This is a genomic window from Caballeronia catudaia (assembly GCF_001544755.2).
GTDB classification, from domain to species: domain Bacteria; phylum Pseudomonadota; class Gammaproteobacteria; order Burkholderiales; family Burkholderiaceae; genus Caballeronia; species Caballeronia catudaia.
Map to the genome: position 1 here is coordinate 1 of NZ_FCOF02000017.1, position 57671 is coordinate 57671.

Annotated in this window: 45 protein-coding genes and 1 pseudogene (1 of these 46 running past the window's edge); 20 read left to right on the forward strand and 26 right to left on the reverse strand. The window is 59.1% G+C overall.

What is annotated here, in order from left to right; all coding sequences use genetic code 11:
• Positions 1-218: 218 nt before the first annotated feature.
• Positions 219-1853, forward strand: a complete 1635-nt coding sequence (locus tag AWB75_RS19005) for an NAD(P)/FAD-dependent oxidoreductase (protein ID WP_061125639.1) — start codon at positions 219-221, stop codon at positions 1851-1853.
• 118 nt (positions 1854-1971) lie between these two features.
• Here the strand turns inward: AWB75_RS19005 and AWB75_RS19010 are convergent, their stop codons facing one another.
• From AWB75_RS19010 to AWB75_RS19020, 3 genes are all read right to left on the reverse strand, one after another.
• The gene (locus tag AWB75_RS19010; protein WP_061125743.1) at positions 1972-3513 is read right to left on the reverse strand and encodes a UxaA family hydrolase; all 1542 of its coding nucleotides are present in this window, start codon (positions 3511-3513) and stop codon (positions 1972-1974) included.
• A 10-nt stretch (positions 3514-3523) separates the two neighbouring features.
• Positions 3524-4810 carry an MFS transporter gene (locus AWB75_RS19015; RefSeq protein WP_061125640.1) on the reverse strand — a complete coding sequence of 429 codons (1287 nt, stop codon included), beginning with the start codon at positions 4808-4810 and terminating at the stop codon, positions 3524-3526.
• A 98-nt stretch (positions 4811-4908) separates the two neighbouring features.
• Complete coding sequence (locus AWB75_RS19020; RefSeq protein ID WP_061125641.1) at positions 4909-6033, reverse strand: mannitol dehydrogenase family protein; 1125 nt, start codon at positions 6031-6033, stop codon at positions 4909-4911.
• 222 nt (positions 6034-6255) lie between these two features.
• Between AWB75_RS19020 and AWB75_RS19025 the strand changes: the two genes are divergently transcribed.
• Positions 6256-6954, forward strand: a complete 699-nt coding sequence (locus AWB75_RS19025; RefSeq protein WP_061125642.1) for a FadR/GntR family transcriptional regulator — start codon at positions 6256-6258, stop codon at positions 6952-6954.
• Between the two features lie 48 nt (positions 6955-7002).
• On the opposite strand, the gene AWB75_RS19030 is transcribed toward AWB75_RS19025, so the two are convergent.
• Positions 7003-7323 carry a hypothetical protein gene (locus AWB75_RS19030; RefSeq protein WP_061125643.1) on the reverse strand — a complete coding sequence of 107 codons (321 nt, stop codon included), beginning with the start codon at positions 7321-7323 and terminating at the stop codon, positions 7003-7005.
• 379 nt (positions 7324-7702) lie between these two features.
• On the opposite strand from AWB75_RS19030, the gene AWB75_RS19035 reads away from it, so the two are divergent.
• Positions 7703-8578, forward strand: a complete 876-nt coding sequence (locus AWB75_RS19035) for a class I SAM-dependent methyltransferase (RefSeq protein WP_061125644.1) — start codon at positions 7703-7705, stop codon at positions 8576-8578.
• Here the strand turns inward: AWB75_RS19035 and AWB75_RS19040 are convergent, their stop codons facing one another.
• A complete protein-coding gene (locus AWB75_RS19040) occupies positions 8579-9133 on the reverse strand; it encodes a DUF1415 domain-containing protein (protein ID WP_061125645.1) in 555 nt (184 codons plus the stop codon). It abuts the gene before it with no gap.
• Positions 9130-9804: a TetR/AcrR family transcriptional regulator gene (locus AWB75_RS19045; protein WP_061125744.1), complete on the reverse strand. Its 675-nt coding sequence runs from the start codon at positions 9802-9804 to the stop codon at positions 9130-9132. The genes AWB75_RS19040 and AWB75_RS19045 overlap by 4 nt, the downstream gene beginning before the upstream one ends.
• A 93-nt stretch (positions 9805-9897) precedes the next feature.
• On the opposite strand from AWB75_RS19045, the gene AWB75_RS19050 reads away from it, so the two are divergent.
• Both AWB75_RS19050 and AWB75_RS19055 read left to right on the forward strand, forming a co-directional pair.
• Positions 9898-11181 carry an MFS transporter gene (locus tag AWB75_RS19050; protein WP_061125646.1) on the forward strand — a complete coding sequence of 428 codons (1284 nt, stop codon included), beginning with the start codon at positions 9898-9900 and terminating at the stop codon, positions 11179-11181.
• A gap of 81 nt (positions 11182-11262) precedes the next feature.
• Entirely contained in the window at positions 11263-11859 is a 597-nt protein-coding gene (locus AWB75_RS19055; RefSeq protein ID WP_061125647.1) for a nitroreductase family protein, read from the forward strand.
• A gap of 6 nt (positions 11860-11865) precedes the next feature.
• Here AWB75_RS19055 and AWB75_RS19060 read toward each other — a convergent pair whose 3' ends face one another.
• Positions 11866-13353 carry an MFS transporter gene (locus tag AWB75_RS19060; protein WP_061125648.1) on the reverse strand — a complete coding sequence of 496 codons (1488 nt, stop codon included), beginning with the start codon at positions 13351-13353 and terminating at the stop codon, positions 11866-11868.
• 203 nt (positions 13354-13556) lie between these two features.
• Between AWB75_RS19060 and AWB75_RS19065 the strand changes: the two genes are divergently transcribed.
• Positions 13557-14807 (forward strand): Hsp70 family protein, encoded by a 1251-nt coding sequence (locus tag AWB75_RS19065; protein WP_061125649.1) that lies wholly within the window; start codon positions 13557-13559, stop codon positions 14805-14807.
• A gap of 83 nt (positions 14808-14890) precedes the next feature.
• On the opposite strand, the gene AWB75_RS19070 is transcribed toward AWB75_RS19065, so the two are convergent.
• Positions 14891-15094: a cold-shock protein gene (locus AWB75_RS19070; protein ID WP_007000074.1), complete on the reverse strand. Its 204-nt coding sequence runs from the start codon at positions 15092-15094 to the stop codon at positions 14891-14893.
• Between the two features lie 491 nt (positions 15095-15585).
• On the opposite strand from AWB75_RS19070, the gene AWB75_RS19075 reads away from it, so the two are divergent.
• Entirely contained in the window at positions 15586-17136 is a 1551-nt protein-coding gene (locus AWB75_RS19075; RefSeq protein ID WP_087086690.1) for an APC family permease, read from the forward strand.
• Positions 17137-17191: 55 nt separating this feature from the next.
• Here AWB75_RS19075 and AWB75_RS19080 read toward each other — a convergent pair whose 3' ends face one another.
• From AWB75_RS19080 to AWB75_RS19110, 7 genes are all read right to left on the reverse strand, one after another.
• Positions 17192-17977, reverse strand: a complete 786-nt coding sequence (locus tag AWB75_RS19080; protein ID WP_061125651.1) for a DODA-type extradiol aromatic ring-opening family dioxygenase — start codon at positions 17975-17977, stop codon at positions 17192-17194.
• 98 nt (positions 17978-18075) lie between these two features.
• On the reverse strand, positions 18076-18678 hold the full coding sequence (locus AWB75_RS19085; RefSeq protein ID WP_061125652.1) for a UbiX family flavin prenyltransferase: 603 nt from the start codon (positions 18676-18678) through the stop codon (positions 18076-18078).
• Positions 18679-18691: 13 nt separating this feature from the next.
• The gene (grxD, locus tag AWB75_RS19090; protein WP_035509911.1) at positions 18692-19003 is read right to left on the reverse strand and encodes a Grx4 family monothiol glutaredoxin; all 312 of its coding nucleotides are present in this window, start codon (positions 19001-19003) and stop codon (positions 18692-18694) included.
• Positions 19004-19078: 75 nt separating this feature from the next.
• Positions 19079-19900: a peptide chain release factor N(5)-glutamine methyltransferase gene (gene prmC, locus AWB75_RS19095; protein ID WP_061125653.1), complete on the reverse strand. Its 822-nt coding sequence runs from the start codon at positions 19898-19900 to the stop codon at positions 19079-19081.
• Positions 19897-20979, reverse strand: coding sequence for a peptide chain release factor 1 (gene prfA / locus AWB75_RS19100; RefSeq protein ID WP_061125654.1), 1083 nt, complete (start codon positions 20977-20979; stop codon positions 19897-19899). Before prfA ends, prmC begins: the two co-directional genes overlap by 4 nt.
• 99 nt (positions 20980-21078) lie before the next feature.
• Complete coding sequence (gene hemA, locus AWB75_RS19105) at positions 21079-22374, reverse strand: glutamyl-tRNA reductase (RefSeq protein WP_061125655.1); 1296 nt, start codon at positions 22372-22374, stop codon at positions 21079-21081.
• Between the two features lie 198 nt (positions 22375-22572).
• The gene (locus AWB75_RS19110; protein WP_061125656.1) at positions 22573-23391 is read right to left on the reverse strand and encodes a glycosyltransferase family 2 protein; all 819 of its coding nucleotides are present in this window, start codon (positions 23389-23391) and stop codon (positions 22573-22575) included.
• Positions 23392-23780: 389 nt separating this feature from the next.
• Here AWB75_RS19110 and AWB75_RS19115 point away from each other — a divergent pair, with 389 nt between their 5' ends.
• The 3 genes from AWB75_RS19115 (at position 23781) to AWB75_RS19125 (ending at position 26618) form a co-directional block, all read left to right on the forward strand.
• Positions 23781-24053 (forward strand): hypothetical protein, encoded by a 273-nt coding sequence (locus tag AWB75_RS19115; RefSeq protein ID WP_061125657.1) that lies wholly within the window; start codon positions 23781-23783, stop codon positions 24051-24053.
• Between the two features lie 126 nt (positions 24054-24179).
• Positions 24180-25967, forward strand: a complete 1788-nt coding sequence (locus AWB75_RS19120; protein WP_407642152.1) for an aminopeptidase P family protein — start codon at positions 24180-24182, stop codon at positions 25965-25967.
• A gap of 27 nt (positions 25968-25994) precedes the next feature.
• Positions 25995-26618, forward strand: coding sequence for an HAD family hydrolase (locus AWB75_RS19125; RefSeq protein WP_061125659.1), 624 nt, complete (start codon positions 25995-25997; stop codon positions 26616-26618).
• Between the two features lie 7 nt (positions 26619-26625).
• Here AWB75_RS19125 and AWB75_RS19130 read toward each other — a convergent pair whose 3' ends face one another.
• Both AWB75_RS19130 and ettA read right to left on the reverse strand, forming a co-directional pair.
• Positions 26626-27762: a DUF748 domain-containing protein gene (locus AWB75_RS19130; RefSeq protein ID WP_061125660.1), complete on the reverse strand. Its 1137-nt coding sequence runs from the start codon at positions 27760-27762 to the stop codon at positions 26626-26628.
• Between the two features lie 119 nt (positions 27763-27881).
• On the reverse strand, positions 27882-29549 hold the full coding sequence (gene ettA, locus AWB75_RS19135; RefSeq protein ID WP_061125661.1) for an energy-dependent translational throttle protein EttA: 1668 nt from the start codon (positions 29547-29549) through the stop codon (positions 27882-27884).
• Between the two features lie 300 nt (positions 29550-29849).
• Between ettA and AWB75_RS19140 the strand changes: the two genes are divergently transcribed.
• The 7 genes from AWB75_RS19140 (at position 29850) to AWB75_RS19170 (ending at position 37570) form a co-directional block, all read left to right on the forward strand.
• On the forward strand, positions 29850-30782 hold the full coding sequence (locus AWB75_RS19140; protein WP_235012156.1) for a LysR substrate-binding domain-containing protein: 933 nt from the start codon (positions 29850-29852) through the stop codon (positions 30780-30782).
• Between the two features lie 446 nt (positions 30783-31228).
• The gene (locus AWB75_RS19145; protein ID WP_235012162.1) at positions 31229-31507 is read left to right on the forward strand and encodes a 2Fe-2S iron-sulfur cluster binding domain-containing protein; all 279 of its coding nucleotides are present in this window, start codon (positions 31229-31231) and stop codon (positions 31505-31507) included.
• A gap of 99 nt (positions 31508-31606) precedes the next feature.
• The gene (locus AWB75_RS19150; protein ID WP_061125745.1) at positions 31607-32359 is read left to right on the forward strand and encodes a hypothetical protein; all 753 of its coding nucleotides are present in this window, start codon (positions 31607-31609) and stop codon (positions 32357-32359) included.
• Positions 32359-33753: an ATP-grasp domain-containing protein gene (locus AWB75_RS19155; protein WP_235012157.1), complete on the forward strand. Its 1395-nt coding sequence runs from the start codon at positions 32359-32361 to the stop codon at positions 33751-33753. Before AWB75_RS19150 ends, AWB75_RS19155 begins: the two co-directional genes overlap by 1 nt.
• Positions 33750-35102: an ATP-grasp domain-containing protein gene (locus AWB75_RS19160; protein ID WP_061125664.1), complete on the forward strand. Its 1353-nt coding sequence runs from the start codon at positions 33750-33752 to the stop codon at positions 35100-35102. Before AWB75_RS19155 ends, AWB75_RS19160 begins: the two co-directional genes overlap by 4 nt.
• 12 nt (positions 35103-35114) lie before the next feature.
• Positions 35115-36371 carry an ATP-grasp domain-containing protein gene (locus tag AWB75_RS19165; RefSeq protein ID WP_061125747.1) on the forward strand — a complete coding sequence of 419 codons (1257 nt, stop codon included), beginning with the start codon at positions 35115-35117 and terminating at the stop codon, positions 36369-36371.
• A gap of 2 nt (positions 36372-36373) precedes the next feature.
• Positions 36374-37570: an MFS transporter gene (locus tag AWB75_RS19170; RefSeq protein ID WP_061125665.1), complete on the forward strand. Its 1197-nt coding sequence runs from the start codon at positions 36374-36376 to the stop codon at positions 37568-37570.
• Positions 37571-37654: 84 nt separating this feature from the next.
• Here the strand turns inward: AWB75_RS19170 and AWB75_RS19175 are convergent, their stop codons facing one another.
• The 9 genes from AWB75_RS19175 to AWB75_RS19215 form a co-directional block, all read right to left on the reverse strand.
• Entirely contained in the window at positions 37655-37975 is a 321-nt protein-coding gene (locus AWB75_RS19175; protein ID WP_061125666.1) for a DUF3761 domain-containing protein, read from the reverse strand.
• Between the two features lie 243 nt (positions 37976-38218).
• On the reverse strand, positions 38219-38692 hold the full coding sequence (locus tag AWB75_RS19180; RefSeq protein WP_061125667.1) for a hypothetical protein: 474 nt from the start codon (positions 38690-38692) through the stop codon (positions 38219-38221).
• Between the two features lie 169 nt (positions 38693-38861).
• Complete coding sequence (locus AWB75_RS19185) at positions 38862-40706, reverse strand: hypothetical protein (protein WP_061125668.1); 1845 nt, start codon at positions 40704-40706, stop codon at positions 38862-38864.
• Positions 40707-40963: 257 nt separating this feature from the next.
• Positions 40964-42646, reverse strand: coding sequence for a site-specific integrase (locus AWB75_RS19190; protein ID WP_143746453.1), 1683 nt, complete (start codon positions 42644-42646; stop codon positions 40964-40966).
• The gene (locus AWB75_RS19195; RefSeq protein ID WP_061125670.1) at positions 42639-43901 is read right to left on the reverse strand and encodes a site-specific integrase; all 1263 of its coding nucleotides are present in this window, start codon (positions 43899-43901) and stop codon (positions 42639-42641) included. The genes AWB75_RS19190 and AWB75_RS19195 overlap by 8 nt, the downstream gene beginning before the upstream one ends.
• A gap of 927 nt (positions 43902-44828) precedes the next feature.
• On the reverse strand, positions 44829-45704 hold the full coding sequence (locus tag AWB75_RS19200; protein ID WP_235012158.1) for a restriction endonuclease: 876 nt from the start codon (positions 45702-45704) through the stop codon (positions 44829-44831).
• Positions 45705-45927: 223 nt separating this feature from the next.
• Positions 45928-47370 (reverse strand): hypothetical protein, encoded by a 1443-nt coding sequence (locus AWB75_RS19205; protein WP_061125671.1) that lies wholly within the window; start codon positions 47368-47370, stop codon positions 45928-45930.
• A 166-nt stretch (positions 47371-47536) separates the two neighbouring features.
• Positions 47537-48397: a hypothetical protein gene (locus AWB75_RS19210; protein WP_143746454.1), complete on the reverse strand. Its 861-nt coding sequence runs from the start codon at positions 48395-48397 to the stop codon at positions 47537-47539.
• Positions 48398-49932: 1535 nt separating this feature from the next.
• Positions 49933-54336: an ATP-binding protein gene (locus tag AWB75_RS19215; RefSeq protein WP_087086685.1), complete on the reverse strand. Its 4404-nt coding sequence runs from the start codon at positions 54334-54336 to the stop codon at positions 49933-49935.
• Between the two features lie 259 nt (positions 54337-54595).
• On the opposite strand from AWB75_RS19215, the gene AWB75_RS19220 reads away from it, so the two are divergent.
• From AWB75_RS19220 to AWB75_RS19230, 3 genes and pseudogenes are all read left to right on the forward strand, one after another.
• Positions 54596-55360 carry a hypothetical protein gene (locus AWB75_RS19220; protein ID WP_143746455.1) on the forward strand — a complete coding sequence of 255 codons (765 nt, stop codon included), beginning with the start codon at positions 54596-54598 and terminating at the stop codon, positions 55358-55360.
• 93 nt (positions 55361-55453) lie between these two features.
• A pseudogene (locus AWB75_RS19225) lies at positions 55454-56707 on the forward strand (helix-hairpin-helix domain-containing protein); the annotation flags it as partial.
• Positions 56708-56952: 245 nt separating this feature from the next.
• Positions 56953-57671, forward strand: partial view of a hypothetical protein gene (locus tag AWB75_RS19230; protein WP_143746456.1) — the 5' portion only. It continues 385 nt past the right edge of the window; only the first 719 of its 1104 coding nucleotides appear in the window; the start codon lies at positions 56953-56955; the stop codon falls past the right edge of the window.

Consider the following 57671-nt stretch of genomic DNA (forward strand, 5'->3'; position numbering starts at 1 on the left):
AAACGACTCCACGCCGATGATAGTGCGGATACCCGTGTGAAAGTAGGTAATCGTCAGGCTCCTCATGCCCTAACGCCAAAACCCCACCCCGCAAAGGTGGGGTTTTTGCGTTGGGGCGCTGCAATTCTGAAACGGCAGCGGAGCCTCAAGGCTTACCCCTGTTCAAGCGCTAAAATCCTGTACGTATCTCCCAAGCGCGGCTTAAGCCGTCGAGTCCCATGCTACGTCTAAGCGAAATCAAGCTCCCGCTCGATCATCCCGAATCGGCTATCGAACCTGCGGTCCTCGCGCGTCTTGCGGAGATCGGCGTCGATGCCGAGCAACTTGTGAGCTTCCATGTATTTCGCCGCGCGCACGACGCCCGCAAGCGCGCCGATATCAAGCTCAACTACATCATCGATGTGGAGCTGAAAGACGAAGCATCGGTATTGAAGCGACTCGAGGCGCGGCCGCAGCCGCACTGCGGCGTCACGCCGGACATGACGTATCGCTTCGTCGCGACAGCGCCCGCGCGATCGACGCAGCCTCGCCCAGTCGTCATTGGCATGGGGCCGTGCGGGCTTTTTGCCGGATTGATCCTCGCGCAGATGGGCTTTCGACCGATCATCCTCGAGCGCGGTAAAGCCGTACGGGAGCGGACGAAAGATACGTGGGGCCTCTGGCGACGCAACGAACTCAATCCGGAGTCGAATGTTCAGTTCGGAGAAGGCGGCGCCGGCACGTTCTCGGACGGCAAGCTCTACAGCCAGATCAAGGATCCGAAGCACTACGGTCGCAAGGTTCTCGATGAATTCGTCAAAGCCGGTGCGCCCGAAGACATTCTGTACCTGAGCCGCCCGCACATTGGTACGTTCAGGCTCGTCAGCATGGTCGAGAAGATGCGTGCGCAGATTCATCAGCTCGGCGGCGAAGTACGATTCCAGCAGCGCGTCGAAGATATCGATATCGACAACGGCAAGATGCGCGGCCTGCGTCTGTCGACGGGGGAAACTTTGCGCTGCGATCATGTCGTGCTGGCCATCGGCCATAGCGCGCGCGATACGTTCGAGATGTTGCACGATCGCGGCGTGTACATGGAAGCCAAGCCGTTCTCGCTGGGTTTTCGTATCGAACATCCGCAAGGCGTGATCGATCGAAGCCGCTTCGGAAAATTCGCCGGTCACGAGCGGCTCGGCGCCGCCGACTACAAATTGGTCCATCACTGCAGCAACGGACGCGCCGTCTATAGTTTCTGCATGTGTCCGGGCGGCACGGTGGTCGCGGCGACGTCGGAATCCGGGCGCGTCGTGACCAATGGCATGAGTCAGTATTCGCGTGCTGAACGCAATGCGAACGCGGGTATCGTCGTCGGCATTACGCCGGACGACTATCCTGGCGGCCCGCTTGCCGGCATCGCCTTTCAGCGCAAATGGGAAGAGCGTGCGTTCGAGCTAGGCGGCGGCGATTACTCCGCGCCGGGGCAACTGGTCGGGGATTTCATCGCGGGACGCGCATCCACGTCGCTCGGTTCGGTCACGCCTTCCTATAAGCCGGGTGTGAAGCCGACCGACTTGAGCACCGCGCTTCCCGATTACGTGATCGAAGCGATTCGCGAAGCCTTGCCCGAGCTCGACAAGAAGATCAAGGGGTTCGCGATGCATGACGCCGTCTTGACGGGTGTCGAGACGCGCACGTCGTCGCCGTTGCGCGTGCGTCGGAAGGACGATTATCAGAGCGTCAACGTCGAAGGCCTGTATCCGGCGGGCGAGGGCGCAGGTTATGCGGGCGGTATCTACTCGGCGGCGATCGATGGCATCGAAGTCGCGGAAGCGGTCGCCCTGAAGATGATGAGCGAGCACGCCGCGGCGGCCTGATATTCGGCACGTCTTCCGCGCGAAGGTCATCTGATATATCAGACAAACCAGCCGACTAAAACGAAAAGGGCGCATCGCCAGACACGATGCGCCCTTCAAAGCCCAAACCGCAGCCGCGTCAAGTCACCACACCCACCTGCCAGGGCACGAACTCACTCTGCCCATACCCGTGCAGTTCACTCTTCGATGCCACGCCCGACGCGCAGTCGAGCATCATCTGGAAGATTTTGTCGCCGAGCTGCTCGATGGTCGCTGATCCGTCGACCACGCCGCCGCAGTTGATGTCCATATCCTCTTCCTGCCGCTCCCACAGCGCCGTGTTCGTCGCGAGCTTGAGCGAAGGCGAGGGCGCGCATCCATAAGCCGATCCGCGGCCCGTCGTGAAGCAGATGAGATTCGCGCCCGACGCAACCTGGCCGGTCGCGGACATCGGATCGTAGCCGGGCGAATCCATGAAGACGAAGCCCTTCGCATCGATGCGCTGCGCGTATTCATACACCTCGACGAGATTCGTCGTGCCGCCCTTCGCAACCGCACCGAGGGATTTTTCGAGAATCGTCGTCAATCCGCCGACCTTGTTGCCCGCCGACGGATTGTTGTCCATCGCCGCACCGTTGCGCGCGCAGTATTCTTCCCACCACTTGATGCGCGTCAGCAGTTTTTCGCCGACTTCACGGCTCACTGCGCGTCGCGTCAGCAAATGCTCGGCGCCATAAACTTCCGGCGTCTCCGACAGAATCGCCGTGCCGCCATGCGCGACGAGCTTGTCGACGGCCGCGCCGAGCGCCGGATTCGCGGAAATGCCCGAATAGCCATCCGATCCGCCGCACTGCAATCCGACGATCAGATGCGACGCAGGCACCGGCTCGCGCTGCACGCGATTCGCATCGGCGAGCATTTCCTTCACGAGCGCGATGCCGTGCTCGATCGTCTTTCGCGTGCCGCCACTGTCCTGAATCGTGAAGCTGCGCAACTTCGCGCCGTCCTTCAGCCCGCTCGATTCGAGCACGCCCGAAATCTGGTTCGTCTCGCATCCCAGACCGACGAACAGCACCGCGTGAAAGTTCGGATGCACCGCGTAACCCGCGAGCGTGCGGCGCAAAATGCCGAGACCTTCACCCTGCATGTCGATTCCGCATCCGAGACCATGCGTCAGCGCGATCACGCCATCGACGTTCGGATAATCCGCGAGCGCTTCCGGATGCACGTCGCGCCGGAAGTGATCGGCGATCGCGCGCGCGACCGTCGCCGAGCAGTTCACGCTCGTCAGCACGCCGACGAAATTGCGCGTCGCCACGCGGCCGTCGTCGCGGCGGATGCCCATGAACGTCGCGGGTTTATCGACGAACGGCGTCGGGTGCAGATCGACGCCGAATTCGTGCTCGCGCGCAAAATCGGCCATCGACAGATTGTGCGTGTGTACGTGCTGCCCGCGCGAAATCGCCTCGCGCGCCACGCCGATGATCTGGTTGTAGCGCTTGACGGGCTGGCCCGCGGCGATGTCGCGCGTCGCGATCTTGTGGCCCGGCGGAATCAGGCCGGCGACGACGAGATCCTCCGACGCGATCCGCGCGCCGGAGAGCAACTGACGCGTCGCAATGACGACGTCGTCGTTGGGATGCAGCCGGATGACCGCATGGTCGGTGGATGTGGTGGACATGGTTTTATTCTCAGACCGTTGAAGGTGCGCGGCCGTCGTCGCGCCGGGCTTGCTCTTCATCGGCGCGATTGAGCGGTTCGATCTTGCCGACAATCACAAGATAGCTGAACGCACCGAGGAAGCAGAAGCCACCCGCGACGCACAGCGGAATCACGAACGAGCCCTTGGTGATCGCAAGCATCACGCCGGTGAAGGTCGTGATTACGATACCGGCAAGATTCGACGCGAAGTTCTGAATGCCGCCGATCGACGCGACGTGATCCGGCGTCGGCGCGACGTCGCTCGGCAGCGACCAGATGCTGGCGGCGGCGAACGCAAGGCTGGCGTAAGCGATGCCGAAGAACGCGAGCATCAGATAGATGTTGGTCACGAAGGCGCAGAGCGTGATGACCGACGACAGCAGCATGCCGCCGACCATGCAGGTCTTGCGCGCTGCAGTCAGGCTCCAACCGCGCTTGAAGAGCGAGTCCGATACGACGCCGCCGAGCCAGCCGCCGGGAATCGACATCAGTGCGGGAATGGTGCCGAGCGTGCCGAGCGACTTGAGCGAGAAGCCGTGTGCCTGCACGAGATAGCTCGGGAACCAGGTGATGAAGAAGTAGATCACGAAGTTCAGGCAGAAGAAGCCGAGCATCATGCCCCACAGCGTGCGGTACTTGAACAGCGACGCCCACGACACCTTGTTCTTCGGCGCGACCGGGACCGGCGCGACATCGGTTTCGCCCGTCAGATCGCCCTTCGACTTGTTACGGTAGATCAGGAACCAGCCGAGAATCCACACGAAGCCGATCACACCGGTGATGACGAACGACGCTTCCCAGCCGAACGAACTGATGATCAGCGCGACGACCGGAATCGACAGCGCGGAGCCCACGCGAGAGCCGGAATCGAAGATGCTGGTGGCGAACGCGCGTTGCGATTTCGTGAACCATTGCGACACGAGTTTCGCGCACGACGGATACGCGCCCGCCTCACCGATGCCGAGCATCAGACGGCAGCCGAACATACCCATGACGCTCGACGCGGCCGCGGTCAGCGCCGTGAACACCGACCACCAGCCCACCGCGAGCGGCAGCGCGATGCGCGCGCCGACGCGATCGACGAACCAGCCGAACGGCATTTGCATGAGCGCGTAGCTCCAGAAGAAGCCGCTCAGGATGAAGCCCATCTCGGCCGGGCCGATGTTGAGCGCCTTCTCGATCTGCGGTGCGGCGACCGCGAGGTTTGCACGATCGATGTAATTGATCGCGATAGCCAGAAAGGCCAGAAATATCACTACCCAACGCATTTTGCGCATCGTTTGTCTCCTCAATGGGGCGGCACTTCGTTTCATTCCGGCTCGAATCCGCGATGCCGGCGCGGCGAGCCGTGATTAAAAAATCGTGATTTCGTGCTTCAGGCGGATTCGAGTGCGTCGCGCAACCGCTTCTGTTCGATGTCGAGCTTCAGTTCCCGCGCGAGATCGATAACAGGCCGGAAGCGGCGAACCTTCTTCTCGTCGTGATTGCGCGCGATATCCGCGAGCCGATGCACGAGAAGCGGGTTCTCGAAGCGGTCGCGCACGCTCGCGACGTATTCTGTCGCGACGTCGGCCTTGCCGAGCGCCGCGAAAACCGGTAGCACTTCGTCGCGCCACGTCGCTTCGAGCGGATCGCGATACGCCGGATCGCGCATGGCGTCGAGCACGGTCATGTCGGGCGAGCCGTCGCGCGTGCGCCAGATTTGCGCGAGCATCGTGTGGCCGAGATTCAGCAGCAGAAGCTTGAGACGTTCGTAGTGCTCGAGATCGTCCGTGACGACGATGTCTTCGTGCTCGCACGGCAGCACCATGCCCGCCTGCCGCTCGATCGCCCACAACGCATACGGTTCGGCGATCGCGCCGACCGGCTGGATCGGCTCCGAAACGATGCGGTCGACGAGCGAATTCACCCACACGCAGTCTTTCCTCAGATAGGCGATGAACGCATCGTCGGCGTGCCATCCACGCGCAACGCCGACGACCAGATCACGCAGCGTGTCGCCGTTACGCGAAACCAGCTCGCAGGGCAGGAGCGTGATCGGCGCCGCGCCCGCCTGGAAACGCGCGTGCAGCAGCACCGCGAGCTTCGCCGCGAAACCGCGCGGCGTGCGCTGCCCGGCGAGCAGTTCGGCCGTGTCTTCGTCGAAGAGGGCGTAGCCCGCATCGGCCGTATTCGAGACGATCACCTTCACGTCGCGCTTCGCACGCTCGATCAGCAATGGCCAGTCCTCGTTCGCGTGTAGCGCCTCGGTGATCGAATCGCACTCGACGGTCGTATCGATGGTCTCGTCCCAGCGGCGTCCGCGAATGCGCACCGGATAGCGTCCGGCGGAGCGCAATGCGTCGATGCGCGCGCGGCTATCCGCGCTGGACGTAGTCTGCACGACAGTGATCTTGCCGAGCGCCGACGCCGGATCGCGGCGCGCCGCAACGGCCACGAAGAAATCGACGTGCGCCTGCAGGAAACGGCTCGTGCCGAATTGGAGAATCGGATTGCTCATCGTCGGGCGCGCTGTGGGGAAGATTCGAGTGGGAACGGTTCCAGATCGCCGTAAAAAATTGGCCACCTGGCCTTACCGGATTGCATACTAGTGTCTTGAAATAGAATTGGTCAAGCCACTTGTAATCGGTTCAGGAGGGGCAAATCCGCGCCGCCCGGAGCGTCAGCCCTCCTGCTGATTACAATCCACGTTTTCCCCGAGACAAAAAGCAGGAGCCAGCACGTGAGCGTGAAACCAGCCGAGACGCGCCGCCTCTATCTACAGATCGCCGACAAGTTGCGCGGGCTGATCGAGCAGCAGGATTTCGCGCCGAATGGCCGCCTGCCATCGGAGCGCGAACTGGCGCAGACGCTCGGCGTGTCGCGGCCGTCGGTGCGCGAGGCGCTCGTCGCGCTGGAGCTGGAAGGGCGCGTCGAAATCCGCATGGGTTCGGGCGTCTATATCGTCGCCGCGCCCGCGTCCAAGCCAGCGGCGGCCGAGGCGGAACTGGGCGAAAGCCCAATCGAGATCATGAACGCGCGCAGCGTGATCGAAGGCGCGATCGCGGCGAGCGTCGCGCCGTTCGCGAGGCCAAAGGAGCTGAAAGCGCTACGGGCCGTGTACGAGACGATGGCGCGCGAAGTCGAACACGGCCAGGTGCCGATGGCCGCCGATCGCGCGTTTCACATCGCGATCGCGCAGATGACGGGCAACGACGTGCTGGTGCGCACGGTCGGCAGCCTGTACGACGAACGGCACAGCCCGCTGTCGTCGACGCTGCGCGGACACTTCGAAGGGGAGGAAACGTGGGCGGCCGCGCTCGGCGAGCATCGCGAGATTCTGGAAGCGCTGGAAGCGCGCGACGCAGTCTGGGCGCAGGCTGCCATGCAGCGGCACATGCGTCAGTCCGCGGCGCGGCTGATGACGAAACGCAAAGGCTGAGCACGGCGCGCGCGCAGAACGCGCGCCGGCGTCGAAAGGATGACCGCGTCAGCCCGGATAGGCTTCATCGACCTTCAGACCCGCCAGCTTGAAGATCACGCGCAGCGTTTGCGGCGCGATATCCCGGCGCGAGGCGAGCGTCGTCAGGACGAAGTCCATCACTTTGGCGTACTTCAGCATCGTCAGACACGTTTCGATGTCGGTGGAGCCGTCGCGCATCGATTCGGCGAGGCGCAGCATCTCCACGGAAATCTCTCGGGCCATTTCGAGTTCGAGTTGCTGCTTTTCACTCCACGCGGGCATCGCGGTCAGTGCCGCGAGCATCTCCTGGAATTGTTTCTCTGCTTTCTTGTCCGGGATCGCATCCATCGCCGTCCTCTCATGTTCATGGCGCCGGCGAGTCGCATTCGCCGCGCTGTGCGTTAGGTGTTACGTAACAAATACCGGGCGCGGGTGACGACGCTTTACGTGTCGAGGCGCGGGATCGTTACCAGCTTGTTGCTCCTGCTTGCCGCATCGGTACGTAGCCCGAAGCCACGTCGTGTCGTCTTTTCCAATGGCCTATTGTCGGGACGATGCACAAACCGTTCCATGCGTTCCATTCACGCATTCGCCGATGAGCCGGTCATGGGGACAAAGAGCGTCTTTGCGCTTTTGGGTAAACTTCCTCTTTTGAGACGGCAGAACCAGCGGTTAGCGCACATTCGGCGCGAACATGCTCCGCTTTTTTATTCGACACACGTTCACGATGATCAGGAATTCCTCCGCGTCGGCTCCGGGCACACCCGACCCCTCCACCAAACACGACATCCGTCCAGGCCAGTCGATCGAACTGCTGAAGGAACTTCACATCCTCACGCGCGACGGCAAGATGAACCAGGACAGCCGCCGCAAACTGAAACAGGTCTATCACCTCTATCAGTTCATCGAACCGCTTCTCTCCGAAGTGCATGCGCGCCAGGGGGCCGTATCACTCGTGGATCATGGAGCGGGGAAGTCCTATCTTGGGTTTATTCTCTACGATCTCTTCTTCAAGACTCTGCGCGATCGGTCACACATCTTTGGAATCGAGACGCGTGAAGAGCTCGTAAAAAAGTCCGAAGAATTGGCGGAACGCCTCGGGTTTACCGGGATGTCGTTTCTGAATCTGTCGGTGGCCGAATCAATCGGTTCGGATCGTTTGCCGGAATCGATCGATATCGTCACGGCGCTGCACGCGTGCAACACCGCAACCGACGACGCCATCCACTTCGCTCTGCAAAAGAATGCGAAGTACATCGTCGTGGTGCCCTGCTGTCAGGCGGAAGTCGCTTCGGTGCTGCGCAAGAACAAGGGGCATTCGCTCTCGAAAAACGTGCTGACTGAGATGTGGCGGCATCCATTGCACACGCGTGAGTTCGGGAGCCAGATCACGAACGTGCTGCGCTGCCTGCAACTCGAATCGCACGGCTATCAGGTGAGCGTGACGGAACTCGTCGGCTGGGAGCACTCGATGAAGAACGAGTTGATCGTCGCGCAGTTCAAGGATCTGCCGCGCGGACGGCCTGCGCAAAGACTTTCCGATGTGCTCGAAACGCTGGGACTCGACGAATTGCGCGAGCGCTTCTTCACGCCCGCGCATTGATCAACGTTTGTCCATCCACGCCTTGAAGCCGTCGAGCCCGAGGCGGCGCAGCGTTTCGATATTGCGTTCGTAGATGTCGGATGCATCGGGAAACGCGGCGACGGCGCGATCGATGCTCGCTTCGCGAATCAGATGGAACGTCGGATACGGCGCGCGGTTCGTGTAGTTGTCGATATCGTCCGGCGCGCTGCCTTCGAACCGATAGTCCGGATGAAAGCTCGCGATCTGCAATTCGCCCGCGAGCCCCGACTGGTGGAGCAGGCGCTCGGCGAAGGAGAGGGCGTCGTTGTAGTCCGCGAAGTCCGCGAACGCGTGCGGCGTGATGAAGAGCGTCGTGTCGATGACTTCCGGGTCCGTGTCGCGCAGCAGGCGAAGTTCGTCGGTCAGTTCCACGACCAGGTCGTCGACGCCGCGCGCCTCGCTCACCACATAGCGAATCTGCTTTTTGACATGCACGCTCTTCGCGAACGGGCACAGGTTCAGGCCGATCACCGCGCGGGTGAGCCAGTGTTCGGTCGCCGCGATCACGTCGTCGCGGGTGCTGCTGTCACTCATGAATCTTCCTGTTTGCGATGTGCGGAGCAAGCCGACGCGATCAGAGCTCGTGCGATGCGCGGCGCCGCGAGCAGCGGGCCGGAGCCGGGGCCGTAAGTCTGACTCGTCGCGTAAATGCCGTCGACCAGCAGCGCGAGCGATTCAGCCAGCTCGGCGGGATTATCCGCTTTCGCCGCCGTCGAAATCTCGACGAGGCGCGTCATCAGATAACTTTTGTTGCGATCGACCGATTGCCGCGCGGGATGCGCCGGATCGCCGAATTCGCACGCGATGTTCACGAACGGGCAGCCACGATAATCCGGCGCCGACGCCCGTTTCACCAGATCTTCCAGCGCCTGGACGATCTGCTTCGCCGGCTCGTCCGGATGCTTCGCGACGCTCGCCTCGAAACGCTGCCGAAACCCTTCGTCCATGCGATCCAGATACGCGACGACGAGCTCGTCCTTCGACGCGAAACGCCGATACAAGCTCATCTTGTTGACGCCCGCGCGCTCCACGACGGCATCGACGCCGATCGCGCGGATGCCGTCGCGATAGAACAGCTCCTGCGCGGCGTCGAGCAATTGTTCCTGCGCCGTCGCGCCGTCGGTGCGGACACTGCGGCGGGCGTGGGGTTTCGGCTGGTCGCTCGTTGATCGTGCCAAAGTCGGTTCCTCGAAATTTTGCTGCATGCTTGACATGTTACCGATCGGTAACTAAGCTCGCAACTCTGATGTGACAGAGCGGTAACGTCGCGGGACAAAAATCAACGGAGCGGAGCAGCGATGAATTGGGTAGCGAGACGGCTGAACGGCCGGATGCATTACGGCTGGATCGCGGTAGGCGTCGTTTTTTTCGTGTTGCTCGCCGCCGCCGGCACGCGCGCGACGCCGAGCGTCATGATGCTGCCGCTCGAAAAACAGTTCGGCTGGTCGCGCGGTACGATTTCCCTGGCGATCTCGATCAATCTCGCGCTGTACGGTCTCGCCGGTCCGTTCGCCGCGGCGGCGATGCAGCGCTTCGGCGTCCGTCCGACTGTGCTCGCCGCGCTTGCGACGCTGGCGGCGGGCGTCGGCATTTCGTCGATGATGACCGAGCCGTGGCAAATGGTGCTGGTCTGGGGCGTGATGGTCGGCAGCGCGACGGGCGTTGCGGCGCTCACGCTGTCCGCGACGATCGTGAACCGCTGGTTCACCACGCATCGCGGTCTCGCGATGGGCATTCTCACGGCCAGTTCCGCGACCGGCCAGCTCGTGTTCCTGCCGTTTCTGGCGTCGATTTCCGAGCGCTTCGGCTGGCGGCCGGTCGTGCTCCTCGTCGCGGCGGCGGCGGCGATCGTGCTGCCGCTCGTCGCGTGGCTGCTGCCCGAGCGTCCAGCGGATCTTTCGCTGCGTCCTATCGGCGAAAAGGCCGATCTGCCGCCCGGCGCGATTCCGACGCCGAAGAATCCGATCAAGCTGGCGTTCAGCACGCTCGCGTCGGCCAGCAGGACGCGCGATTTCTGGCTGCTGTTCTTCAGCTTCTTCGTTTGCGGCGCGAGCACGAACGGTTACGTCGGCACGCATCTGATCGCGATGTGCTCCGACTACGGCATGACGCAAGTGCAGGGCGCGACGCTGCTCGCCGCGATGGGCATCTTCGATCTTTTCGGCACGACGTTGTCCGGCTGGCTGTCGGACCGCTTCAATGCGCGCGTGCTGCTGTTCTGGTATTACGGCCTGCGCGGGCTGTCGTTGATTTATCTGCCATACGCGTTCGGCATCGATTTCTTCGGTCTGCCGCTCTTCGCCGTGTTCTACGGGCTCGACTGGATCGCCACCGTGCCGCCGACCGTGCGCCTCGCCACCGATGTCTACGGCAAGGAATCGGCGCCGATCGTGTTTGGCTGGGTCGTCGCGGGCCATCAGCTCGGCGCGGCGTTCGCGGCGCTCGGCGGCGGAATGCTGCGCTCGAGCCTCGGCAGTTACACCGTTGCGACGATGATCTCGGGCGGCCTGTGCCTCGTCGCGGCCGTGACCGTGCTGCGCATCAATCGCGCGGGGCGGTCGGTGGGCGTCGCCGCGACCTGACCCGATCAGCCCCGATCTGCACGCGGGCGCGCGCTTGTTTATCCTTGTCGTTCGTTTATCCATCGAACAAGGAAACATGCCATGTCCGCGAAGCCCGCTCCGACCGATGTCGACATCCACGAACTGATCGCCGGCCGATGGAGCCCGCGCGCCTTCTCCAACGCGCCGATCGAGCGCGCGCAACTGCACCGGCTGCTGGAAGCGGCGCGCTGGGCGCCGTCGTCGAATAATCAGCAGCCGTGGCGCTTCATCGTATTCGACCGTCAGCGCGACGAAGCCGCGTTCAGACGCGCATTCGACACGCTCATGCCGGGCAATCAGAAGTGGAACGTGACCGTGCCGCTGCTCATCTGCGTGACGGCGTCGACGCTCACGCCGAAGGGCGACACGAACCGCACCGCCAGTTACGACACGGGCGCGGCCGCGATGGCGCTCGTGCTCCAGGCGCATGCGCTGGGACTGGCGACGCATCAGATGGGCGGCTTCGATCGCGACGCGTTCCGCCAGGCGTTTTCGATTCCCGCGGACGTCGAACTCATCGCGATGATGGCGATCGGTCATCACGGCGACGCCAGCCAGCTCGATGAAACATTGCGCGAGCGGGAAGCGGCGCCGCGCGCGCGCCGGACGCTGGGCGAAACGGTCTTCGAAGGCGCCTGGAACAAAGGCTTCGAATAAGAGGTTTCAAAGCTCGTCCGCCGCCGAGAGCGGACGAGCGACATCTTCGAGCGACTTGCGCTCGGCCGCGACGCCCCAGATTCCGGCGACGACTGCGGCCGCGATCATCAGGAACGAGCCGAGCAGGTAGCCCGCGAACACAGGCCCGCGCTGATGCGTATCGATCAGTTGCCCGAACAGCGTCGGCCCGATGATGCCGCCGAGCGCCGTGCCGAACGCGTAGAACACTGCGATCGCGAGCGCGCGAATCTCCAGCGGGAAGGTTTCGCTCACCGTCAGATAGGCGGAACTCGCCGCCGCCGACGCGAAGAAGAAAATCACCATCCACGCGATGGTCTGCGTCGTCACGCTGAGCATGCCGTGCATGAACATCCAGCCGCTGATCGTCAGCAGCACGCCGGACATCGCGTACGTGAAGGCAATCATCCTGCGCCGGCCGAGCACATCGAAGAGTCGGCCGAGCAGCAGGGGACCGAGGAAATTGCCCGCGGCGAACGGCAGCACGTACCAGCCGATGTGATCGCCGGGCACGTGATAGAAGTCCGTCAGCACGAGGGCGTAGGTGAAGAAAATCGCGTTGTAGAAGAACGCCTGCGCGGTCATCAGCGTGAGCCCGACGAGCGAGCGGCTGCGATGCGCCCTGAAAAGCGTATGAAAGACCTCGCGCAGCGGCGTTGCTTCGCGCGCGTGCAGGCGCAGCGGCTTGACCGGCGTATCCGGAATCTGCACGCCGTGCTCCCGAAAATGCGCCTCGATTTCCTCGACGATCTGCCGCGCTTCTTCCGCGCGATTGTGCGTGATGAGCCAGCGCGGGCTTTCCGGCACCCACATCCGCATGAGGAGAATCGTCAGGCCGAGCAATGCGCCGATGAGAAAACACGCGCGCCATCCCCAATCGGGCGGAAGCAGGCCGGGATGGAGCAGCACGATCGAGCCCGCCGCGCCGATGCCCGCGCCGACCCAGAACGTCCCGTTGATCGCGAGGTCGGTCCAGCCGCGCAACCGTGCGGGCGTGAACTCCTGAATCGTCGAATTGATGGCGGTGTATTCGCCGCCGATTCCCGCGCCCGTCAGAAAGCGGAACAGCACGAACGTCGCAAGATTCCACGAGAACGCGCTGGCGGCGGTGGCCGCAACGTAGAGAAAGAGCGTGATGAAGAACAGCTTGCGGCGTCCGAGCCGGTCGGTGAGCCAGCCGAAGCCCAGCGCGCCCAGCACCGCGCCCGCGATATACGCGCTGCCCGCAATGCCGACATCGGCATTGGAAAACTGCAGCGCAGGGCTGGACTTGAGTGCGCTCGCGACCGCGCCAGCAAGCGTGACTTCTAGCCCGTCGAGCAACCAGGTGATGCCGAGCGCGAGCACGATCAGCGTGTGAAAGCGCCCCCACGGCAGACGATCGAGACGCCCCGGCAGATCGGTTTCGATAATGCCTGGGCGCGCGCTGGCTTTATCGCTCAAACGGTTCTCCTGTTGCGCATCGGTTTCGCTCATGGTCTGAAGCGTGCTTTACTGCGACTAAGCGCGCGAAAAAGTAAAGAGATTGCCGCGCGGGTCGAGCAAACTGCATTCCGCTTTTGATGAATAAACTCAATGGTTTAAAAATATCTGAAACGCGGTTGATACGCTTGCCGGAACATGTTAAAAACGCCGTCCACGTTTGAATGCGGTGTCCTTGAACGACGCCGCCGATGCCCATGACTTATTGCGCGATCGATTTCGGCACGTCGAATTCCGCCGTTGCGCTGCCGGATGGTTTGTCGGTCCGGCTGGCGCCCGTGGAAGGCGACGCGACCACGCTGCCCACGGCGGTCTTCTTCAACACCGACGAGAATAACCAGTCCTACGGCCGCGCGGCGCTCGAGGCGTACATCGATGGCTTCGACGGCCGCCTGATGCGCTCGATGAAGAGCATCCTCGGCTCGCCGCTCGCGGACAACAGCACCGATCTCGGCGACGGCTCGGCCATCAAATACACCGATGTGATCACGCTCTTTCTGCAGCATTTGAAGCAGAAAGCGCAGGCGATCGCCGCCGAGCCGCTCACGCGCGCGGTGCTCGGCCGCCCGGTTTTTTTCGTCGACGACGATCCGCGCGCCGACCACTTGGCGCAGAAGCAGCTCGAAGCCTGCGCGCACGCGGTCGGCCTGCGCGAAATCCATTTCCAGTACGAGCCGATTGCTGCGGCTTTCGACTACGAAGCGGGCCTGACGAAAGAAGGTCTCGTGCTGGTCGCGGATATCGGCGGCGGCACGTCGGACTTTTCGCTCGTGCGCGTCGGACCGGAACGCGCGCGTCATCTGGAGCGCAAGGACGACGTGCTCGCGCATCACGGCGTGCATGTCGCGGGCACCGACTTCGATCGTCGCGTCGAACTCGTGACCGTGCTGCGCGAGCTCGGCTACCAGTCGCTCGATCCGAAAGGGCGTGAACTGCCCAGTCCGGTTTACTTCGATCTCGCGACCTGGCATTTGATCAATACCGTCTACACGCCGAAGCGCGTGAGCGAATTGCAATTGATGCGCCATCTCTACACGGACACGCGTCATCACGACCGGCTGATGCGCGTCGTGGACCGCCGGCTCGGTCACGCGCTGACGGCGCACGCGGAAGAAGCGAAGATCGATGTCGCGGCGGGCGGCACGACGGAAATCGACATGGAAGAGGTGGAGGAGGCACTGCGCGTGGCGTTCGACGAGACGCAATTGATCGTGGCGGGCGCGGATGAAACGCGGCGAATCGTCGAGGCGGCGCAGGAAACGCTCAAGCGCGCTGGCGTTGCGCCCACCGACGTGAGCGCCGTCTATTTCACCGGCGGCACGACAGGGCTGCGGTTCCTGTCGGAAGCGCTGGCGACAGCGTTTTCCGATGCGCAGCCGGTGTTCGGCGACCGTCTCGCCAGCGTGGCGAAGGGGCTCGGTATCTACGCGCAACGCGTATTTGCCTGACGCCGCGCGTCCCCCGCGGCCCGAAAACAAAAACCCCGCCGAGGCGGGGTTTTCTCATACGAATTCTAGCGGTGCGCTGAAACTTAGACCGGCTTGATGTTCGCTGCTTGCTTGCCCTTGGGGCCCGTCTTCACTTCGTAGGAAACCTTTTGGTTTTCCTGAAGCGTCTTGAAGCCTTCGATGCGGATTTCCGAGAAGTGCGCGAACAGATCTTCGCCGCCGCCATCCGGAGTGATGAAGCCAAAGCCCTTTGCGTCATTGAACCACTTGACGGTACCGGTTTCCATGTTACTTGTTCCAAAAAAATGATGAATAAGGCCGAAGCCCAGGGGTGCGGAAAATCAAGGAAGGGGCAATGGGACCAACCGGAGTACCGTGATGGCGAACTCGAAAGAACCAATTCACTCGCCACTTGAAATCCTGCAAGAAGGTTTATACGGCGAAACAGTACCCCGGTCAATTAATTTCCGACAACTCTGAGGGGATTTTTTTGAGATGCGTAAGCAAAGATTACATATCTCGCGATCTGCGTTTGGATTTGCCTCAAAAAAGTGCCTTTCAGGATCATTTTCTTCCTCTTAAGCGCTGCATTCGAAAGGTGCAACCGTTACACTACGCGCCAACTCAAGGGTTGCACCGGCAACGCCGGATCGCCAGACAGGTTTTTGCTCGCTCGCCCGAGCGGCGGCGCTGGGGCTTCCGTTCCGGCGATGCGAGACATTTGGAGGAAAATGTGACAGAGAAGTCGATTCAACGAAGCATCGGTCCGTTGGCGCTGATGCTGACGGGCCTCGGGTCCATCATCGGATCGGGATGGCTGTTCGGGGCGTGGAAGGCGTCCCAGATTGCCGGGCCCGCCGCAATTTGCGCGTGGATCATCGGCGCCGTGGTCATCCTGGCCATCGCGCTGACCTATGCGGAACTCGGCGCGACATTCCCTGAATCGGGCGGCATGGTGCGCTACGCGCGCTACTCGCACGGCGCGCTGGTCGGATTCATCAGCGCGTGGGCGAACTGGATCGCGATCGTCTCCGTCATTCCGATCGAAGCGGAAGCGTCCATCCAGTACATGAGCACGTGGCCATACCAATGGGCGCACGAGTTGTTCGTCGGTCATACGCTGACGACCTCGGGCCTCCTGTTGTCGGCCTTGCTCGTCATCGTCTATTTCCTGCTGAATTATTGGGGCGTGAAGTTGTTCGCCCGCGCGAACTCGATCATCACGATCTTCAAGTTCCTGATTCCGGGCCTGACGATCGCCGGCCTCGTTTTTTCCGGCTTCCATACGGAGAACTTCGGCACGACGTCCAGCTTCGCGCCGTTCGGATGGTCCGCAGTGCTCACCGCCGTGGCGACGAGCGGCATCGTGTTCAGCTTCAACGGTTTCCAGAGCCCGGTGAACCTGGCGGGCGAGGCGCGTCATCCGTCGACGAGCATTCCGTTCGCCGTGATCGGCTCGATCCTGATCGCGCTCGTGATCTATGTGCTGCTTCAGGTCGCGTACATCGGCGCGGTGAATCCGGCGGACGTCACGAAGGGCTGGCAGCATTTCAATTTCGCGTCGCCGTTCGCGGAGCTCGCGATCGCACTCAATCTGAATTGGCTCGCGATCCTGCTCTACATCGACGCGTTCGTCAGCCCGAGCGGCACCGGCACGACTTACATGGCGACGACCACGCGCATGATCTACGCGATGGAGCGCAACAACACGATGCCCAGGATCTTCGGCAACGTGCATCCGTTCTACGGCGTGCCGCGTCAGGCGATGTGGTTCAACCTGATGGTTTCGTTCATCTTCCTGTTCTTCTTCCGCGGTTGGGGCACACTCGCGGCGGTCATTTCGGTGGCGACGGTCATCTCTTATCTGACCGGCCCGGTCAGCCTGATGGCGTTGCGCCGCGCCGCGCCGGATCTCGATCGTCCGGTCAGTATCCCGCTGATGGGCCTGGTCGCACCGTTCGCGTTCGTATGCGCATCGCTCGTGCTCTATTGGGCGAAGTGGCCGCTGACCGGCGAAATCATTCTGCTGATGGTCGTCGCGTTGCCGGTGTACTTCTACTTTCAGGGCAAGACCGGTTTCGCGGGTTGGGGGAAGGATCTGAAGGCGGCGTGGTGGCTCATCGCGTACTTGCCGTCGATGGCAGTGCTGTCGTTGATCGGCAGTCACGAATTCGGCGGCAACGGAATTCTGCCGTACGGCTGGGATATGGCCGCGGTCGCCGTGCTCGCGCTGATCTTCTACTACTGGGGTGTGCATACGGGCTATCGCACGACGTATCTCGACGAACGCGAAAGCCGCGACGACATCCTTCACGAAATCGGCGCCTGAGCGTTTCGTGTTCCGCGAGTGAAAACCGCCTGAGCGATCAGGCGGTTTTTTTTGTTTAGTCGTCCGCGAACACGTAGTTCGTCATCGCGAGCGCGCGCTGGAACGTGCCGAGCGACTGGATCGCAAGCCGGTAATCATCCGCCGCCGCGCCGAGCGCGCTGAAGACCGGCAACAAATGCTCGTCGGTGGGATGCATCAGCGCGGCATGTGGCGCGCGGGCGCGATAGTCGAGCAGCGCGTCGATGTCGCGTTCGGCCATGCGTCGCTCGAACCAGCCGGTGAACTCGTTTACGCGCGGATCGGCGTCTTCCGGGCGCGCGCTGAAATCGGCCATGCGCAAGTTGTGCGTGATCTGGCCCGAGCCGACGATCATCACGCCGTCATCGCGCAAATCACGCAGCGCCCGGCCAATGCGGAAATGATGCGCGGCGTCGAGACGTGGCTGAATCGAAAGCTGCGCAACCGGAATGTCCGCGTCGGGGAACATCAGCAGCATCGGCACCCACGCGCCGTGGTCGAGCCCGTGATCGGCCGTCGCGGCGGGAATGCCGTGAGCGCCGAGCAGCGCGGCGGCGCGCGTCGCGAGATCGGGCGCGCCGGGAGCCGGGTAGCGCAATTCGTAGAGCGCGCGCGGGAAGCCGTGGAAATCGTGAATCGTTTCCGGTCGTTCGGCCGTGCTCGCGACCGGCTGCGCCGTGCCCCAGTGCGCGGACAGCATCAGAATGGCGCGCGGACGCGGCAGGCTCTGTCCCAGCGACGCGAATTCAGCGGAGGGCATCGACGGGTCGATTGGCAGCGTCGGCGCGCCGTGGGAAATGAAAACGGTGGGCAGTCGGCTCATGGCGGCAAATTCCTGTGGGTATCTCTGCCATCCAATGTAGGGCCGCGAGGAGTGTTGATAAACGGCCGACGCGGCAACGAATTGTGTCGCGGGCGTTGTTAATCCGAATCTTCGCTGCGCAGTCCCCGCCACGGCAGAGCGACGGGCTGAGCAAGACCAAACAGGTCGATGACGCGCGCAACGGTGTGATCGACCATCTGGTCGATGCTTGCGGGCTTCTGATAGAACGCCGGCAGCGGCGGAAAGATCACGCCGCCCATTTCGGTGACGGCCGTCATGTTGCGCAGATGTGCGAGATTGAGCGGCGTTTCGCGCACCAGCAGCACGAGACGGCGGCGCTCTTTCAGCACGACGTCCGCGGCGCGGGTGATGAGATTGTCGGAAAGGCCGTGCGCGATGCTCGCGAGCGTGCGCATGGAGCAGGGCGCGATGACCATGCCGTCGGTCGCGAAAGAGCCCGATGCGATGCTCGCCCCGACATCGCGCACGCTATGGACGACATCGGCCAGCGCGTGGACGGTGGCTTTGTCGAGGTCGAGTTCGTGCTGGATATTGAGCCAGCCGGCGCTGGAGACGAGCAGATGCGTCTCCACGCCGCCCAGCCGGCGCAGCGTCTCGAGCAGACGCACGCCGTAGATGGCGCCCGTTGCACCGGTAATCGCGACGATGAGCTGTCGTTTTGCGGCAGCGGGCGCGCTCACTTGCGGATCAAACTCAGGCTGCGGCGAAGAGCTGTTGCAGTTCGCCCGACTGATACATCTCCATCATGATGTCCGAGCCGCCGATGAACTCGCCCTTCACGTAAAGCTGCGGAATGGTCGGCCAGTTGGAGAATTCCTTGATGCCCTGGCGGATCGCGTCGTCTTCGAGGACGTTCACGGTCATGATCTGATCGGCGCCGCACGCCTTGAGCACTTGAATCGCACGGCCGGAGAAGCCGCACATCGGGAATTGCGCCGTGCCCTTCATGAAGAGGACGACCGGGTTCTGATCGACGATCTGCTTGATGCGTTCTTGCGTATCCATGTCTTTCCTGCGCTTGAGATTTCGGTGAGAGTTCTTGAAATGATAGCGGATTTCGAATACGCGGGCGGGGGCGCCTCACGCGGTGAAAAGACCGCCCGAACAGCGTTCGATGCCGGCGAGATCGCGCACCGAACGGACATCGGTGAAGCCGCGCGCCTCGAGCAGGCCGCGCACGGCCCGGGCCTGATCGTAACCGTGCTCCAGCCACAACGCGCCGTTGCTCGCGAGCAGAAGCGGCGCAGTCTCGATGATCATGCGAATCGCCGATAGACCGTCGGCATCATCGGTGAGCGCGCCGCGCGGCTCGAAGCGCAAATCGCCCTGTTCGAGATGCGGATCGTCGCTCGCGATGTACGGCGGATTGCTGACGATCGCCTCGAAGCGCAGTGACGGCTCGATATTCGTGGTCCAGTCGCTCCGGATGAACGTGACTGCGTTTTCATCCAGAAGGCGCGTGGCGTTTCCTCGCGCGACTTGCAGGGCAGCGTCTGAGCGATCCACAGCCCACACGCGCGCGTCGGGCCGCGCATGCGCAATCGACACCGCGATTGCGCCCGTTCCCGTGCCGAGATCGAGCACGCGCGCGTTCGGCGTATCGGCGATGGCTTCGAGCGCGAGTTCCACCAGCAATTCGGTTTCGGGGCGCGGAATCAGCACGTCCGGCGTCACGTCGAAATCGAGGCCGAAGAATTCGCGCTTGCCGGTCAGTTGCGCGATCGGCTCGCCTGCCAGACGCCGCGCCGACAACGCTTCGAACCGCGCGACAGCGTCTTCCGCAAGCGGCAGAAGATCGCGCGTGATGAGTTCCGTGCGCCGCCAGCCGAGCACGTGCATCAACAGAATGCGCGCTTCGAGCTGCGGTAAAAAAGAAGTCCGCAATAACTCTGAAACCGTCACTCCGCTTCCCCGAGCGCCGCGAGCTGCTCTGCCTGATGCTCGGACACGAGCGCGCCGATGAGTTCGTCGATATCGCCGTCCATAATGTATTCGAGCTTGTACAGCGTCAGATTGATGCGGTGATCCGTCATGCGCCCTTGCGGGAAGTTGTATGTGCGGATGCGCTCCGAGCGGTCGCCCGAGCCGATCAGACTCTTGCGCGTCGCGGCTTCCTTCGCGTGCTGCTCGTGGTACTGCTTGTCCTTGATGCGCGCGGCGAGCACCTTCAGCGCGCGGTCCTTGTTCTTGTGCTGCGAGCGATCGTCCTGACATTCGACGACGATGCCCGTCGGCAAGTGTGTGACGCGCACGGCGGAATCCGTCTTGTTGATGTGCTGCCCGCCCGCGCCCGACGCCCGGAACGTGTCGATGCGCAAATCCGCCGGATTGATCACGACTTCGCTGATTTCATCGGCTTCCGGCATGACGGCGACCGTGCACGCGGACGTGTGGATGCGCCCCTGCGTTTCCGTCGCCGGGACGCGCTGCACGCGATGCCCGCCCGATTCGAACTTGAGCCGCGAGAACGCGCCTTGCCCCGCGATGCGGACGATCACTTCCTTGTAGCCGCCGAGGTCGGAGACGCTTTCCGACATCGTTTCGGCCGTCCAGCGATTGCGTTCCGCGTAACGCAGGTACATGCGCAACAGATCGCCCGCGAACAGCGCCGATTCGTCGCCGCCCGTGCCCGCGCGAATTTCGATGAAGATGTTGCGCTCGTCGTTCGGATCTTTCGGCAGCAGCATCGTCTGCAAGTCGGCTTCGATCTTCGCCATGCGCTCGCGCGCTTCGCCGATTTCCTCTTCGGCGAAATCGCGCATCGACGGATCGGCGAGCAGTTCCTGCGCGGTCGCTTCATCGGTGAGCGCCTGACGCCAGAGCACGTATTGATCGACGATCGGGCTGATTTCCGCGTGTTCGCGCGTGAGCTTCCGATATTGATCCATATCGGATGTCACGTCTTCGCGGCTCAACAAATCGTTGAGATCGACCTGCCGTTTTGCAAGCTGGTCGAGCTTGCTTTGCATGCTCGTTTTCATCGGGCGGAGATGGAGCTCGGTGCTCCTGAGAAACTGCGAATTCGGGGACGCCGCCGCGCTAGCGGCGCGTGGCATTGGAGAATAGCAAAGAGAAGGCCGCTAACGTTCCGACGAATCGGACGGCGTGCCGTGGCGGTAGAACCCGCTCATCAGGTCGATGAGTTGGCCGCGCTCTTCGCGCGTCGCGCGGTTGAGCGCGTGGGTCGGGCCGTGAATCAGCTTGTTGGTGAGCGATTGCGACAGCGCTTCCAGGACGGCTGCGGGATCGTCGCCGCGCGCGAGCAGCTTGCGCGCGCGCTCGACTTCGGCGCGGCGCAGCGCGTCCGCTTGCGTGTGCATATGGCGAATCACGGGCACGATGCTGCGCGAGTCGAGCCACTGCATGAAATTCGCGACGCGCGTCTCGATGATCGCCTCGGCCTGCGCGACCGCCGCCTGACGCGACGCATTGCCTTCGCGCACGATCGCGCCGAGGTCGTCGACGGTATAGAGGAACACGTCTTTCAGATCGCCGACTTCAGGCTCGATGTCGCGCGGCACGGCGAGATCGACCATGAAAATCGGCCGATGCCGGCGCGCGCGCACAGCACGCTCCACCGCGCCGAGGCCGATGATCGGCAGGGTCGACGCGGTGCAGGACACGATGATGTCGAACTCATGCATGCGCGCGGGCAGTTCCGAGAGCGGAATCGCGCGGCCATTGAAGCGCCCGGCGAGCTTCTCGCCACGCTCTGCGGTGCGGTTCGCGACAACCAGTTCACGCGGATTCTGCGCGGCGAAGTGCGTCGCGCAGAGCTCGATCATTTCGCCCGCGCCGATGAACAGCACGCGCTGGCTCGCGACGTCTTCGAAGATGCGCTGCGCTAGCCGCACGGCGGCAGCGGCCATCGACACGGATTGCGCGCCGATTTCGGTCGTCGTGCGCACTTCCTTGGCGACGGCGAACGTGCGCTGGAACAACTGGTTGAGATACGTGCCGAGCGCGCCGGCTTCGGAGGCCGTGCGCACGGCATCCTTCATTTGTCCGACGATTTGCGTCTCGCCGAGCACCATCGAATCCAGTCCCGACGCGACGCGGAACGCATGGCGCACGGCTTCCGACTGCGGCAACGCGTAGACGTGCGGCGCGAGCTCGGGAACAGGAATGTGGTGATACTTCGAAAGCCACTGGATTGCGGCTTCGCGGGCGGCGGAGTCGTCAGTGGCGCAATAGAGTTCGGTGCGATTGCAGGTCGAAAGGATCGCCGCCTCGGGCGAACCCTTCGCAAGCGGCCCCAGCCAGATGTCCTTCAGCGCGCCCAGGGCGGGCTTGATCTGCTCGAGCGGAAACGCCACGCGTTCGCGCAGGGCGACAGGCGCAGTGTGGTGATTGATTCCGATCGTGAGGAGCTGCATTGTTTGGATTGATGCTTTGGGCCTAAGCCGATGGCCTTTCAGATAGCCCAATATTATAGCCTTTTGCGTATTTCTTCATTTATAGGTGGCATTTGGGGTGCGAACGTCCCGTATCGAGGCCAGAAGCCGGTGCGCGCGGTCGTCGAAGCGGTGCGACGGACCATGACGTGTGCCGTGTGACAGAAGGCCGCGGCGCGCTCAGCCAAAATATTTCGACAGTTCGGCCGCGCGCGCTTCGAGTTCGTCGATCGGGATCTCGTTTGTGCGAAAGGCTCGTTGCCGGTTCTTCGCAATGTCTTCTTCGTCGAGGGATTGGTTGCGAGAAGCGGAGTCGTGATTCAGATGGAAGAGAGCCGCATGCGCGCCGGTAAAGGAATGCCAGCGAACACCGAGCCGTCCGGCGCGAATTAGCAGATCGTCGTCTTCGCCTCCCCACCCGATGAAAGCTGGGTCGAGTCCGCCGACGCGGATAAATTCCGCGCGCCTGAAAAGATTGATCGCGCCCGGGGTGTTGTCGTACAGCAAATTGATATCGGCGGGCAGCTCGCCATCGAGTACCGGCGCCAGTCGATCGAAATCGCCCGATTCGATGAACGACTTACGCGGATCGCCTGAAACATTCAGGACGCGCGTGAATGGACAGAGCACGTCGCTTTTATCTTCGTCCATGAGCGCATTGAGCGCGCCGCGGAAGTAGACTGGATTCGCGATCATATCGGCGTCGTGCATGCAGATAATCGGACTCTTCGTCATGAGTGCGCCGAGATTGACGAGCCGCGCTTTCGGAAATGGGCCGGTCTCGTGCAGGAACACATGCCTGATCTTCGGATCGCCGAATTCGTTCCAAATGAAAGTAGGCGCGGCGTCAGCCTCTATCAGCCAGACTTGGTAATCCGAATAGGTGCGATGCAGGTGTCGCAGGACGCCGCGCAGATTGTCTCGCCTCTCCTCACTGCTACCGCGATACGTAATGATCAACTCGAGGCCGCGCAGCGAAATCAGGTTGGTTTCTGTCATATGGAAAATGTATGCCTCGAAAACGCTAGTCCGCTTTCATAAGTAACGCGATTGACATGTTGAACCCGAATTCGAGGCCCAAGTTTATTTACGCCGCATTCATTGAAGATTCGAAATAAATGAGCGCGCCATTACGGGAAAAATCCTAACAGCCGAATCGATTCACACAAATCGGAAGAATCGCAGATCGATCTTAAACGGCTCCTTGCCGAAGGCAGTGCGCGTGAGCGGCACGAAAAGAACGAGTCTTGCCTTCCCCATATCCGGCCCCTAAACTCATCCGCTACGCTAAGCGCGCGCCTGCAACCATCCGGAATTGCCGAAGCCATGCCCGTCACCCGAAATCCTCCACGTCGCAAAAAACTCGATCCGATAGGGCGTGGCCGCTGATGGGCTGGATCGGGCTGATCTTCCTCGGCGCGGTCATCGGCGCGGCGGGCTGGTGGCTGCATCCGCTGCGGCGCGCGGGCCGTGTCGCACGCGGTCCGGCGGGCCGCATCTGGACGGCCGTCGCCGCTGGCATACTGGCGACGGTCGTCGCGCGCATGCTGGGCAATATCGTCGATGTTTATCACGACGGCGATACGCTCGAATGGCTGGCATGCTCGGTCTTCGCATTTCTGGTCGTGACGACGACGGTCAGCCTGGCGGCGCGCCGCTGATCTTTTTATCTGACGGGCGATGAGCAATCCTCGCCGCCCGCCGTGCTCTTCGCGCCCCACGCGGGCTTTCACGCAGGTGATTTCATGAACGATCGCATCGCAGATTCAGCCATTCCGGAGCCCGCCATGTTCGCGGGACGAGTCGAGTCGCTGCGCGGCCAGATGGCGCTCGAAAAGCTCGCCGCAGTGCTCATTCCGTCCGCGGACCCGCATCTTTCCGAATATCTGCCCGAGCGCTGGCAAGGACGCCAATGGCTTTCGGGCTTCACCGGCTCGGTCGGCACACTCGTGGTGACGGCGGATTTCGCGGGCGTCTGGGTCGACAGCCGCTACTGGACGCAGGCCGAGACGCAACTCGCGGGCACCGGCATCGAATTGATGAAGATGATGGGCGGCCAGCAGACCGCGCCGCATGTCGAATGGCTCGCGGAGAACGTCCCGGCGGGTGCGACCGTCGCGGTCGATGGCGCCGTGCTCGGCGTCGCGGCGGCGCGCGCATTGTCCGATGCGCTGACGGCGCGCGGCATCGTGTTGCGCACCGATCTCGATTTGCTCGATTCCGTGTGGCAAGCACGCCCCGGCTTGCCGGAAGCGCCCGTCTACGAACATGCCGCGCCGCACGCGAGCGTCGCACGCACGGCGAAGCTCGCGACAGTGCGCGAGGCGATGCGCGCAAAAGGCGCGCAATGGCACTTCGTGTCCACGCTCGACGATCTCGCATGGATCTTCAACCTGCGCGGCGGCGACGTGAGCTACAACCCGGTGTTCGTCGCGCATGCGCTCATCGGGATCAATGACGCGACCGTATTCGTCGCCGATGGCAAGGTTCCCGCTGCGCTCGTCGAATCGCTCGCGCGCGACGGCGTGCGCGTGGCCGCTTACGCCGGCGCGCCCGACGCGCTCGCGTCGCTGCCCGCGGGCGCCACGCTTCTGGTCGACCCGCGCCGCATCACGCACGGCCTGCTGGAGAGAGTGCCGGCGACGGTTGCGATTGTCGAGGCGGTGAATCCGTCGACGTTCGCGAAATCGCGCAAGACGGCGGCGGAAGCGGAGCACATTCGCGCGACGATGGAGCAGGACGGCGCCGCGCTCGCCGAATTCTTCGCGTGGTTCGAAGAGGCGCTCGGCCGCGAGCGCATCACCGAGCTCACGATCGACGAAAAGCTCACCGCCGCACGCGCGCGCCGGCCGGGCTTCGTCACGCTGAGCTTCGGCACGATCGCCGGTTTCAACGCCAACGGCGCGATGCCGCATTACCGCGCGACCGAGGCGTCGCATGCGGTGATCGAAGGCAATGGTTTGCTGCTGATCGATTCCGGTGGTCAATATCTGAGCGGCACGACGGACATCACGCGGGTCGTGCCCATCGGCACGATCACGGCCGAGCACAAGCGCGATTTCACGACGGTTTTGAAAGGCACGATCGCGCTGTCGCGTGCGCGCTTTCCGCGCGGCATCCGTTCGCCGATGCTCGATTCGATCGCCCGCGCGCCGATCTGGGAAGCGGGTGCGGACTACGGTCACGGCACCGGACACGGCGTCGGCTACTTCTTGAACGTGCACGAAGGGCCGCAGGTGATTTCGCACTACGCGCCCGCCGAACCCTGGACGGCGATGGAAGAGGGCATGATCACGTCGATCGAGCCGGGCATCTATCGGCCGGGCAAGTGGGGCATCCGCATCGAGAATCTCGTGATGAACCAGGCGGCCGGCAAGACCGAGTTCGGCGATTTTCTCGATTTCGAGACGCTGACGCTGTGCCCGATCGATACGCGCTGCATCGACTTGACGTTGTTGCGCGAGGACGACCGCGCGTGGCTCAACGCGTATCACGCGACGGTGCGCTCGCGCGTGTCGCCGCATGTGTCGGGCAAGGCGCTCGCGTGGCTCGAAGAACGGACGAAGGCGATCTGACACAAGGATGCAAAGGAGCGGCGGGCAATGACCATCAAGGCAGTCGTGTTCGATTTTGGCGGCGTGCTGATCGACTGGAATCGCGAATATCTTTACAAGCAGTTGATTCCGGAGGAGACCGAGCGCCGCTGGTTTCTCGATAACGTCTGCAAGATGGAATGGGTCGTGCAGCAGGACGGCGGGCAGACCATCGAGGAAGGCACCGCCGAACTGATCGCGCTTCATCCCGAGCACGAAGCGCTGATTCGCGCGTTCTATGCGCGCTGGCCGGAGATGGTGTCGGGCGTGCTGGAAGAGGGCGTTGCGCTCGTCGATCGGCTGGAGGCCGTGGGCGTGCCGCTCTTCGGCCTGACGAACTGGTCGGCGGAGACGTTTCCGTATGCGTGGGAACGCTTCGACGTGTTGCGCAAGTTCAGGGAGATCGTCGTGTCGGGGCGCGTCGGTCTCGTGAAGCCCGATCCGCAGATTTTCGGGCTGATGCGCACGGAAATCGAACGGCATCTGCCGGGCATTCGGCCGGACGAACTCATCTTTATCGACGACAACCTGAAGAACGCGCAGGCCGCGACCGCGCTCGGCTGGCACGGCGTTCACTACACCGGCGCGCTGGAAACCGAAGCTAAGCTGCGGGCACTGGCGCTGCCGATTTAGAGCAGCGCTACTGCCCGAGCAGGCTTTTCAGCGCGTTGCCGATTCCCCGCACGGTGTCACCCGCGCCGCGGGCGATGCCTTCCGCGCTGACGCCGAGCGCCTTCGCGAAGCCCGCCGCGAGCTTCTTCGAAAGGCTTTCGTTGAGCGAAAACTTCGGATCGCGCAGATCGCCGTCGAGCACGAAATCGAGCTTGATCTGCTCCTTGCGGTTGCTGAGCGCGGCGATCGCCGCCTTGGTCGGAATCGAGAGGAACGTGTCGAGCGGATTGCCGGTGTCGCTGATCTGCAGGTGATTCAGCGTGAGCGTGCCCGGCGCGTGGATGCGATAGCCCTTCACTGTAGCGTCGACGACCATGTCGATGGTGCCGCCCGTCACCGCCGCCTTCGCGCCGGCTTTCTTCAGCAGATACGGATCGAGTGTCGCGACATCGACATTGCGCAGCGTAGCCCGCGTCTGCGAATCCTTGTTCGCGATGATCATCCAGCCGCCCCACGTGACAGTGCCCGTATGCGACGGCCCTTTGATCGAGCCGGTCATCGCGAGTTCGGTGCGATCGGTGAGGGCGGGCAGGTGAATGTGTTCGACAGTGGCGCGCGCATCGCCGATCAGCACGCGATACGGCGGGTCCTGCACGGTGCTGTCGTAGAACTCCATCGAGCCGCGTTCGAACGACACGCGATCGATCAGCTTTTCCTCTCTCGCGTGCGCTTCTCGCTCGGTGCGCTCCTTGCTGTCGGTTTTGGCGTCGACTTCGCGCGCGGTTTCCTTGAGTCCCGGCAGGATGCGCACGCGGCCATCGGTCGAGCGGACGATCGACAGATAGTAGTTGTCGACGCTCACGCTGCGCAGATGAATCGGCTTCGCGATGAGCGAATGCATGTCGACATCGAGCACGATGCGCTCGGCGCGCATCGCATCGGCGGCGGGCCAGTCTTTCGGCCCGCGCAGCCGCACGCGCGAGAGCGTCACATGACCGAAGCCGACATCGATTTCCTCGACCGATCCGTTCGGTCCGAGCGTCTCGATGATGCGCTCTTTCATCTGATGCACGAAGAAGAGCCAGCCGCCCGTCGCCACGACGACGAGCGCCACGACGATCCCGATTGCCCAAAGCGCTCCCCGCCGCGCGCTCGATCCCGCCATCTGCGTGTGTCTCCTTATCGAAGTCCGCTCGAAAAAAAAGTGGCGACTGCGTCGTACACGGTCGCCACTTTTCTGCCTGATGTCGGTGCGCGCGCCCGCATAGGCTTTTACTTCAGAGGTTAGCGCGTGATCGGCTTGTAGCGCAGACGCTTGGGCTTCGCGGCTTCTTCGCCGAGACGCTTGCGCTTGTCGGCCTCGTATTCCTGATAGTTGCCGTCGAAGAACTCGACGTGCGAATCGCCTTCGAACGCGAGAATATGCGTCGCGATGCGGTCGAGGAACCAGCGATCGTGCGAGATCACCATGACCGAGCCGGCGAATTCGAGCAGCGCGTCTTCGAGCGCACGCAGCGTTTCGACGTCGAGATCGTTCGACGGCTCGTCGAGCAGCAACATATTGCCGCCCGCGATGAGCGTCTTCGCCAGATGCAGACGGCCGCGCTCGCCGCCCGACAGATTACCGACGAGCTTTTGCTGATCGCTGCCCTTGAAGTTGAATCGGCCGATATACGCGCGCGACGGCGTTTCGTATTTACCGACCGTGAGCACATCGGCGCCGCCGGAGATTTCCTCGAAGACGGTTTTTTCGGCGGCGAGCGCATCGCGGCTCTGATCGACGTACGCGAGCTTGACCGTCGGCCCCTTGATGATTTCGCCCGAATCCGGCTGCTCCTTGCCGGTCAGCATGCGGAACAGCGTGGACTTGCCCGCGCCGTTCGGCCCGATGATGCCGACGATCGCGCCCGCCGGAATCTTCATGTTCAGATTGTCGATGAGCAGACGATCGCCATATGCCTTGCTGACGTTCTTGAACTCGATGACTTCATTGCCGAGCCGGTCGCCGACCGGAATGAAGATTTCCTGCGTTTCGTTGCGCTTCTGGTATTCCTGGCTGTTGAGCTCTTCGAATCGCGCGATACGCGCCTTCGATTTCGCCTGACGGCCCTTCGGATTCTGGCGCACCCATTCGAGTTCTTTCTTGATGGCTTTCTGCCGCGCGGATTCGCTCGCTTCTTCCTGCTTCAGGCGGTCTTCCTTCTGGTCGAGCCAGCTCGAATAGTTGCCCTTCCACGGGATGCCGTGGCCGCGGTCGAGTTCGAGAATCCATTCGGCGGCGTTGTCGAGGAAGTAGCGATCGTGCGTCACCGCGACGACGGTGCCCGGATAGCGCGTCAGGAACTGTTCGAGCCATTCGACGGATTCGGCGTCGAGGTGATTGGTCGGCTCGTCGAGCAGCAGCATGTCGGGCTTTTGCAGCAGCAGCTTGCAGAGCGCGACGCGGCGTTTTTCGCCGCCCGACAGATGTTCGATTTTCGCGTCCCACGCGGGCAGGCGCAGCGCGTCCGCGGCGACTTCGAGCTGTTGCTCGGGGCTGCCGCCGTCGCTCGTCGCGAGGATGGCTTCGTACTTCGCCTGCTCGGCGGCGAGCTTGTCGAAGTCGGCGTCGGGTTCGGCGTAGGCGGCGTAGATTTCGTCGAGTTTCTTTTGCGCGAGGAAGACATCGCCGAGACCTTCTTCGACGGCTTCACGCACGGTCTGCTGCGGATCGAGCTGCGGTTCCTGCGGCAAGTAGCCGATGTTCAGGTTGGGCATCGGCGTGGCATCGCCTTCGATGTCCTTGTCGACGCCGGCCATGATTCGGATGAGCGTCGATTTGCCGGAACCGTTCAGGCCGAGCAGGCCGATCTTCGCGCCGGGGAAGAAGGAGAGGGAGATGTCTTTCAGGATCTGACGCTTCGGCGGGACGATCTTGCCGACGCGGTTCATGGTGAAGACGTATTGGGCCATGGAATTCGAATGGATACGTTGCGTGGAGGATAGAAGCGGCGCACTTGGCTCCGGCGGGCGCGGGAGCGTTTGACGCGCTCCCGATGCCACGAAAAATCAGCGAGGGCGAGAGCAGATTCGCCATTGTACTTCTCTCAGCCGTTCAGTCCGCGCCAGCCACCGTGACGATTCGATATGCGAACTGGGTGGTTTCCATGCGGATGGCGATAAAGCATTATATCGGCCGCGCCGCCCGCGCCGTCGCCGAAACGACTGTCATCGCTTTTGTAGCCGCCTTCTATGCCTCGCCTCGACGAACCCTTGACTCACGATCTGCCGCCGCTCCTAACACTACGCGTTTTCGAAGCAGTCGCGCGCCATTTGAGCTTTATTCGGGCAGCCGACGAACTTGCCGTTACACAAAGCGCGGTCAGCCATCAGATCCAGAAGCTCGAGCATCATCTCGGGGTACCGCTGTTCGTGCGTCGCACTCGCAGCATCGACCTGACGCCGGAAGGCGGTGCGTACTACGTGAAAGTGCGCCGAGCGCTCGAGTGTATCGCCGAGGGAACACGTGAAATACGCTACAGCAAGTCGAGAAACACGCCTTTAAAGGTAAGCCTGTTGTCGTCGTTCGCAACACACTGGCTGGCACCGCGTCTTGCAGAATTCAGCCTTGCGAATCCCGATGTTGAACTACAGTTGATGCCATCGATCGAATTGACCAGTGTCGGCGCGGGCGCCGCCCATCTCGCCATTCGCTATGGAGAAGGCGAGTGGGCTAATGTTAAGTCTTCGCTCTTGATGCGTGAGCGGTTGTCGCCTGTGTGCAGTTCGGGGTATCTGGCGAAGCACGGTCCTTTCGAAAGCGCAACAGATTTGTGCGATGGACCGCTTCTTATGTCATATGCACATCGGCATTTTGAATGGGAGGCGTGGAGCACCCGCCATCGATGCGATTTGTCGCGAATCCCGAAGATCATGTTGCACGACTACAACATTGTCCTCGAAGCGGCCGCAGCGGGACAAGGTATCGCAATGGGGAGACATCGATTGATCGAGAGGCGGTTGATCGAGAAGACACTTGTGGAGGCCGTTCCCAACTTTGCCTACGAAGGCTCAATCGGCTATTGGCTTGTCGCGCCCGACGGACCGATTGACCAGAGCGCGGGACGATTCGTCGATTGGATTCGGAGGGCAGGCGCTGCTCACGTACTCGCCTCGCTTGGCGATGGCATCGATGAGCAAAATTGATGCGTTGGATTCAAACATTTGATTTGTCGACGTATGTAGCGCTTCGTTAGGATTGTTGTTCTCTTCAGCGCGAGGCATTCATGGGCATACATCTCGTCCCGAGTCATTGCAACCGATGCGCGTCCTTTTGGCCGCGAGTGTGCCAATGCGCAGTTGTGAAGCGCTGAGCTGCTATCTGACGAAAGGCGTGCCGCGCAAATTCATGCAAGGCACGAGGCGGTTCGGCCCTTTGTGATCAAGGTGTGGATGCCTTTTGGGCCGTCGCACGTCGGCGTACTCGTGTCGTTCGATCTATGAGCGTGTGACGATATCGAAATCCGCCGAAGCTTGCTAATCCTAATTAGCAATCCTGAGGACAATTGCTTCGCTAACAGAAGCGGTCACCGAGCTGCAGCAGATTCCGGGATTCATTGTAGAGGCGATTTTTAATGTTCAAGCTGACGCTGATGCCCCAAAGCCTTGAGGTTCTCCTTCCCGCCAATAGTCCATTGACCGAGCTTGAATTCGAACTACATGGTCAAGAATCGATTCCGTTCGGTTGCCGCTCAGGCGCGTGTGGTGCTTGCATTATAGAGGTCGTGAGCGGTGCAGAGGCACTTGGCGCTCGCGCTCCGTCCGAGAGGGATTTTCTCGCGAGCCTTGGATTCGATGGGGGGCAATTTCGTCTCGCCTGTCAGTGCAGGCTCATGGGTGACGCTGTTGTGACGGCGATCGCCACGCCCTAATAAGAGAGCGAAAAAGAATTGAAACAAGAGGTTGATTCATGTCGATGGATAAAGCTCGGCGCTTCGACCGGCTTTTCATTGATCTTCTAGGAGGTGGAAGTGGTAAATCGCGTTAAGCATGTCGGGTTGGAACATAGAGTGCCGTTTTTGAATGCAGGGGCATCGGAGAGATTGCGCGCAGAGATCGATTTGCTCATCGATCGCCAGATCGATCACTGGTACGAGACGGTGCCTTACGCTTCGCACCTCGAGGGAAAGACCGTTGACTCAGAGTATTACCGGCGGCATCTGATCGAGACCGCATGGCGAATCCGCCTCTTGCGCGTCTCGGAATCAAAAGCACTCGCAGAAATCGCGAAGCGTAGCCCTGAGGCAGCACAGATCTGGGCTAACTACGAACGTGAGGAAATGCTGCACGACGAGCTGTTCATTCAGGATCTCGCTCGCGCGGGTGTCTCTCGGGAACAATTTCTCGCCACTGAGCCGTATCTGTCGACCAAACTGCTGACCGGGTTCTTTTCTTATCTTCTCGATCACGAAGGACCGCTTGGCGTCGTCGCCTATTCCTATCTCGTCGAATACGTGAACGTCAAGCTTGAGCCGAGAAAGCTTCATGCGTTGAAAGACTCCGTGGGCGAGGGCAACATCGCGGGGCAGATCTCACATTCTCATACCGATATCAACGATGACCACCCGGGCGAAGTATGGCAGGCACTTCGCCATCTGATTCGTGGCGACGACGATATTCAGAACCTGAAGCGTTACCTCGCCGAACATCAAGCAGTGCTGGCGATGTATTTCAAGGAACTCCACGACGACAAGATTACGAACCAGAAGATGAAGGCGGCCTGATGGATGGCGCGGCGATGAAAAATGATGGTGTGTTGCTCCTCAGCCATTGCGGTTATTCCTTCATAGAGGATCTCGTTGCCGCGCTCAATGCGCGCGGTCTGCGTAGTTTCGTGCTGTCGTCATCGCCGCTGTCCGTGCATCGGGAAAGGCGGCTCGACCAGTTGTCTCGCATGACTACGCGACTCATCGCGACCGAGTCACCTGAGTTGACTTCACAAGACGTAAGCGCGGCGCTGGATGAGTTACACGAAAAAGGTGAACGAGTGCTGGCTTGCATCTCGGTCTGGGAAGGCTATCGCGATCTGATGGGGCAAGCGAACGCGGAACTCGGCGTTGCCGACCTGGCTCCCATCGAGGTACTCGCGTTGCGAGACAAACTCGGATTGCGAAACAGACTCGCAAACGCAGGCCTATCGAGAGCGCGCGCGGTGGAACTGACTCGCGAGAACTTTGATGCGCTGAAGTCCGACGGAAGACACTATTTCGTGAAGCCGGTGTGTGGGATCGCTTCATATGGAGCCTTCTCATTGCGGAGCGAGTCCGAGTGGAGCGATATCGAGCGGATTTCAGATGAAGCGCGACGAGACGAAACGTATCGCTCCGCATTCGGAAAAAATTTGTCCTTCATGGCCGAAGATTATGTGCCCGGGCGCGAGTTCAGCTTCGAATTACTCGCCGTCGACGCACGATTGCATACCGTCGCGATCCACGAAAAATGCGAAATGACGGAAACAGCCGGAACCGTCCTCGAGGACTGCTGCGTGAGTCCGCCAATCTCCATCAACAGCGATGTATGCGCGGCGGGAATGAGGTGGGTATCTCAGTTGTTCGATGAGTTGGAACTCCGGTGGAGTTGCTTCCATCTCGAAGCCCGATATGACGGTTCGCAATGGGATCTCATCGAGATTAACCCACGCGTAGGCGGATGCCTCATCTCACCGAGCGTGAAAGCGCTCACTGGTGTGGCCAGCATGCTGGAGATGTGGCTTGATCTCTTGATGGCGGCCGCAGACAAAGTATCCCCGAGAGTCGCAGAGTTCGATCGAAAAATTGAGACCGTTTCCTATCGCGGCAACGGGGTTCCGTCGTCCGGCTTCGGAACTTTCTTTCGTGCTTATTTCGCGAGACCCGGCCATATAGATTTCATTGGTCTCCGAAGCGTCGAACCAGCTCCGATCGTGAGTCAGCTGTTTCTGAAGAAAGGAGACGACATTGAACAGGCTTCCAGGGAGGTGTTTCTCGGTCAACTTTTATGGCGTGTCCCCCGCCAACAATGCGAGAGCCAATTGCCTGATCTCATGCGTATTTCTGCTGAAGCCGTCGAAGTGCGCTACGCCGTAGACGCTCGATTGGCAGCCACCTCAACCAATGATGTTCTCGAGAGCATGCTATGAACGACTGTGGCGAAAAACTGTTGATCATCGACTACAACTTGTCGCGTGTCGAGGAGGTGGCGCATATGCGTGACTATGCTCGTCGTCGCTTCAACGTTGGGACCGTGCTGGTGCGCGGCAACCCTGGCGCGAAAGATGAGCGTTTGTGCGATCACCTCGTTGGGGTCGACCCTCTATCGCCCAGCTTCGTTGCCCAAGCTTATGATGCACTGGCTAACTGGCGCGACCACATTCGTGGCGGCATCGTGTTTTCCGACAACGCGGTTCAAAGCGGTGCTGCCTTACTCGAACGAATCGGATTGAAGGTTGATTCCTCGTCATTGGCTCTCGGCGCATTCAGCAAGTTCGAATACAGACACGCGGAGGCGCGTTGTCGGGACCTGCTCAAGTCCCAGCGCGTGATGACGCCCGACTGCACATTGATTCGATCTATGACGGACCTTAGGCAGTTTGCGAGCACGCATCCCGAGGGATTCGTCATCAAGCCGTCCTGTGAAGGCAATAACCGCGGGGTCGTGATGATGCGACCCGGGGACAGTCTGGAGGCGGCGCTGGAGGAACTCAGTCCTTATCTGGCGGCGGGCGTGATTTGCGAGCAAGTCATCCCGTACCAACGGGAATACTCGTTTGACGGACTAGGTGGACTGTCGTTCATCACCGAGAAAGTGAGTGTCTCCGGGCGATATCCCGTTGAAGTCGCTCAAGTTCTTCCCGCTCCGCTAGTGCATTCGGAGCAGGAAACGATACGGCGCGCGGGCGAGTGTGCCAATTGGCTAGTCGGTCAGCGTGACGGACCATTTCACAACGAAATCAAACTGAGCGACGACGGCAGGTATGCCGCTGTGGTCGAACCGAATCGGCGCCCTGCAGGAATGAAAATCTGGACGCTTGCTGCAACCGTCTACGGCGTCGACTTCTATCACCTCTGGATCGATTCCGTGTTAGGAGAGGGATCCATCCCTTCGACTCTGATGGCGAGTTGTCAAGCGGCGACGGTCATGCTGGGCGTAAAGCAAGACCGTTGGTTCGAAGCGCCTGACGTGACGAGGGGCAAAACGATGTTCCTGACCACGCTCAGTCGGACCGCAAAGCGTTTTGGTCTGCCGGAAGGCTCGCTGCGTTCGATCGACTTTTCGTGGATAGGCCCAGAGCACAGGTTTGTGCCGTCGGTGGCGCGCGACAACAGCGATTTCGTAGGCTGCGCGTGCGTGTCTCTTTACGATTCGAGTGTAAACATTGGCGATATCGTGGCTAGCGTGCGCGAATACTGGGCTGATGAACTGGAATCCGGCATGCCTGCAGATGCAGTAGCACGCGACGCCGAAGACCGTGCTCGTACGTTAGCCTGAATGGAGAGGCCGATGAATATCCTTATTCTGCATCGGATACCCTACCCGAAAATCGACTATCACCGGGGCATTGATCACGAGCGCCACGAAGTAACGTATTTCGGCGTGAAGGGTTCACTTGCCACGCTGCCGGGTGCACTTCGCTGCAAGGCAGTCGAACGGCCGGGAATCGCGTCGGCATTCGAAGAAGCGAGGCAATGGCTGAGCGAAAACCCTCGCCACTTCGATCGCATCATCTCACTGTCGGAATACGAGTTGCTCGACGCCGCGAACCTTCGCGGATGGCTCGCGGTCGCGGGTGCCACCGTCGACCAAGTCAGGCTGGCCCGTGACAAGATCCTGATGAAGGAAGCTGTATCGCGAGCGGGCATTCGTGTGCCGCGCTTCCTTTCCCTGCCGGAGTTCGTCGCGTCGGGCGGACGTGTTTCGTGGAGTGCAGACACCGTGCTCAAACCTCATAGCGGCGCATCCAGCGAAGACGTCGTTGTCCTTGCGAATCCGAAGACCGCGCTTAGCGCGATCGTGTCGAGGTGTACGGGCGCTGCCCGTCTGGATAGCGGACAGAGCAATCTAAGCGAATATGAAGTGGAGGAGTTCATCAGTGGCCCGATTCTGCATTTCGATGGGTTAGTCCACGAAGGGACGGTGCTGACGATTACCGCCAGTGAATATGTGGGCAACTGCCTTGCATTCGCAAACGGGGCGCCACTCGGTTCCTATCACTATCCCCTCTGCAATGAGGAGCGCGCTTGGGTGCAACGCGCACTTGAAGCGACAGGCATCCGAAACGGAAGCTTTCATCTTGAGGCTATCCGACACGGGTTCGACATGGTGTTTCTTGAAGTGGCCAACCGGGTGGGCGGCGCGGACGTCGTCAGAACCTTCGAATTGGCTACGGGCGTACATCTTCCATCTCAGGAATTGCGAATCCTGATTGGTGAATATGCAGACCTGTCCTGTCGGACGTCGTCGACCGGGCTGTGGCACGGATGGTTCGTGTACCCGGGGCATCATCAAAAGGATAGAACACATCGCGGACTCGATGGAGTGGAGTTCTTCCGGACAAGTCCTTCCGTCATTCACTGGCACGAACTGAAAACCGGCGCATCACTGCCGTCGCATGTCACTTATCAAGCGCACGAAGTGCCGCTCGCCGGGGTCATTGCCACCACCGGTGCAGAGAAAACCCGCGAATGGATCGATCGTTTGTTCGCGTCCGTCTCGTGTAAAACCGAAATCTTGTCGTGCGTCGCAGCGGAGGGCTCGTGAATATGTTTCTTCTCGCGACTTTTGTCTATCGCTTTGCCAACGGTCTGCTCTTCCTAGCCGTGGCGTGGAATCGTGTGCGCTCGGGCAGCGGCGGAGCGATGTCGCTGGCTTTGTCAGCCATTGGTGGATTTCTTCCGGCGGTTGTAGCGGCGCCATTTGCTCGTCGACTGCTCGAGAGGGTGGATTCGCGCAAGATCACGCTCTGGGGAATTGCCGGGCTCTGCGCCAGCGCAGCAGCGTTTGTCCCGATTCTTCACTTACCTCTGGCTGTTCTGGCTATGAATTTCCTCGTGCTATCAATCTTCTTTTTGCTTGAAGGCGCATGGGACGCCCTGCTGGCTGCCACCGCGAACGGTTTGCCACTAAAGCAGGGCGACACGCTCAATTCACGACAGAGTGCCGCTACGCAAGCCGGACTCATGCTCGGAGGTTTGCCCGTTGGTTTGCTTATTCGGCATGGCGGAAGCGATGCCCCTTTTCTTGCCGCAGCAGTGCTTTATGTATTCACTCTGCTGCTCTTCGCGCATCCTTCGCTTCGCCGCGACGCAGACGAGACACGAGACAACGCGCTCGAAGGCGCCTCGCAATTGTGTGCGGCACGCGGCGAACCGTCGAACACGCCCGCTTGGACGACCATCGCCACGCTTGCGCTTGTCTGGCCGTGTCTCACGCTCGTCAATATGGCCGTGCCACTGACCGCTAACACTCAAGGCCATGGCACTGTTGAGCATGCTGCGTTGCTAGACGCCTTCATTGGACTCGGTATGGCGTGTATCGGCGTTCTTTATGAGAGACTGATTTGCCTCTCCGCCCGATGGCAAAGATATATCACCGTCACGGCAGCGGCCTTCATGCCGTTGCCGTTTCTGGCGTTGCTGACGATTTCATATGCGCTTCCCGTGCTTTGCGCAGCGTTCTTTCTTTGTGGCATCGGCTTCGGCATGTTGCGCGTCAGCCTGAGAAAGCAACTCATCGCGACGCATCCTGCGCGACGGGTGGGGCAGATCGTTGCGTCATGCAATGCATACGGTTTTCCAGCCCTGGCGATCTTCGCGCTGCTCTACGCGCGAAGCTGGGAATTTGGACCTTGGGTGCCGCTGGCAGCGTTTTTCTTCATGGCACTGATTGGCGTCTTTGCGTTGATGGGCGGAGCAGCGGAGGGGCGCGTTCGGCCAAGTGCAACTCCCGATGTAGGTTGACGCGCCGGCTCTGCCAGTCCTTCCGGTCGGCTCGCGCGCCTGAAATGTGTGACCGGCCGAAACTCGTTGCAAAATGCCGCGTATTCACTGCCATTGCGCCACTCCGCCGTGGCGTGAGCACGTGCCGCTGTGGTGCTGGCTGAAGCTGTAGGTGCCGTCGCGGCACTGGGCGGTCGCGCCGGTGGGAACGGTGCCCGAGCGGGAGTGCGCGGGTGAGTGGACCGTGTTGCCGTCGCGATTGACGTAGTGGCCGTGGTTGTCGAGGTCGGATTCGTCGGGTTGGGGTTGGTACTGGTAAGGAGTGCCGCGATACGCGAACGCGTCGGGCGTCCACGCGGCACTGGCCACGACCAGCGCGGCGACGGCGAACGCGCGTAGCGTGCGCATCGGCGTGAGTCTCTGCATTGCTTGTTCTCTCGTTGTTCTTCTTGATCGCGCAGTCCTGCGCCTCGTCCGCTCAACAAAAAAGCGGAGTCCCTTTATCGGGTACTCCGCTTTGCGAGGCAAGCAGCTTTGACGGTTTTCTTGACGCTTACACGTTGAGCTTGCACCCCCGAGTTCAGTCGCTATGGACTGTCCTGTATGTTGTTGTTTTTTCTATGAAACGTGATGCGTTGGCGATGTCCATGCCTTCTAGCGCGAAATCGCTCATTTCGGCGTCCCTTTGTCCATAGCGACCAGCTTCTCTCTCAGCGGGATTGGAGGAGGGGAAAGTTCATCGAGCCTAGCCTGAAGGAAAGCATTTTTCTGCAGGACTTCGAGCACCAAGCGGTGAGCACTCGCGAGTTGAGACTGTGAATCGTCGCGTTGCTTCGTCAGCCGCGTAAGTTGCGATTTCAGGTCCTCGCGTATACGCGTTTTCCGCTCGCGACGGGCCTGTTGCAACTTCTGTTGTGCGTCATGCATTTCTATCCAGGCCTGAATCTCGCGAACTAGCGCTGGGAACCGCTTCTTTTTGAGTGCAGTCGGGTCTGTGCCCGCCTCCTTGGCAACATTGTTTTGGCTGACAGGGGTTCCGCGCGGCAGTATCAGGGGACGGTCCTCCCTTAGGCGCTCGAATGCGCTTCGAAATCGCTGCTCTGCGGTTTCAGGCTCGGTCTTTGTCGGCACTGCTTCGTTCATACTGTCCACCTATGAATGTGGTTCGCCCAACAGCGTGCCTTGTCGGTTGCAAACGCGGCCGCTGCTTCGCTGAAACAATCTCCTGTCGACCGTCCCGTGCAGGTTCCTCAGACATGCGCGAAGAGCCTGAGTGCAGCTAAGCGGTCACGACTCGCACAGAGTCGTCTTTCTACGAACCGCGCTTATTCTGCTTCGTGACTTTGAGGTAGTTTTCCATGCCGATGATTTCGGCCTTCAGCGCTTGAGCACGAGGGCTGTCCATTGACGCTTTGCTAAGCTGGACGTTGGCATCTTCAAGTTGACGTTTCACTGCGGGTCGTTTCCTGGAGTCGTACACCGCTTCTCGGCACGGCTTATCCCCATCGCCCCCCGAGCAACGCGCTACTGATTCAATGCCACCGTAGTCACAGTGCCCTCGCTTCGCGCATCCGCCCAACCTCGTTTCCCGGAACGGGATTTCTCCATTCCTGGCCGCTTTAATGAGTGCCTTCAAGGCTTTGGTACCAACCAAGTTGACGACGATTTCGTCCTTCCGTTCGTCGCCGAGCGGTGAAACGTAGTGCTCGCCGACAAGGGCTTGTATCTGCTTTCCCATGACTTCGTATCGAGCAGAAACGACTTGATTCTCGAAGTCTGCACTGAAGCGAAGACGACTGAAGTTACGACCGTAGTATCGGGTTTGAAGCAACGTAACGTGCTTCAAGATGACTTGAATCGAACTTTCGCTCAGAAGCCCACTGGCGAACATGTTGATGGCACCCGTGCGTCGGAGCTCGTGATAAGCCAATGGCCATGTCTTGCCTACTGCAAAGTCTCCATTCTTGTCCAGATTAGGCGTGAACTTTCGAGCGATTGCCAAATCCTCCTCAGTTATTTTTAGCACTTCTAGGTCAAATAGACGTGGGAACCTTTGCGCGAGGTAACGGTAGGATTGAAGCTTAGGCCTCGTTATGTAGGCTTTCCATTTCCCCGGAACTGCAGCCCATGGCTCAAAGCAATAGTGAAAGAGACAAGGATTTTCCCGGTCATACTCGCTGCAGCCAACGGCGGGATTTTGGACGGCACAGCTCATCCGCAGCCTAGCGATGGCAGTCATCGCATCTACCGCGACTTCGACGTTGGGGCTTGTCGGCCATCGAGCGTCGCTGTCTGGGTCAGTCTTGGTCGTCTCGCCGCAGATAATCGGAACGCGACCAAGCACTGAGTCTTGCTCCCATTGAAGACAATTGGCCCTCAACGTCGCGACTTCCTCCTTCCGCTGGAGCGTAAAGTTTGCTACGTAGGTCAATCCCACGGTTTGTACAAGCGTCAGATAGGACGACAGCGAAGTTATGTCAATAGTCCCTCGCCGAGGTGGCAGTACCCACTTCGCCAGAATATCGAAGATTCCAAACTCCTTCGCGACGAGTTCGAATGGACCGTAAAACTGCCGCCCTGACCTGGCGCCACTGTTTTCCCGCTGCTTTGCAAACGGAAGGAATGAATCGCGGTCTCCTTCATGAAGAAACGCAGTCTTCAGGTCGCCGAAGTTGTGAGCGTATGCGTCGACACAAAACTTGAAACAACTTTCAATTTGTTTCTGGTGCCCAAGAAAATCATCGAGACACTCTCTAAGCCGGCGGACTTGGTACACCCAAATTCTCGGAGGGATATAGGCGGTTTGCTCTCCAGTGACTTCTTCGTCATGTTCATTTGTTTTGCGCGATTGCTGTTTCTTCATCGCGTCGGCAAAATCGAACAGGCCCGCTTCATCCAGTAAAGTAAATCCAATTTTGACGTCAGAACGAAGAACTCGGTCTAAAACCTGCAGAACAGTTCTGGAATCTTTGCCGTTCGGGTACAGAGCCGTGAGCTTTCCGACCAAAATCGGATAGCGAACAAGGTTGCATGCAATAACCCCCTCAGCATCGCAAAGCGCAACAATCCGACGCAGAAGGTCAAAATGCTTTTTTAGGTACGACCAACTCCGAGCACCCATGGGACCCCACAGAATCCAAGTGGCCAGGATTCTCATGACATTTTGATTCTCAGGGCTAAGCTTGGGCGCGCTTCGGCCGTGGTGCCCTCCGGCAAAGTCGAATCGAAACCTTCTGCCAACCCATGCAGAGAAATCCCAATATGGGTCACCCCATTTCGACTTGGGGTTGCCGCTCTCGTCTAAGCTGACCACCCAGTCCGCCGGCGGAGGCCAACTTGGTGGCCGATAACAAAAATGCGTTGGTGCGATTGGACACTCAACCACGTTGAGGCCGAATTCAGAGACAACCACTGTCATAGTGCTCCCTCCAGTTCTGCAAGCTCCACTTCGAAGTCAGGGTGATACCAACCTTCGGCAATACGCGCTCGCGCTTCTGTAACCCATTCCCGGTGCTCCGCGCTCGATTCTTCGAACCAACTCAACTTCTCCTGAATTCGGTCGATTGCCAGTTTTGCCGGTGGTGCATCCTCAGCTAGCTTCCGCATATCGACCTTGGTGAGTTCGTAGAGCTTGAGTTGAGAAAAGGACGCCAGAGCCCAAACGTAGTCAAAGGAGTCGATGTCGCGATGGTCTACGCACCATAAGCACCCGGATTTTCTCGCGCAGTTTGGCTTTGGGGCTTGCTTCGCAATCGACGTTTCTTCTTTCGGAGCGCCGGTGCATTCTCCCGGAGCAACGGCCTCCTTCTTGGCCAGATGCGAGTCTAGGACTGCCCAGAATCTGGTGGATTCGGCCATCGCGCGCTGGTGGCTTGGCCGATGATAGACACGGAGCAAAGTCCTCTCGGTATGCTGACTCGTTTGAGCTGTAAAAGCTGGGTCGCCAGTTCTGCGTAACATCCAATTCACTCTCGTGTTTCGCAACAGACGAGGGCCGATGAAGGTGAGATTCAACTCAGCACAAATCGTGCGGATTCTTGCCATGTCGCAACGGGAGCCTGGCCGGCTTCCATATCGAATGAAAGGAAACATCAGATTTGACTTGGGGAACAGGGCTTTACGCCATTCAAGGTAGCGCTCGAGGTGAGATTTGTATTCCTTGAATATCTCGAACAACACTGTGCGGCTTCCCCGGCGCTTATATTCGCTGACCTCGTAGCTGTCGTTATGGCTCACGTAGGAAAAGCGCCGCAATGTTAGGCGGCTAGCTTCCGTCGCGTTCATAGCTGTCTGTCCGATGAACATCATCAGTTCGGCTTCAATCCTTAGGTTCGCGAGAAATTGCCGGGCGCCGATACCCGGAACCACATCACTGTCTGTTGTGGAGCGTCCGTTGCTGCCTGCACTGAACCACTTGCCGCTTCGCAATTTAATTTCAAAGGGCAGTTCTGCGCCAAGGATGGCGCTTTTGGGAAGGCTGTCGCATACATCCTGCAGCATGTGTCCCAGCTCAAATGTATTGCTAAGATTCTGTTTTTCAGATTGGATGCCGACCGCTGATTTGCGGCAGCTCTTCCATCTAAGGCGGGTCAGCTCAATTATCCCAGTGTGTCGTTGGAGGGCGCGGTCCAAAAGTGTTCCAACGACCGCTGCGTAGTTGAAAGCCGACCTCATGGCTAGAGGGTGTTGACCGCCGCGTGCTTTCTCCGCAGGCTTTCTTCTCAACCGCGTGCGGTGCAAGAGAAAGTCACCCCATGCGCAATACGTCGCTTCAATAGTCGACATCGTGAGTGGGAGAGACTCGCGCTCTGCAAAGCTGAACAACATCCGCAAGATTCTTATCCGGTCGGCGGCAGTTTCACGCGAGTTGCCACCGGCGAGCGCTGTGTTGATTTCCTCATGCAAGGCAGATACCAGTTCTAACCGGTCAAACTCTGGGGGACCTAGTGCCCCACTTGCAATTAGATTTTTGACATGGTCCGCTCGAGCGGAAGCTCCACGGCGATAGAGCAAGACGGCGAGGTCCCAAGGCGTTTCGTCCGCACCATACATGACATCTGGAAACGTCAGGTCGGGTAGTCGAAGTCGGTCAAGCATCTTCGCTGTCCCAGTCGCGGTTTCGGAAGCCCGTGAACGCCTCATTGAACGCTATTGCGGCGTTTTGCTTGGCGCGAGTCGCCTTCCTGAACTTGATATAGCGATAAGTCGTGGATTCGTTTTTGTGAAGCATGGCGTCTCGAACGATTCCTATTGCCTCGGCTGGGCTGGCTCCACTCGAGAGTAAGACATCCAATAACCACGTACCGAACGTCGCGCGGGACTGATGGAACTTGAAGTTCACCATAAACCGCATGCCAGAGTTCACTGCCCGCCGTCGCATCTCTTGAATGAGCCTGTCGACAGTCGCTACGGAGTAAGGTCGGCCTGTACGAGTTAAGAACAGTAGGTTTTTGTGCTTCGGACCCGCTTTTGCCTCTCGCAGCAGACGTTTCGTCGACAATGAATATCGTTTCAGGTCATCCAAGACTGCCTTAGGCACCATCATGTCGCCTTTCACCGAGCCCTTTGTAGCGATACCGGTCCCGGGACCCACGGGGAGCAAGAAAATGCCAGGCGTATGTGGGTCCTCTCGCGCTGTCAGGAGGCTGGTTACGGTCAGGGTCGTTACGGTGCCTACGCGCCCGCCTGTGAAGAATCCGGTGGAGAGCATGAGGTGCAGTTCCTCGGTCTCATGCTTAGCCGTGTGTGCGACAAGTCGATTCATATGGTCGGCATGAAGAGGAAGTAGTCCGTCTTCCAGCGTCAAGCCGATAGAATTTCGATTTGGGATGGAGAGGTCACTACTCAGCCGGACCGCGGTCCGCTTGAAGCCTGCCGTATCGTGATACGGTATAACCGCGAGACGGTCCTTCCACATTGGAGCGCTATTGCCGATTAGGTTGTGCAAATCGGCAAACCGATAGAACTGGATGACCGTGCTCATGCAATTCGACGCCGTACTGCTGGCAAGAGTCCCTTCATCGCGCTGGTCAATGAGGTGCTTGCGGAATCTGCGAAGCACCTGCTGGTCCCGACGTACAGGGAAGTGTCGCCAGTCCGTGTTTGTGGACTCGAGGAAGTTTGCGTACACGCACATGTGTTTCATCGTGCGCTTCACTGTCTCATCGTCGACTGCTTCAGCCCTTTCCAGACTCCAAGCATTCGCTTCATCCCATCCGCTGTGGTTCTCCCAATAGAGTTGCGGTAAGCGTGCGATGGGCGGCTTATCTGAAAGTCTTATCCAGACCAGCTCACCAGCGTCATCTAATGAGGCTTCATAATATTGGTATTGAATGTAGTCTAGCCGCGCCATAGTCAGCCCCGGCCCCGAATGACAGAAGGAACTGGTCGACAATAAGCTGTGTGCCGTGCGTGCCGAACCAATTCGGGCAACGCGACAACGTTCAGGTGAGGGGAAGCGCGATGGTCTCCGCAGGCCGTAATAGGCGGTCTGTCGAATCCACTTAGCGCGTGACAGGAAAGGAGGGGCGCGGGCTGCGATTCGAATCTGGTGGGCAGCTTCGGATGGACGACGAGGGAGGCCCATAAGCCGCGGGAGCGACCCGCTCCAAATGTGCTCCAACGACGCCTTGCATCGCATGGAGCCCTATTTCCGGGGTCGCACGGCATCTGCAATTTGCCTGAGCTAACTCCCGACCAACCAATCAGTTCAAATCCGTACCGCATCGCAACCTCGCTAACGTACCCTCTCATAAAAGGAGGATTTCCGGCAGTTGCTGGCCGGCTACGTTGATTGCGATTTCAGTCTATGGGCGTTGCACCCGAACCCACTTTAGCGTAACTATGGCCATCAATCAAGTCGACATCGAGGCGAAGATTTGGTGTTCAAGGGCTTCGTAAGTAGCGAGCAGGCCTTCTCGATTTGCAACCTAAAAAGATGAGTAGTAAAACGAGATATTCTGAGATATACGGTTTAAGAGAAAAGCATGGTTAATCGCGTACTGGCATGTATAGCGTCAAATGCGCTACTCTCATACTGACAGCAGCGTTCTACGCGACGAAGTCGCCAATTGGATGTCGTCAAATAGTATGCATAACGAACGATTTATGGCAGACGAATTCCTGTCGGGGTCGATTTCTCACTAGCCATGGCGATGAACGGGTCCTCGCGCCATTGTCCGGGGCACGGTTCGATAGTTGCCGAGTGAGGCACTCAGTCACGCTGGCGTATAGCTTGGAAAAGGGCGGGCCCGGCGGGCCCGTTCCGTCTTGGTTGCGGTCAGGCAAAGAGGTCGCGCACGCGTTCGAAGGGGAGCCCCGATTCTGCGGCACGTCGAACCTTCCGCTCGAGCAGGTGATTCAAGGGAATCTGCCTGTCGAGGGCGTCGAACAGGTCTAGTCCATCCATACAGATGACGCGCTTAGCGCGACCGAAGGCGGCCAACCCGTCCGGAGTGAAGCCGCTGTTGCTCACGAATAGACCGCGGGCCCATGTGGCTTTCTGCTCCAGCTTCCCGTGAAAAGCATGCAAATCGGCTGCGGGAGTCTGGGCGGACTGCCACTTCGCCTCGACGAGATAGGTTTCGCCTTGCAGCACGAAGCTGCCGTCTATCTGCTCGCCGCGATGGCGAAACGGTTCCCTCGCTTCGAGACCGAAGCAGTCGAACGCCTCCTTCAGCCATGCTTCAAACGCGTATCCCCGGGGATGCGGAGGCAAGGACGATAGCTCAATAAGCTTGGTCTTGAGCGCCAGAATCCGGCGAGTATCGAGCGCCGGCTTGGGCGGCGGATTCGGACTAGCGGTCCCCTCGGGTTTGCCTTCGAGACGGTTAATCAGGGAGAGGAACTGCCCTTCCGCGTTGGAGACCCATTCATCCCGTCCCTGCGATTGCCTAACGGCTTCGCGATATTTCCACAGGGCCTTGAGCGTCGTAACGGCGGTGACCAAGTCGACCTTGTTCAGAAAGCACCGGAGCCGCTTTGCTTTGGATGTGCCGTTATCATGGTAGACGGGGTCGTCAATGTCGACATTGAGCTCTTCCAGAAAGAAGATGCCCATGGTTCGGTCGGAGAAATTGAGCACATACCCGCCATTCATTTCGAACAGGTCATCGACGAGCTTCATGTCGACGGTTCGGATATTCGGCGTCTTCATACGTTGCATATGGTCCCTGCGCGTTCGGTAATCATGCCGGCGTCATTTTTCCGCCTGCGCCGCAGGCCGCCGTTCTTCGCGAGTCCAATCGTGGCAATCGAAGAAGTATGCCCGAACACGAGCAGGGCAGAGCGGTGTATCCGACTTGCCGGCGATAGCGTCAAATTGGTGTAGTTGCCTGCGCGTATTGTCACTAACATCGGGTGTATCGGCGGTGCCAGTCTCAGGAAGCTGTCGCCATTTGATTCGGCTTCGCTCTCTCCATCAACTTCTCGTAGAACGGAGCGTAGACATCGAACAGATGAGGCGGCAGCTCTGGGCTCCGGTAGGGGGCCTCGTTCAGTAGGTCGGACAGCAGTAAGAGACGCTTTTCCGGGATGCTTCGACGTCGCGTGTAGTCTTCAAAAAACATCGCGAATCCGCACTTTTTCAGCCGGACAGCCTCGATAAGCCTGTCGACATGGTCGACGCTGAGAATGTAGACCGGGTTTCCCGATGCGAAGTGGTCTGCACTTGCCGTGAATAGCTGGTCCGTCTCAGCCGCAAAAAGGTCACCGTAGGTGATAACGACCTTGTGCACGGCCGCGTTGGGATAGGTCCTCTGTACGAAAGCCTCGACGTTTCTCAGTTGTTCATCCGCCTTCTTCACGGTTGCACTGAGCTTCGATGCGTAATCACGTGCTGTTCCTGTCGCGGGTAGTGTGTGAGTCAGGGCCTTGTTCTTGACCTCGAGCAACACCACATCAGCCCCATCTAATACTGCGAAATCGCAGCACTTGCCGCCGACCGAAAAGCGGGTCCGAACTTGCTCTTCGTTCAGAATCTCAAGGCCAGTCAGACTGAGGCTACGCCCGACATACTCTTCGAACAGTTTTTCGAAGCTCTGTCGAATCCCGGGGCTCTCGCTGCGGCCAACGATGTCACTCAACGCGTATCCGAGGTTGCGGTCGAGGCAGCAGCGCCCCCAGAAATACCAAGTGTCGTTTTCCAAACGTGTGAAAGGTGACCTATACAGCAGGTTCGGCTGGAACCACTCGTCGGAACTGACCTCTTCGAATTGCTCCGCAGTCACCGGTCGGGGGATAAGCATCGTTTGATAAAATTTTTCGACGGGTGCTCGCCCAAAAATTCCCTGCAAAGCCACTCTATATCTCGGAGCCATGACGGTCGAAATATCTTCGAGTGAGTGTTTGCGGAAGAGGGTCGCAAGGCCGAGAAAGTCCATGGGCGGCATGCCCAAGCTCTCTTGGAAAAGACGGTAGAGATGCGAGTTCGGTTGCAGTTGGTTTATGAGGTCAATCTGACGCGCGAAGGGTCCCAGCTCTTGCTCTCGTTGATGCGGAATTTGCGGGAGAATCCACGACCTTAGCGCGAGGTGAAATGAGCGGCCCGGCCCGAATCCGGTGAAGGCCAGGTCAGCGACCTTCCATGCCAAGTCAATACACTGCCGTAGTTCTTGCCGTGTGATTGCCTCGGAACCGTACATCCGCGGTTCATCGCGCAATACCCAGACAGCGACGCGCTCCGCAAGCCATGGGGCACGTGGCTTTCCGTCATCTGCCGTTGACTCGGTCCCGATGAACTGAGACAGTTGGGCCAAAACGCTAGCGTAGGAAAACTTGCGGAGCCGGTTGCGGATTGGACGGATTGCGCTCGCGTACGTCATGTGTTCCTTCGCATTTCTTTTGTAGTACGGCCGTCGAAGTAGCCAATGCGCTACGACTGAAGTATCCGTCATTTGAACCATCGCTTCTGAACAAGTGTTGACCCCGGAAGACTTCACGGGAGGTGGTGTCATACAACACCGTTACCTCGCAATAGTCGGCCTCTACTCAATACTCGGTGGTAAGCGACGGGGACACCTTGAACCGCGGCAGATATGGTCCATGACGTACATGGTTCATTAGGCTCCAGTACGCAGACCGAGCGAATGAATGATTGCAATCCTCCGGATACTCATAACGGTACCGATGGTCCTCCTCAGGTTCTTGTGTGTACGATTGCGAGAATTCATCGGCCAGATAGTCGTTGATTCCCCAAAGCAAGTCGTTCAGCATTTCGGCTATATAGCTTGAGTGATATGTAAATATGTTCTCATGGAACCATTCGTAGAAACCTGGTAACGCTTTAAATCCCTCTTCTGCACTAATCTCAACACCACTTCGCTTAAGTGTCTGGACGATTTTCTCGACGTTCGACTGCAGGCGCGAAAAGTTGTGCTTGGCAATATCCCCACAAATCTTGATGTAGCGAATCCTTTCTATGCGAACGTCCGCTTGGACATCTATCTCGCCGAACCAGACGTCAGGAACGAGGCAGTCGGCTTCGAGCCACGTCGATAGCGAGTCAAGCGGCTTCTGTATGCAGTCGCTATTCCTCGCAAGCTTCGGCGCTGCGCATATTTGTCGCAAGTAAAAAAGGAACGTGTAGTCGGTGGGGCGACCTGACTTGGGTGGCTTCTTCAAATTAAGAAAGCTGTCGTTTGAACCGCGTTCGTTAGGCTGAGATAGAAAATCACCTAATAAGATATTGAACAATCTTTTATCGTTGGAGTTGTCGAACATCAAAAGGACGTCGTTGGTTCGCTTGAGTTTGTTGAAAAATGCATAGTTAACCATGCCTCCAAGCATTTCCCAAGCCGCCAAAAGTACGATGGTTTCGTGTTCAACTTCGTTAAATTTTTCTGAATGCATGTTTCGTGTTGGCCGTCGGCATTTTCAAGCCGCGTCGTTCGTTGCATCGCCTTCGAAAATGCCGTCCCGCTGGATACGCTGGACGGCTCTTCATTCAGTGAAAATTATGCCGCAGAATCTTTTCTCAGATGCAAATGCCTCGTAGGACGTAGCGCGGCGTTTGCGAGTCACCCACCAAAGGTAGAAGTCTCGATGTGACTTTTGGCGAGGGGCGAATGTTTCCATGTCTGGTTCGGTAACAAGCGCAGTTCCGCACAGTCCGCTCATATCGGTCGGGTGAACGGGGTTCCATCCAGCATTCCAGTAGCTTAGTGTTGCGATTGGTCCGCTCGTGCTCGAGATGCTAAGGCAACCGTCGTTCGGATGAATGGAAATGGGACCTTCTGTATCGGTGACGACCGGATAGTGGAGCCGCGAAGGATACAAATCGCGTTGAAGGTAGCCGAGGCGACTGAAGCCATACGTCGAAGCGAGCGGGGCAGCGTTAGACTTGCTATCCAAGACGTCCGTGAGTGTCAAAACTGGTACGGAAGTAACGCATTGCAAACCTGACGTCTGGCATCCTCCATAGCCCCCGCCTCGTTGGATTTTAGAGAATCGCTCAAGTAGACCTTGCGCGTCTACCAAACTCTCACCGAGGTGTCGCCAACGAACTATGGATAGCTCGGTAACGCTGAGCGGGTCAACATGTACGGGGGTCGATAGCGAAAGTAACACGCGTCCTTGTGCTACGGACCGCAACGACCGGGCGAGGCTTTGAATATACATCTCAACCGAAGCGGAGTCGTGGGTGATATGGCCATCGAACGCCGGAAGCCACGACGGACGAGACGGTCGCATGAACGCAAGTGTCGGGTCAAGAGGAAGGACATCCAGTGCCAGGCGGTTCACCAAGTCGGCGGGCATACGCCAAAACTTTCGTGCGACCGCAAGCGTCCGTTGATAGGCGGACGCCATACGAAGGAAATTTCGATTGGCGAAAGCGCCGGTAGTGTTAGGCCCAATGGGACGAACAAAATGTCCTACGTCGCCTTGGTAAGGGGCGCCTGGAAAAGAGTCTGCGGACGATGTCCATTCGTAGTTGCACTGCCGAACAAACGGTAAGTTCGAACGTTGCTCCAGTCGCTGCATCGCGGTCAGGAAAAACCGCGGCACGTCAGCGCCTTGCATCTCGAAGAACTTTGGCGATTCTTGAAAATCCGGAGGAGCAACCTGCAAATGATGCTCGCAGTCGTCTTCCGAGGGAAGGCCACAATCGCGGATTAAGAGAGAGGATAGTGTGGAAGGCCGTTCGAGACTTGAACCCAGTTCTGGCGGCGGGATAAAACCTCTCTTCGTCGCCATCCAGAATATACATACGAGCTCGACAGTCTCCGCCTCCACTTTGCAGCCCTTCAACTCCTGAAGCAAGGAAGTTGTCACCTCCTCACGCATCTCAGGTGCGAGTAGGAGGGTGGCAAGCTCTTGCATTGCCCACCATCGAGTTGATGCGACTGGCCATCTTAAGCGCGCGATGAGCATCGCAAGGTCAGAGTTCAAGCTGAAGCTCCGTTCATCAATTTCCCGGCCCACGCAGGTCTTTCGAGTCGGAGAGTTCTCGTATCCTCCTGAACGCTGCGAACCATTGCCTCTGCGAACGCTACTGCTTCGCCGGTGCGGCCTAGTTGTCCTAGGAAAAATACCATGATGTCGGTTGGAATAACTCGGTCAGGTTTTGGCCCGAAAAGACCGAACGCAGACTTAAGGAAGAATTCATCGCCACGACTCCGATACTTCGTTGCCGCGATGCGAAGTCGACTCTCGGTTTCTTTCCTGCTTTCAAAATACATCGGCCCCAGCCACCCACCGTTCATGCGCTGCGCTTGGACGATATAGGGGAAAGCCGCTCTTGGCCCTTCAAGCGTGAGCTTTGTCGCAAACGCAGCGTCAAGAAGCCCCGCAAGGTCGTTATCGCGGCAGTCAGCAGACAGCAACATAGGCTCTAAGTTTTGGATAAGGTCCGAGCCTAGACCCTGCGATTCCCAATGAGCGTACCATTGCTTCAAAACTTCACGGCGAACACCATAGTGTTCAGCAAGGTCTGTCTGAAGTCTTTTCAGTTCGTTGACGGCGTATGTGCTTACGTCGCCTTCAAACGGAGGAAACTCAGTTGATGTGCCGCCTGATTCTGGCTTCGCTATCGTGCCGATGTCCCAACCCATATGCTCGTTAGCCAAGTCACGAAGCTGCGACGCGTTATTGTTCCCCAACTTGGCGGCGTCCTCCAAATCGCGGACAGCTTCATCTTGCATACCCGTTCTGGCTACTGCGGCGAGCGTGCGGGATATGGCTTCTGCGGTTGTCATATAGGTCGCAAGACTTTTTTCTGCTTCATCCCATTGTCCAAGCTCGACGTGTTGTCTGTGTTTTTCAGCCAGTGCTTCTCGATTTAACCTTGCTAGAAGCTCATTGGCCTCAGCAACGACATGCCTGGTTCCCTTGCCGTCCGTATAAACGGAGACGTTTTCAATCTGAGGCGAAATCTCGTAGAGCAGTCGACGAGCGTCGTCGGGAGCAACGGACGTCAGGTAGCTGATGGCATCCATCACATCTGGGAGGGCGGGGTCTTTTCGTTGCCCGTAGCCAAGCACCAGTTCCCACGTAACCCGGCAGAGTTCTCCCGCCAGGTTTGCGAGGCCGTGCCGGAGTGACATCTCACAGAGGTCCAAGAACGCGCGCATCCGGGCTCCAGTTTCCTCTTCGACCACGGCATTGCGGTCGTCTCGTTGCCGGAGAATAAAGAATTCTGCTGCGTCGTCGGTGAGCACCTTGACGAGTTCCGATACATAGACTGAACGAAAATGGTCGGCGTCAAACCACGAAAGCCGCAATGCTTCATCTACCTCTTTGGAGGTGACCAAGGTGTTGCCGCTTATCCGCGAATCTAGCAGATGAAGGTCAACCGCAAGCGCATTTAGAGCTCGGCGAAAAGTCGCCGCGCCTTCCCCGCGCTGATAGTTGCTGTAATCCGGCACCGGGATAGATTCGAACGACCGATGGACATAGAGGAACGAGACCGATTCCCCGGCTGACCAGCGCCTTGCTACGTCCGCCGCAACAGCCGTGAGGTTCTCGAGGTAGTCAGATACATTCTCACGGTCCTTGAACGTCGGTGTCTTGATAAAGCAAAAATCTTCCCCAGCAACTGTCATGTGCAGGTGTACTGCGCCGAAGAACCAAAAGCGCGCAAGTTGCGTCAACGCTTCTTGTCTATCGTCGTACTGCGCTTGCGACCAATCGACCTCAGAGCCACCGGGGAAGACCAGAATGTCTTTTCCCTTCATTGCACCCATGCACGCAGCCAACAGGCCACAAGACAAGTCTTGAAAATTACTCCACGAGACGAGCTCGGCATCAGCTAAAGCCGCGGCTCGAACCGCGGCATCGCATACCATGGCTTTCTGCTCGCCCCGCGGAAGTAGGCTCGCTATCTGAACAAGTCCGCTGACATTGTCAGCGTCGACGTAAGCCCCGACGACTTTTTCCCCGATTTCAAGGGAGCTCGACATGACGATTTCTGCAGCTCGTTCGGGCGTACTTCCAGCCACTCCGAGGCCAACGAAGGTGCTCGCGAGGTAAAGTTCCTCCGCCCGCGACTCGTAGCCCCAACGTCGGCCTACGAAACGACTTTCACCTCTGAATCGATGCAGGGCTTCCGTGGCGCTCTTTCGCGCGGTACCGTAGTCACCGCGCGTCATAAGGGCGCGGCTTAGTGCTGCCACGTCGAGGGTAGATGTTTCGTGCCGTGATGCAACGGCTTCCTCCATAACGCTAGAGTCTCGCGCAAGCGTCCATGTGCAAGCTTTGAGGCGCACCGCATCGATTCCAGTAAGCTGGTAGGACAGGCTGTTCAGCGACCTCGTTTTTAGATGACGGAGGCGATAGGCATCTGCATAGCGCGCACGGCAAACAGCGTGTTCCTCTGCGTCTGCCATAAGACTCTCGAATAGCTCAGTAGGGTATCCTTCGCATAGTCGGTCGATTATCCAGTCCCTTTGTAGACCTTCAATGAGGTCTTCGGGCTGGCCTTGTTTCGCTTTTACAGACCACAACCAGTTGACGCGCAAGCTATTTGGCGCCTCATGGCTAAGCCAGCGCTCCACCGACGGTATCAACGCTTTGACTCGAGGCGCATAGTCATCGGTCTGCTTGATAAAGACGACCAAGCTTTCGTGAAATGGTTTGAGCCCCGCTGGAGAACTGTAGAGCAAATGCATTACTGCGGAAACCTCGGGTAGCGGCGCACCGACAATCCGAGCTATCTGAGCAAAACCAGATGTTGGCCAGAAAAACGGGAATTCGCAGACGAGCCTCAACACGTCCTTCTGGCTAGCTGGAAGAAGATTCCATAGTGAGGCATAGTATGTTTTTACATCCTTGCTCATATCTCCAAGGAGTTGTTCAACACTCCATTTCGAGAGTGGGCGGGCTGAGCGGATGAGTTCTTCTATCGCATATATTACGTGCAGCGGGTGACCATTCGTACGCGCACGTACTTCAGCCGCAGCTGACTGGATTTCCTCTTCAGCGTACGGGCGCTTGTGTTCAATCTGTAGTCGACCTTGTTCGACCTGTTTCCGTACGTATTGAAGGACCGCGTCCGCCGACATGACCGGGAGCTCTCTCCAGGTACTGCGAGGCGTGCCGGCAAGCAACCGACTCGGCAGCTGTGCGTCTTCGACGGGCTGGGTTCCTACCACAACGACCAAATTGTCGAATGCCGGCAGCACTTGATTGAAGATTTCATCTAGCGGGCGCTTATCTTGGCCTTGGTTGCGCCAGACATGGTCGAGACCATCAAGAACGAGAACGAATGGCTTATTGCGTTTCTTGTAGTGAGCCGCGCATGCGGCGAGGGCGGAGCCTAAAGCTCGGTCGGGCACATGGACGTCGGGATGAAAATGCTGGATTTGAGCTAGTAGAGACTCTTCAACGACAAAGCTCGTATGGCGGTCGTGCGACCGGTCCGTTGACGAGAGATAGTAGTGATGCCGCACTAACGGTATGCCCTTCTTTTGCAATAGCTCGCATGCTTTGCTGAGGAAGGTACTCTTGCCGCGACCGGGCGGTCCAGTCAGCACAATCGGTTCAGTCGGAATAGCTTCAATAGCGTTAATGAACGAAAGAAAAAACGCAGTGTCAGGTACGCGGTATCCAGGTGGGATGGCAAAGTTTTCGGGTAGCGGTTCGGGAGCCTCGACAAGCAGGGTCGCGCGAAGCAGTTCGAGCGTAATCCAGCCGTCCGGGGCGGGCTGATTTTTTTGAATGGACCAATGGATGGCCCGGTTCTTGAGCACCTCAACACCCTGAGGTGTTGAATGGCGTCTGAGCCTCGCCGTGACGTGGCTCTCGATACTTGCGAAACCCTTGTCGCTGTGACGGACGTCCAGCGCATCAAAAAGCTCCTTTGCATTGGATGAGCCGCCCAGCTCCTCAATCACTTGATGCTGGATTTCCGCAGGTGCCTTCGTATAATCAATGCGGCTGCCCCCGGCGAGGCATGCTTCGAGGCTGGAATCGGGTATCCGGTTTGTTAGGAGGCGAACATGCCCAACGCGGTTGCTCTCGATTTGTTTAAGCGCATCGAACCACTTCCTCAGGTTTGACCGGGATTTCCCTCCCTTCTTTCCTGGCCGTTCTAGCAACCAGTTCCAATCCAACAAATGCTTTTCGTCTGCCGGGGTGAACTTGACCTGCCACAAGTCAACCTTCCCGTCAGGGCGCTCCGCGACAAGGTCATCGAGGCCTTGAGGAGCAACCTCCTCTGCGTCGCACTCGAAGCGAACTCGCGTATAGCGGGTGGGGGCATCGAGCCAATCGCAAAGTAGATTGACCCCCTGCATCGTTTGATAAACGTATCCTGCAGCGGGAATAGCAGTGCTTTTAACGTGGGCAGCCATGGTCGACGAACGTTTGGTAAAGCATGATTGTCAGCATCAAACTATCATGACGGTTTGCGGCATCATTGCAAAAATGTGCGTAGCAATCTCGTCGATGAGCGGTTCATGAGAGACTGTCGCAGGACATAGCGACCGGTAGATACTGGTTGAGAGGACGGCCGAGGTAACCAACGAATTCACGATGGCTCTTCGCCTTGCTTTGCCGGTATGCGGTTTGAATCGGTAGTTCAACATCATAGATGGGAAGCAAGAAAAAATCATGGACATAGTATCGGTTGCAATTGCTTCTGCAGCAGGAAAAATGCTGGTCGATAAAGCCAAGGATATTGGTATTGACCTGCTAATTGATAAGTTTAAGGCGCAAGTTGTAGGTCGCTGGAGCAAACATCGAGCAGAGGTATTCCTGGCTCAGCTGCTCGACGAGGTTAGAAAGCAGGGTGATGAGAAGTTTGAGTCTGCGAATCTAAACGATTTGCTTGAAAAGTTAGCCGATGGCGACGCCGAGACGTCGCTGCTCTTTGATGCTTATCGGCGAGTTGCTTTGTGCGCGAGCAAGGACATCGGTCCGATGGTCATTGGCGTGCTTACGGCTGTCATACTGCGACGAGACTCCAAGGCGAACGATGACGAGGAACAGATGTTCATGGCTGCTGAGACCCTGAATGACCGAGATTTTGTCGAGTTCATTGAATGGTTCGAGCGCGCGCATGCAAAGACGCACAAACCCACGCACCCGACGCTGCAATTACCTACGTTTCCGGGCGCTGTAGCTGTTGAGCATGTTACTGCGAAAGCAACTAGGAACACATTCACAAATGTCGGCGTACCGGTAAATCTTTTTTCTGACGTCGGGCCCTTCGCGCCTAAGCTTGCAAATTTGGGAATCTTTGTCCAGTTTTCGAGGCCTGCTGATACTTCGAAAGGGGCGGCCAACACGAAGCAATATGTGGCTGCGACCCATGTAGCGACTCGGCTGTACTCGGTCGCCAAACGTGTTGCTTCAGCCACCACACCTAGGAAGTGAATATCAGAGCGGTACTGTGAAGCTGAATTCGTGAAAAATCGCTCGTACGGTACGAAATGCTCAAGTCTTTCTCTCAGGCTGCAAGCCGATGTTGCCGTGCATCCGTACCTGCGGCGCCGGCAGGGGCTGGAGCCGGTGACGTATCCAAGCGATGCACTGAAGGTTGCGCTCGGGCGAACGTTGGGCGTGCCCATCTTCCAGGAGCAGGTGATGCAGGTCGCCATCCTGGCTGCGGGCTTTACACCAGGCGAAGCGGACCAGCTGCGCCGCGCGATGGCCGCCTGGAAGCGCAAGGGCGGCCTCGACAAATACTACGACCGCATTGTCAACGGCATGACAGAGCGCGGTTACACAAAGGACTTCGCCGAATCCATCTTCCAGCAGATTCATGGCTTCGGCGAATACGGCTTCCCGGAAAGTCACGCGGCAAGCTTCGCGCTGCTCGTGTACGCGAGCAGCTGGCTGAAGTGCCATGAGCCCGAAGCGTTTCTCGCCGCGATGCTGAACAGCATGCCGCTTGGCTTCTACTCTGCGTCGCAGCTCATTCAGGACGCGCAGCGGCACAGTGTGAGGGTTCTTCCGGCTGACGTCACCATCAGCAACTGGGATTCGGTCCTTGAGCTTCTCGGCTCTCAATCGAGGTCAGCAGTACGCCTTGGCCTGTCGCTGCTGAACGGCATGAAGGACGGCGCCGCCGAACGCATTGAAGCCGCGAGAGCCGTAAGACAGTTTTCCAGCGTCGGTGGCCTCGCGAGACGCGCGCAACTTGACCGAAAAGACCTTCAGGTGCTCGCGGCCGCGAACTCGCTGTCTTCGCTCGCCGGTAACCGGCGCGAAGCACTTTGGGTGTCCGTGGCCGCGGTCCCCGACCGCGACATCCTCGCCGACGCGCGCGTCGACGACGAGACGCCGGTGCTGGGCGCGCCGTCCGAAGGCGAAGACATCGTCGCCGACTACAACTCGATGAGACTGACGCTCGGCCGGCATCCGCTGTCCCTGCTGCGGCCGGCTTTGCTCGAACAACGGCTTATGCCAGCGGAAACGCTCATGACCTATCGCAATGGCCGGCTCGCGCGTGGTTGTGGATTGGTGACGGTACGTCAGCGACCTGGGACCGCAATGGGCGTGATGTTCTTTACCATCGAGGATAAGACGGGCAACGTGAACGTCATCATATGGCCTTCGCTGCAAGAGAGGTTTCGGCAGGAAGCACTGGGCGCTTCACTGCTTGCGGTTTACGGAAGCTGGCAATGCGAAGGCGATGTCCGCCACCTGGTTGCTCAACGGCTCGTGGACCTATCGCACCTGCTCGGTGGACTTACGGCCGTCGGTCGCAACTTTTGTTGAGTGGCGGCCAAGGATTAGCACGGGTACTTGCGTGGATGACAGACTCGGGAGCGCAAGCCATAGTATCTTTTTTCAGTCAGACATTGAGTCGGGTCAGGACAAACACGCCATTAACCAATAACTGCTGCGTGTCACAATCAGACAAGAATTTCGTACCTGACAACCTTTAGCCAAATGGAGTTGCTGTGAGTAAGGTATTCGCAAGCGGGCCGCACCCGCATCTTAACGCCTGTGTGGGAGACCACATGGACGGTGATAACGGCCATGCTTACATGACGGGGTTCGCACAAGCAGCGGAAGTTCTTCTTGCCGCGGCGAAGCAGCAACATTTCGTGGTCCCAGAAACAGGAGAAATGCAAGCCGTCTACATGGACGCGCTCATCTATCCAATTTGCTTTTGCATGCGACACCATATCGAACTGTTCCTCAAGCGTCAGTTGGAGACGGTATCTCGTCTTCGCAGCAAATCAGTTGAGGTCCCTCAGATACACGAATTGGGTGAATTGCTTGATGCACTGAGGATTGCGTGCAACGCAGACCGACGTCTTCCCGCTAAGTTAAAAGCGCTTGAAGCGACTATCACTGAATTCAACAAAATGGACCCGACAGGTCAAGTATTTCGCTACAGCAAGTCAAACGAGGGAACCCCTCACCTCGAGAATGTTTCGCACATCAATCTACAAGTCTTAGGTGCCGCGGTTTCCAGCTTCAACAATGCTGCGGACGACTTTGATAGTGAAATGGAGGTCATCGATTACGAGTACCGGCAGAATACATTCACCAGCAAGCTGTCACGCTCTGATTTGGTCGAGGCCGCGAAATCGCTGCCGGCCCGCAAAACGTGGGCAGACCCCCAAGGCAGTTTTGACGAAGTGAAAGCAGGGTTGCGGAAGAAATTTGGACTGTCCGCGAACGATTTCTCTACTGCAGTAAAGATGATTGAAGAGCATCACTATATGAGCTC

What these genes read in the sequence shown, in the direction of transcription:
- AWB75_RS19005 (WP_061125639.1), top strand. Translation starts at nt 219, where the DNA reads ATGCTACGTCTAAGCGAAATCAAGCTCCCGCTCGATCATCCCGAATCG.
- AWB75_RS19010 (WP_061125743.1), bottom strand. Translation starts at nt 3,513, where the DNA reads ATGTCCACCACATCCACCGACCATGCGGTCATCCGGCTGCATCCCAAC.
- AWB75_RS19015 (WP_061125640.1), bottom strand. Translation starts at nt 4,810, where the DNA reads ATGCGCAAAATGCGTTGGGTAGTGATATTTCTGGCCTTTCTGGCTATC.
- AWB75_RS19020 (WP_061125641.1), bottom strand. Translation starts at nt 6,033, where the DNA reads ATGAGCAATCCGATTCTCCAATTCGGCACGAGCCGTTTCCTGCAGGCG.
- AWB75_RS19030 (WP_061125643.1), bottom strand. Translation starts at nt 7,323, where the DNA reads ATGGATGCGATCCCGGACAAGAAAGCAGAGAAACAATTCCAGGAGATG.
- AWB75_RS19035 (WP_061125644.1), top strand. Translation starts at nt 7,703, where the DNA reads ATGATCAGGAATTCCTCCGCGTCGGCTCCGGGCACACCCGACCCCTCC.
- AWB75_RS19040 (WP_061125645.1), bottom strand. Translation starts at nt 9,133, where the DNA reads ATGAGTGACAGCAGCACCCGCGACGACGTGATCGCGGCGACCGAACAC.
- AWB75_RS19045 (WP_061125744.1), bottom strand. Translation starts at nt 9,804, where the DNA reads ATGCAGCAAAATTTCGAGGAACCGACTTTGGCACGATCAACGAGCGAC.
- AWB75_RS19050 (WP_061125646.1), top strand. Translation starts at nt 9,898, where the DNA reads ATGAATTGGGTAGCGAGACGGCTGAACGGCCGGATGCATTACGGCTGG.
- AWB75_RS19055 (WP_061125647.1), top strand. Translation starts at nt 11,263, where the DNA reads ATGTCCGCGAAGCCCGCTCCGACCGATGTCGACATCCACGAACTGATC.
- AWB75_RS19060 (WP_061125648.1), bottom strand. Translation starts at nt 13,353, where the DNA reads ATGAGCGAAACCGATGCGCAACAGGAGAACCGTTTGAGCGATAAAGCC.
- AWB75_RS19065 (WP_061125649.1), top strand. Translation starts at nt 13,557, where the DNA reads ATGACTTATTGCGCGATCGATTTCGGCACGTCGAATTCCGCCGTTGCG.
- AWB75_RS19070 (WP_007000074.1), bottom strand. Translation starts at nt 15,094, where the DNA reads ATGGAAACCGGTACCGTCAAGTGGTTCAATGACGCAAAGGGCTTTGGC.
- AWB75_RS19075 (WP_087086690.1), top strand. Translation starts at nt 15,586, where the DNA reads ATGCTGACGGGCCTCGGGTCCATCATCGGATCGGGATGGCTGTTCGGG.
- AWB75_RS19080 (WP_061125651.1), bottom strand. Translation starts at nt 17,977, where the DNA reads ATGAGCCGACTGCCCACCGTTTTCATTTCCCACGGCGCGCCGACGCTG.
- grxD (WP_035509911.1), bottom strand. Translation starts at nt 19,003, where the DNA reads ATGGATACGCAAGAACGCATCAAGCAGATCGTCGATCAGAACCCGGTC.
- prfA (WP_061125654.1), bottom strand. Translation starts at nt 20,979, where the DNA reads ATGAAAACGAGCATGCAAAGCAAGCTCGACCAGCTTGCAAAACGGCAG.
- hemA (WP_061125655.1), bottom strand. Translation starts at nt 22,374, where the DNA reads ATGCAGCTCCTCACGATCGGAATCAATCACCACACTGCGCCTGTCGCC.
- AWB75_RS19110 (WP_061125656.1), bottom strand. Translation starts at nt 23,391, where the DNA reads ATGACAGAAACCAACCTGATTTCGCTGCGCGGCCTCGAGTTGATCATT.
- AWB75_RS19115 (WP_061125657.1), top strand. Translation starts at nt 23,781, where the DNA reads ATGGGCTGGATCGGGCTGATCTTCCTCGGCGCGGTCATCGGCGCGGCG.
- AWB75_RS19120 (WP_407642152.1), top strand. Translation starts at nt 24,180, where the DNA reads ATGTTCGCGGGACGAGTCGAGTCGCTGCGCGGCCAGATGGCGCTCGAA.
- AWB75_RS19125 (WP_061125659.1), top strand. Translation starts at nt 25,995, where the DNA reads ATGACCATCAAGGCAGTCGTGTTCGATTTTGGCGGCGTGCTGATCGAC.
- AWB75_RS19130 (WP_061125660.1), bottom strand. Translation starts at nt 27,762, where the DNA reads ATGGCGGGATCGAGCGCGCGGCGGGGAGCGCTTTGGGCAATCGGGATC.
- ettA (WP_061125661.1), bottom strand. Translation starts at nt 29,549, where the DNA reads ATGGCCCAATACGTCTTCACCATGAACCGCGTCGGCAAGATCGTCCCG.
- AWB75_RS19145 (WP_235012162.1), top strand. Translation starts at nt 31,229, where the DNA reads ATGCCCCAAAGCCTTGAGGTTCTCCTTCCCGCCAATAGTCCATTGACC.
- AWB75_RS19155 (WP_235012157.1), top strand. Translation starts at nt 32,359, where the DNA reads ATGGATGGCGCGGCGATGAAAAATGATGGTGTGTTGCTCCTCAGCCAT.
- AWB75_RS19160 (WP_061125664.1), top strand. Translation starts at nt 33,750, where the DNA reads ATGAACGACTGTGGCGAAAAACTGTTGATCATCGACTACAACTTGTCG.
- AWB75_RS19165 (WP_061125747.1), top strand. Translation starts at nt 35,115, where the DNA reads ATGAATATCCTTATTCTGCATCGGATACCCTACCCGAAAATCGACTAT.
- AWB75_RS19170 (WP_061125665.1), top strand. Translation starts at nt 36,374, where the DNA reads ATGTTTCTTCTCGCGACTTTTGTCTATCGCTTTGCCAACGGTCTGCTC.
- AWB75_RS19175 (WP_061125666.1), bottom strand. Translation starts at nt 37,975, where the DNA reads ATGCAGAGACTCACGCCGATGCGCACGCTACGCGCGTTCGCCGTCGCC.
- AWB75_RS19180 (WP_061125667.1), bottom strand. Translation starts at nt 38,692, where the DNA reads ATGAACGAAGCAGTGCCGACAAAGACCGAGCCTGAAACCGCAGAGCAG.
- AWB75_RS19185 (WP_061125668.1), bottom strand. Translation starts at nt 40,706, where the DNA reads ATGAGAATCCTGGCCACTTGGATTCTGTGGGGTCCCATGGGTGCTCGG.
- AWB75_RS19190 (WP_143746453.1), bottom strand. Translation starts at nt 42,646, where the DNA reads ATGCTTGACCGACTTCGACTACCCGACCTGACGTTTCCAGATGTCATG.
- AWB75_RS19195 (WP_061125670.1), bottom strand. Translation starts at nt 43,901, where the DNA reads ATGGCGCGGCTAGACTACATTCAATACCAATATTATGAAGCCTCATTA.
- AWB75_RS19200 (WP_235012158.1), bottom strand. Translation starts at nt 45,704, where the DNA reads ATGAAGACGCCGAATATCCGAACCGTCGACATGAAGCTCGTCGATGAC.
- AWB75_RS19205 (WP_061125671.1), bottom strand. Translation starts at nt 47,370, where the DNA reads ATGACGTACGCGAGCGCAATCCGTCCAATCCGCAACCGGCTCCGCAAG.
- AWB75_RS19210 (WP_143746454.1), bottom strand. Translation starts at nt 48,397, where the DNA reads ATGCATTCAGAAAAATTTAACGAAGTTGAACACGAAACCATCGTACTT.
- AWB75_RS19215 (WP_087086685.1), bottom strand. Translation starts at nt 54,336, where the DNA reads ATGGCTGCCCACGTTAAAAGCACTGCTATTCCCGCTGCAGGATACGTT.
- AWB75_RS19220 (WP_143746455.1), top strand. Translation starts at nt 54,596, where the DNA reads ATGGACATAGTATCGGTTGCAATTGCTTCTGCAGCAGGAAAAATGCTG.